Raw genomic sequence first — 40538 nt, 5'->3', positions numbered from 1 at the left:
CCGGGAAGATTCAGCGCCGCCCCGCATCATCCCGCGCCGTCCCCACCCCTCGGCGTCGCCCGCACCACCAGCCCCTGCCCCGCGCCCTCCAGCCCTTCCGGCGTTTGAGGAGCGGGGTCCGGGGCGGAGCCCCGGGGAGGGGACGGGTAGGGGCGGCGGGGGCGAGACCAGCTCGGGCCGACACCCGGGCCGCACCCGGGGATGGCGATCATGCCAAAGCGGCGCATCCCGTGGCCAGAGTTTTACGGCTCGGACAAACGACCTGGCGGGGAGCCGGCCCTACCGTGGTCGGGAACGCACGCCGAACGCGGAAGGGCCGGACCATGACTGCCACCCACGCCTTCTGGCTCGCCGGTCGCAAGACGACCGGCGAGACCGAATTCGATGTCACCTCGCCGTGGGACGGCCGACTCGTCGGCAGGGTCGGCGTGCCGACAGACGCCCAGGTGGAGGAGGCCGTGGCCGCGGCCCACGCGGTACGGGACGAGTTCGCCGCCACCCCGGCCCACGTACGCGCCGCCGCCCTCGACCACGTGAGCCGCAGGCTGGCCGAGCGGACCGAGGAGATCGCACAGCTCATCTCGGCCGAGAACGGCAAGCCGATCAAGTGGGCCCGCGGCGAGGTGGGACGGGCCGTCTCGGTGTTCCGGATCGCCGCCGAGGAAGCGCGGCGCTTCAACGGGGGCGAGGCCCAGCGCCTGGACACCGACGCCGGCGGCCAGGGACGGCTCGCCTTCACGCGGCGGTTCCCGAAGGGCGTCGTCCTCGGCATCGCGCCCTTCAACTTCCCGCTCAACCTGTGCGCCCACAAGGTCGCCCCGGCCATCGCGGTCGGTACGCCGATCATCTTGAAGCCGGCCCCGGCCACTCCGCTGTCCGCGCTCGTCATCGGTGAGCTGCTCGCCGAGACCGATCTGCCCGCCGGCGCCTGGAGCGTGCTGCCCGTGGCGAACGAGCGGATGCCCTCGCTCGTGCAGGATGAGCGGCTGCCCGTCATCTCGTTCACCGGTTCCGAGAAGGTCGGCTACGCGATCATGGACTCGGTCCCGCGCAAGCACTGCACCCTGGAACTGGGCGGCAACGGCGCCGCCGTAGTGCTCGCCGACTACGCGAGCGACGAGGACCTGGACTGGGCGGCCACGCGTATCGCCACCTTCTCCAACTACCAGGGCGGGCAGTCCTGCATCTCCGTGCAGCGGGTGATCGCGGACGCGGAGGTGTACGACCGGCTGGTGCCGCGGATCGTCGCCGCCGTCGAGGCCCAGGTGACCGGGGACCCGTCCGACGGCGCGACCGATGTCGGGCCGCTGGTGAGCGAGGCCGCCGCCGAGCGGGTGGAGGCCTGGGTCGAGGAGGCGGTCGGGGCCGGGGCCAAGCTGCTGACCGGGGGCAAGCGGGACGGGGCCTCGTACGCGCCCACCGTGCTCGCCGAGGTCCCGGCGGACGTCACGATCTCCTGCGAGGAGGTCTTCGGGCCCGTTCTCACCCTGCACCGGGTCGAGGGGGAGACGAGTGCCTTCGCCGCCGTCAACGAGTCCAAGTACGGGCTTCAGGCCGGTGTGTTCACGCACGACCTGCAGACCGCGTTCCGGGCGCACCGGGCCCTGGAAGTGGGCGGTGTCGTGATCGGGGACGTGCCGTCCTACCGTGCCGACCAGATGCCGTACGGCGGTGTGAAGCAGTCCGGTGTCGGGCGTGAGGGCGTGAAGTTCGCGATGGAGGACTACACGTACGAGCGGGTCATGGTGCTGACCGGGATCCAGCTCTGACGAGCACGAGCACGAGCACGAGCACGAGACCGGGACCCAGCTCTGACGACCCCACGTAAAGGGCCGGGCTCTAGCTTGTGACAATCATTTTCATGTAGAGTCCGGGCACGTCCCGGGATGAAGGGGTCCGGCACCGATGCCTTCCGGTGCCGGACCCCTTCGTGTGTCGGCCTGGTCCGGACCCTCAACCGGAGAGGCCGACACGCGCGAGCCGCAACGGGCCGCGCAGCCTGAGGTGGACGTCGTGCACGCCGGAGGCCACGATCGCGGCGCTCACGGTGGTGTAGTCGTACGGGCCGGCCGTGGCGGAGAGGTTCAGGACCGCCAGGACGGGGCCGCCGTTCAGGGAGAACTCGACGGAACCCTCGCCCGCCACCTCCACGGTCACCTCGGAGACTCCGTCCCGGAAGTCGCAGTCGTGGAAGAGGAGTTCACCCGTTCCGCCGCCGACGGGCGTGACGGCGTCCCCTGACGTCTTCGTGCGGTCGACGATCTCCGTGCCGCGCTGGTCGTCGAAGCCGGCCGCGTCGAGGCCGCGTTCGACGACCGGGCGGGGCGCTGCCGGGTCGCCGTCGAGGTCGATCGTCGCGGTCAGGCGGATGTCCTCGCTGGAGGCCCCCACGAGAAGCTCGTAGGCGCCCGGCTCCAGGCGGTGCCGGTCCTGCGCCACGTCCCAGAACTCGAAGCAGGACAGCGGCACCTGGAAGGTCACGTCCGTCGAGGCGCCCGGAGCGATCGTGACGCGGCGGTGGGCGGCCAGTTCGCGGCGGGGGCGCGGGACCGACGGGTTCACGGCCCTGACGTACAGCTGGGGTACCTCGTCCGCCGTCCGGGCGCTCGTGTTGGTGAGCGTGAACGTCACCTTCACCTCGTCGCCGGTCACCCGGGCGCTGAGATTCTCGTACGCGAACCCCGCGTACGACAGGCCGTGGCCGAACGGGAACAGGGGCGTTCCCTCGAAGTACAGGTACGTCTGGCGGCCGCCGATCACGTCGTAGTCGAGCAGGTCGGGCAGATCCGTGTCGGTGGCGTACCAGGTCTGGGGGAGGCGGCCCGCGGGAGAGACGTCCCCCGCGAGGACGCGCGCCAGGGCCGTGCCCGCCGCCTGTCCGCCGTGCGCGGTCCACAGGACGGCCGGGAGGTCCTCGTGCCCCACGGCGTAGGGATAGGCCGAGGTCAGGACCAGGGCCGTGCGCGGGTTCGCGGCGCGGGCGGCGCGCAGCAGGCGCTCCTGATGCGCCGGGAGGCGCAGGGTGGTGCGGTCCTCCGTCTCGCGGCCGTTGAGGTGCGGGTCGTTGCCCGCGACCACCAGGACGGCGTCCGCTTCCGAGGCGATTCTCGTGACCGATTCGTCACCCCGTTCGGTCACGACAAGGGTGAGGATTTCCGCGTTCTCGTTGGCAACCTTCACGCCGTCGGCGGCGACAGAGACGTACATGCCCGTGCCCATGTGCTTCAGGAGGTGACCGTCCTCATGGGATTCGTGGCGTTCCAGGCGGAACGTCTCCTGCACGACCCAGCCGCCCGGCTGGTCCGCGGAAGCGCGGAGGTAACCGTCGTCGGCGACCGAGAGGTAGCGGCCGTCCGGGGCGCGCAGGGTGAGGACGCCGTCGCCCCAGTCGACGAGGGCGAGGTCGGTGCCAGTGGTGTCGGTGGTCAGCGGGGGGAGGTCCGTGCGGCCGGCGAGGAGCGCGGGATCGAGGGCGCCCTCCGCGCCGCGCGCCTCGTCGGGGGCTTCGGCGGCCTCCGGCACCGAGAGGTACGACCCCGCCGAGGTCCTGAGGCGGACGCGGTCCACGCCCTCGGCGAAGGTGACGTACTCGGCGCCGAAGCGCTCGTACAGGCCCTCCAGCGGGGTGGAGCGGTGGATGAGCGTGCCGCTGTACCAGTCGAGCTTGCACTCGTCGGCGAGGAGGCCGACGACCGCGATACGGGTGTCCTCGGCCAGCGGCAGCAGGCCGCCCTCGTTCTTGAGCAGGACGATCGCCTGTTCCGCCGCCTCCTGGGCCAGGGCGCGGTGGGCCGGGGTGTCGAAGTCCTTGGCGTCGGCATGGGGGTCGCCCTCCGGGTCGAACTCGCCCAGCCGGAAGCGGACCGAGAGCTGGCGGCGGACCGCCTCGTCGATGTCCTCCGCGGTCAGCAGGCCCCCGGCCAGGGCGCCCCGGATCCGTTCGACGATCTTCGAGCTGTCCGTGCCGTGGTCGGTGAAGCTGTCGACGCCCGCGCGGATCGCGGCCGCCGTGGCCTCCTCGTGGGTGTCGAAGTAGTGCTCGGAGTCGACCAGGTTCGAGGGGGCGCCGGCGTCCGAGCAGACCAGGAGGTCCTCGTCGGTCCAGGCGCGCAGGTGCTCCTTCAGATACGGCGAGACGTGGTTCGGGCGGCCGTTGACCAGGTTGTACGCGGGCATGACGCCGGCCACCGCGCCCGCAGACACGGTCTCGCGGAAGGCGCGCAGGTCGTACTCGTGCAGGACGCGCGGGCGGACCGAGGACGAGGTGGTGTCCCGGTTCGTCTCGTTGTTGTGCGCCAGCCAGTGCTTGAGGACCGGAGCCGTACGCCAGTACGCCGGGTGGTCGCCGCGCAGGCCCCGCGTGTACGCCGTCGCGATGGCCGAGGTCAGCTTCGGGTCCTCGGAGTAGCCCTCCTCGTTGCGCCCCCAGAGCGGGTGGCGCAGCAGGTTCACCGTGGGGGACCAGACGTTGAGGCCGACGCGGTCGTCGCGGGCCCGCATGGCGCGGACCTCGGTGGACACCGCCTCGCCGACGCGGCGCACGAGGTCCTCGTTCCAGGTCGCGCCCAGCCCGACCGCCTGCGGGAACACCGTGGCCGGACCCATCCACGCCACGCCGTGCAACGCCTCCTGGCCGGTGCGGAACGCGGCGACGCCCAGACGCTCGACGGCCGGTGCGAACTGGTGCAGGAACGCGATCCGTTCGTCGAGGGTGAGCCGCCCGAGAAGGTCGTCGACGCGCTTCGCGAGAGGCAGCCGAGGATCGCGGAACGGCGGAGTGGAAGGCGTCTGTGCGGTCACGTTGGGGATCCCTTTGCGGTGGAGCGGCCAGCGAGTTTCGAAGCGCTTCGATACGCTTCGATGCTCATTCGACCCGGGGGTGGGTGTCAAGAGACCAAGGCGCAACAGATCCGTTTCCTCCCCGTCATATCCAGCGGTCGGAACTGGTCGCTCCGGTCCCCCATACCTCCGGGCAATTGTGGAAACGACTCTTGTGCACCCCCACGGGTTCACTTAACCTCGCAGCAACATCGAAGCGCTTCGACTGCAGAGGGAACGCCTCGCGTGCTCACACCCCTCCGATGTCCACCGCTTCAGCACAGCCAGTTCCACTCAAGACACCGCAGCCGCCGACGGCTCCCCCGCCGTGTGTCCTGGTGTGCGCCATGAAGGGTTGACGCAATGACGCCGAACTCCGCCCCCTCCGCTCCCAGCCGGAGAAACTTCCTCGCCTCCACGGCGGTCGCCGCCGCCGCGGTGGCCGGAGGCGTGCCGCTGCTGTCCGCCTGCGGCGGTTCGGACAACGGCTCGCGGGACGGCACCACGTCGGGCAAGGACGCGAAGAAGATCCTGCCCGCCTACGTGGCCAGCGACGTGGTGAAGCCGGACATCCCGTCCAGGAACGGTTCGTCGATGGGCTTCACCACCAAGCTCGACGTCGACACCCTCAAGAGCTCGGTCCCGAAGAAGCTCGGCAAGGGCGGCGAGGTCACCATCATGTCGCCGTTCTGGGGCTCGCCCCCGAAGCAGAACAACCCCTACTACACGTCGATGAACGACCTGATCGGCGTCGACGTCCGGTGGCGCAACCAGGACGGCAACACCTACGACCAGAAGCTCGGCGCGGTCCTCGCCTCCAGCGACGTCCCGGACGTGGTGGTCGTCCCCAGCTGGAACATGATGGGCAAGATACCCAGCGCCATCATCAGCAAGTTCGCCGACCTCGGCCCGTACCTGTCCGGGGACAAGGTCAAGGAGTACCCCAACCTCGCGGCGATCCCCAGCGACGCCTGGCAGCGCTCCATCTTCGGCGGCAAGCTGATGGGTCTGCCGCAGCCCGCCCCGTCCGTCCAGACCATCGTGCCCCTCTACCGCCAGGACATCTTCGACAAGGAGGGCTACGAAGTCCCCAGGTCCGCCGACGAGTTCATGGCCCTGTGCAAGGACATCACCAACGCCAGGGCCAAGCGGTGGGCCTGCGGTGACATGAAGTGGACCGCGATGAACACCTTCGGCGTGCTCGGGGGTGGGGAGAAGCCGCTCTGGTGGAACCTGGTCGACGGCAAGCTGATCAACCGCATCGAGACCCCGCAGTACCTGGAAGCCATCGAGTGGACGCGGAAGCTGTTCGCCGCCGGGGTCGTCCACCCCGACTTCAAGCTGGGCAAGAGCCAGGCGACCGACCCCGCCCCCAAGTTCGCCGCCGGTGAGTTCCTGATCTGGAACAACAACATCGTCCAGTGGTACGGCCAGCAGGCCATCCAGGCCACCCAGAACCCCGACTTCAAGGTCTGGGGCATGGACATCTGGAACCACGACGGCGGTGACCCGACGCTGTACGCCCAGAACCCGGCCGGCATCTTCGCCTTCGTCAACAAGAAGGCCTCCGAGTCCGTCATCCACGACGTCCTGGCGGTCGCCAACGTCACCGCGGCGCCGTACGGCACCAAGGAGTGGATGATGACCAACTACGGCGTCGAGGGCACGCACTACACGATGAAGGACGGCGTCCCCGTCAAGAACGACAAGGGCAACAACGAGGTCATCAACGCCTACGTCATGGTCGCGAGCCCCGCCGCGACCACCGCCCACCCGGACTTCCCGGACGACACCAAGGCCATGGTGGAGTGGGAGCAGCGGATGGGCGGCTTCACCAAGAAGTCGTCCTTCTGGGGCCTGCAGATCACCGAGCCCTCCCGCTACACCAACCTCGCCAACGACTTCGAGCAGCTCGAGGACGACATCATCCGCGGGCACAAGAAGATCGGCGACATGCAGCAGGCCGTCTCGGACTGGAAGAGCAAGGGCGGCGACAAGCTGCGCGACTGGTACAAGAAGCTTCTCGACGAGAACGGCTCGGCGGCGAGCTGACCAGGCTCTGAGGCAAGGAGAACAGCCGTGTCCCACAGCACGGTGCCTCGGAGCAGCACCGAGGCCGACACGCCGACGAAGACCCCGGTGGCGTCCGACGACGCCACCGGTGGCCGGGAGGAACGAGGCTCGGGCAAGCTGAGCCTCCGGCTCAGGTTCAGACGCGACCGCGCCCTGATCCTCATGACGCTGCCGGCCGTCGTGCTGGTCCTGGTCTTCAACTACCTGCCGATCCTCGGCAACGTCGTCGCCTTCCAGGACTACGACCCCTACATCAGCGACAACGGCATCATCTCCATCCTGAACAGCCCCTTCGTGGGCCTGGAGAACTTCCAGCGGATGTTCGAGGACTCCGCCTTCTGGAACGCCGTCGAGAACACGCTGGTGCTGTTCTTCGTCCAGCTCGTGCTGTTCTTCCCGATCCCGGTGCTGCTCGCGCTCCTCATCAACAGCGTGGTCCGGCCCAGGGTGCGGGCCGTGGCGCAGGCCGTTCTCTACCTGCCGCACTTCTTCTCGTGGGTGCTGGTCATCGCCGTCTTCCAGCAGATGTTCGGCGGCGCGGGCATGCTCTCCCAGTTGCTGCGGCAGAACGGGTACGACGGCCTCAACATCATGACCAACCCGGACACCTTCCCCTTCCTGCTCACGGCGCAGAGCGTGTGGAAGGACGCCGGGTGGGGCATCATCGTCTTCCTCGCCGCGCTGGCCTCCGTTCCTCAGGACCACTACGAGGCCGCCGCGATGGACGGTGCCGGACGCTGGCGCCGCATGTGGCACGTCACGCTTCCCGCCCTGCGCCCGGTGATCGCGCTCCTCCTCGTGCTGCGCGTCGGCGACGCCCTGACCGTCGGGTTCGAACAGATCCTGCTGCAACGCGACGGCGTCGGCACGGGTGCGGGGGAGGTCCTCGACACCTTCGTGTGGTGGAACGGCGTACGCAACCAGGACTTCGGCTACGCGGCCGCCGCCGGCCTGATCAAGGGCGTGGTCAGCATCGGCCTGGTCCTCGCCGCGAACAAGGTGGCCCATCTCATGGGCGAGCAGGGGGTGTACAAGAAATGACGTCCGTGATGTGGGAGCCGCGGCAGGACACCGAGGCGGCCCAGCAGCAGAAGGCGCCCCGCTGGTGGCAGTCCCCGCCCCGCCCGGCGTGGGAGGAGGAACCCTCGAAGGCCGGCCTCGCGGGCAAGGGCATCGCCCTGTCGTTCGCCTGCCTGGTGGTCCTCTTCCCTCTGTGGATCGTGGTCGTCACCAGCCTCTCCTCGAGGAAGACCATCGACCAGGCGGGCGGCCTGGTGATGGTGCCCAAGGGCATCACCTTCATCGCCTACAAGGAGTTGCTCAGCGGCGGCCAGGTCACCCGCGCCGCGATCATCAGCATCCTCGTCACCCTGGTCGGAACGTTGTTCTCGATGGCGGTGTCCGTCCTGTGCGCGTACGGCCTGTCCCGCAGCGGATCCCTCGCCCACCGCGGAATCCTGATGACGCTGCTGGCCACCATGTTCTTCAGCGCCGGCCTCATCCCCACCTACCTGCTGGTGCAGTCCCTCGGCCTGACCGACAGCTATCTCGCGCTGATCCTGCCGAGCGCGATCAGTGTCTTCAACATCCTGGTGCTCCGCGGCTTCTTCATGGGGATCTCGCAGGAACTCATCGACAGCGCACGCATCGACGGCGCCGGGGACTTCAGAATCCTCTGGCAGATCGTCATGCCGCTGTCGCGGGCGGTTATCGCGGTGATCACGCTCTTCTACGCCGTCGGGTACTGGAGCGCCTGGTTCAACGCGTCCATCTACTTGAACGACCAGGACATGATGCCGCTGCAGAACGTCATGATCCAGCTCGTGCAGAAGCAGGAAGCGCCGGTCGGTCTGAGCCAGGCCATCAGGACCGGTCAACTGTCGGGTCTGGCCATCCAGATGGCGGTCATGGTGATGGCGCTGCTGCCGGTCGCGATCCTCTCGCCCTTCGTCCAGAAGCACTTCAAGAAGGGCATGCTGACGGGCGCAGTCAAGGGCTGAGGCCCTTCACCGGGTGCCTCCGGGCCGTGGCTGCGCCCCGAAAGGGGCGCGGGGAACTGCGCGACCAGCCACAGACGGACCGCACCCGCCAACGCACCACACCAACCGAGCTCTTGGGCGACCAGGCCTGCCCCGCCCGTCCCCGCACCCCTGAACGAGGTAAGCCATGCGCACCCCCCGCCCCAGCAGACGCACCGTCCTCACCGGAACCGCAGCCGCCACCGTACTCACCACCCTCGGCACCCCGGCCCACGCAGCGGAAACCCAGCCCCCGGAGACCGCCGGAGGCACCACGTACCGATGGCGCAACGCGGCAATCGGCGGCACCGGCTTCGTCACCGGCGTCCTCTTCCACCCGTCCCTGCGCGGATGCGCCTACGCCCGCACCGACATCGGCGGCGCCTACCGCTGGGACGACACCGACGCCCGCTGGACCCCGCTCACCGACCACATCGGCTGGGACGACTGGAACCTCCTCGGCGTCGAGGCCATGGCCGTCGACCCCGCCCACCCCGACCGGCTGTACCTCGCCCTCGGCACCTACACCCAGTCCTGGGCCGGCAACGGCGCGGTCCTGCGCTCCGAGGACCGCGGCGCCACCTGGACCCGCGCCGACCTGTCGGTGAGGCTCGGTGCCAACGAGGACGGCCGGGGCGCGGGGGAGCGCCTGCTGGTCGACCCGCGCGACAGCGACACTCTGTGGCTGGGCACGCGCCACGACGGCCTCCTCAAGTCGACGGACCGGGGCGCCACCTGGGCAGCCGCATCCGGCTTCCCGCCCTCCCCGTCCGCCTCGGGCCAGGGCGTCGTCCTCCTCGTCGCCGCCGGCCGCACCGTCTACGCGGGCTGGGGCGACTCCGACGGCACGGCGGACAGGCCGAACCTGTACCGCACCGGCGACGGCACCACCTGGGAGGCCGTCCCCGGCCGGCCCACCGGCACCGCCGCCAAGGTCCCGATCCGCGCCGCGTACGACAAGAACACCCGCGAGCTGTACGTCACGTACGCCAACGCGCCCGGCCCCAACGGCCAGTCGGACGGCAGCGTGCACAAGCTGTGCACCGCCACCGGCAAGTGGAAGGAGGTCACGCCGGTCAAGCCGGGCGGGACCACCACCGACGGCGGCACCGACACCTTCGGCTACGGCGGGGTCGCCGTCGACGCACGACGTCCCGGCACCGTCGTCGTCTCCACGAACAACCGCTGGGCGGCCGTCGACACCCTGTACCGGACCACCGACGGCGGCCGGACCTGGAAGTCCCTGAAGGACACTGCCGTCCTCGACGTCAGCGAGACCCCCTACCTCAAGTGGGGCGAGGACAAGCCGAAGTTCGGCTGGTGGATCCAGGCGGTCGGCATCGACCCGTACGACTCCCATCACATCGTCTTCGGCACCGGCGCGACCCTCTACGCCACCCGCGACCTCAAGAACTGGGCCCCGCAGATCCGCGGCCTGGAGGAGACGTCCGTGCGCCAGCTGATCTCGCCCCCGGCCGGTGCGGCGCACCTGATCAGCGGGTCGGGGGACATCGGCGTGATGTACCACGAGCGGCTCACGGCGTCACCGTCGCGCGGCATGGCGACGAACCCCGTGTTCGGGACGGCGACCGGGCTCGCACAGGCCGCGAACAAACCGTCGTACGTCGTCCGCGCCGGCTGGGGCGACCACGGCAACGGCGCCTCCTCGAACGACGGCGGACAGAGCTGGAAGCCCTTCGCGGCCCAGCCCGCCATCGCCAAGGACGCACCAGGGCCGATCGCCACGAACGCCGACGGCAGCGTGCTGCTGTGGTCCTTCGTGCACTGGGACGGCACGAGGCACCCCGGGTACCGCTCGGCGGACAACGGCGTGACCTGGACGGAGGTCTCCTCCTTCCCGAAGGGCGCCGTACCGGTCGCCGACCCGGCCGACCCCGCCCGCTTCTACGCGTTCGACAGCGACACGGGCTCCGTCCTCTCCAGCACGGACAGCGGAAAGACCTTCACCAAGGGCGCCACCGGCCTGCCCTCGGGCGACACCCAGTTCAAGCTGACCGCCGCCCCAGGGCGCTTCGGCGACCTGTGGCTGAGCACCAAGTGGAACGGGCTGTACCGGTCCACCGACGGCGGCGCGACCTTCTCGAAGATCATCAGCTGCTGGGCCTCGTACACCCTCGGCTTCGGCAGGTCCGCCGACGGCTCCGACTACCCGGCGATCTACCAGGTCGGCGCGACCGGCGACGTCACCGCGGTCCTCCGCTCCGACGACGAGGCGAAGACCTGGGTGCGGATCAACGACGACGCGCACCAGTGGGGCTTCATCGGCGACGCCATCACCGGCGACCCGCGGATTCACGGCCGCGTCTACCTGGCCACGAACGGGCGCGGCGTCCAGTACGGGGAGCCCGCCTGATGCCGGACCTCAGCGCGGCCACCCGGGGCCGGGTCCTCTTCGGCGGCGACTACAACCCCGAGCAGTGGCCGGAGGAGACCTGGCACGAGGACGTCCGGCTGATGAGGGACGCCGGCGTCAACTCGGTGACCCTCGGCGTCTTCTCCTGGTCGAAGCTGGAACCGGAGCCCGGCGCCCGCGAGTTCGGGTGGCTGGACACGCTGATGGACCTGATGCACGCGGGCGGCATCGGCGTCGTCCTGGCCACCCCCACGTCCTCGCCCCCGCCCTGGATGGGCCGGCTGCACCCCGACACCCTGCCCGTCACCGAGGACGGCCGCACCGAGTGGTGGGGCGGCCGTCAGCACTTCTCGCACTCCAGCGCCACCTACCGGCGCTACGCCGCCGCCATCACGGAGGACCTGGCCGCCCGCTACGGCGACCACCCGGCCCTGACCATGTGGCACATCAACAACGAGTACTGCACCTTCGACCACGGAGACGAGGCGGCAGCCGCCTTCCGCCGCTGGCTCCGCGAGAGGTACGGCACGCTCGACGCCCTCAACACCGCCTGGGGCACGGCCTTCTGGAGCCAGGGCTACGACAGCTGGGACGGCATCCTGCCGCCCCGTCTCCCGCACTACATGAAGAACCCCACCCAGGTCCTGGACTTCCGGCGCTTCACCTCCGACATGCTCCTGGAGTGTTACGCCGCCGAGCGTGACATCGTCCGCCGGGCCACTCCGCACATCCCGGTCACCACCAACTTCATGCCGCTGTGGTTCGGCCAGGACGCGTGGCGCTGGGTTGAGGAGGAGGACGTCGTCTCCGTCGACATCTACCCCGACCCACGCGACCCGTTCGGCGCGCAGAACGGCGCCCTGGTCCAGGACATGACCCGCTCCCAGGCGGGCGGCGGCCCCTGGATGCTGATGGAACAGGCCGCGGGCCCGGTCAACTGGCGCGGCGTCAACCACCCCAAGCCGCCCGGCCTCAACCGCCTCTGGTCCCTCCAGGCCGTCGCCCGCGGCGCCGACGCCGTCTGCTACTTCCAGTGGCGCCAGTCCCGCCAGGGCGCCGAGAAGTTCCACTCCGGGATGGTCAGCCACGCGGGGGAGCACGGCCGTACGTTCCAGGAGGTCAAGCGGCTCGGCGCCGAACTCGCCACGATCGGCGGCGAGGTGGCGGGCGCCCACGTCCCCGCGGACATCGCCCTCCTGCACGACTGGAACTCCTGGTGGGCCGGCGCCCAGGACGGCCGACCCTCCTCCGAGGTCGACTACCCGCAGGTTCTGCGGACCTGGCACCGCGCCCTCTGGGAGGCCCACCTCACCACCGCGTTCGCCCACCCCGAGCACGACCTGTCCGGGTACAGGGTGGTCGTCGTACCGCAGCTGTACCTGCTCACGGACGCCGCGATCGAGAACCTCCTCGCCTACGTGCGCGACGGCGGCACCCTCGTGTGCGGCTTCCTGACCGGCGTGGCCGACGAGGACGACCGGGTACGGCCCGGAGGCATGGACGCGCGGCTGCGCGAGCTGTTCGGCATCCGCACGCTCCACGAGTGGTGGCCGCTCGAGGCGGGGGAGCACGCCGAGTGCGAGGGTTTCCGCGGCACGCTGTGGTCCGAGGAACTCGAAGCGGCGGACTCGGCGGACGCGGCGGACACGGACGTGGTCTCCCGCTACAAGGGCGGCGACCTGGACGGTCTGCCGGCCGTGCTGCGCAGGGGCCGCGCCTGGTACCTGTCCACGCTGCCCGAACCCGCCGCACTGCGCGACCTGCTGGCGGGCGTGGCGTACGGCGCGGGCGTACGGCCGGTGCTCGACGGGCTGCCCGACCAGGTGGAGGCGGTCCGCCGCGGCGAGGTGCTCTTCGTGCTCAACCACGGACGCGACCAGGTCACGGTCGACGTGCCGGGCACCCACCGCGACCTGCTGACGGGAGCGACGGTCACCGGCTCGCTGGTCCTCGGCCGGTACGGCGTGGCGGTGCTGAGGCCATGAAGCCGGCGTCACACGCGGTGCCGCGCCCCACCCGTACCCACCTCGCCGAACTCCGGACTTCCTCCGGCGACGGGCAACTCGACCTCGTCGCCGGAGAAGACCACGTCCTCACCGTGAGGGCGTGGTAACTCCCCCCGCAATTCCCCCCACCCATGGAAGGGACACCATGGCAAAGAGAACACTGCGCAGGGTCACCATGGCGGTGCTGGCCCCGGCGATGGCCCTCGGCGCGACCATCGGTCTCGCCTCCGCCCCCGCCTCGGCCGCCGTCTGGAACTCCTGCGACCAGTGGGGCAACACGAGCCTGAACGGCTACACGCTCTACAACAACATCTGGGGCTCCGGCGCCGGCAGCCAGTGCGTCTGGGCCAACTCGGGCACCAACTGGGGCGTCTGGGCCAACCACCCCAACACCGGTGGCATCAAGTCCTACCCGAACTCCAAGAAGGTGATCAACAAGTCGATCACCTCGCTCGGGTCGCTCTCCAGCAGCTACAACGTCACGGTCCCGTCGTCCGGCGCGTACAACACGTCGTACGACATCTGGGACACCGACTACGACTACGAGATCATGCTCTGGGTCAACAAGACCGGAGCGGTCGGCCCCCTCGGCACCTCGCAGGGCAACGTGACGCTCGGCGGTCACACCTGGACCGTCTACAAGGGCAACAACGGCGCGAACGAGGTCTTCTCCTTCGTCCGCACCTCCAACTCCAGCTCCGGCACCGTCAACGTCCTGCCGATCCTCAAGTGGATCAAGGACGCCAAGGGCTGGTTCGGCAACGAGACCATCGGTGACGTCCAGTTCGGCTTCGAGATCACGTCCTCGTCCGGCGGCCTGGACTTCAACACGAACAACCTGACCGTCAGCAGCAGCTGATCGTAAGGCCCGGGCCGGTGCCGTTCCCCCATGCGGCGCCGGCCCGGGGCCGGAAGCCGGTTATGCGAGCGTCAGCGAACTCTGCACGGGCAGGTGGTCGCTGGGGAACTGCCCGTTCAGCGAGAAGGTGTTGATCGACGCGCGGTGCACGGTGATGCCGGGGGTGGCCAGGATCCAGTCGATGCGGTCGCCGTCGGGTGTCAGCGGACGGTAGCCGTGGAAGGTCGCGTAGAGCTCACTCCGCTCGGCCGCCGTGTCCCAGGTGTCGACGAGCCCGGCGCCCAGCATGGTGTCGTAGACCGGATTCTTGTGGGCCGCGACGTTGAAGTCGCCGGTGACGACGAGCGGGAGGGACCGGTCGAGCCCGGTGATCCGCTGGGCGATCAGGGACGCGGCGCGCTGGCGTGCGTTCTGACTGGCGTTGTCGAGGTGGGTGTTGAGCACGTAGAACTGCCGGTCGCCGTCGGCCAGGTCACGGAAGCGGACCCACGTGACCATGCGGATGGAGCCGCCGCCCCAGGTGTTCGATCCGACCACGTTCGGAGTGTCGGAGAGCCAGAAGTGGTCGTATGCGAGCGGCTTGAGCCGACGGGTGTCGTAGAAGACCGCCATGAACTCGTCGAGGCTGCCGCCGGCGCGTCCGGTGCCGATCCAGCGGTAGTGCGGTCCGAGGTCGGCCTCGATGTCGAGGAGCTGCTCGTACAGGCCCTCCTGGGTGCCGATGACGTGGAGGCGCTCCTGCCGCAGCAGTTCGCGCATCACCGGTCTGCGGGCGGCCCAGCTGTTGGGCTCCGCTGTGCTCGCGTAGCGGAGGTTGAAGGACATGACTCTCAGGCGGCGATCGGCGGTTTCCGCCGCCGCGGCGGGTGAGGCGGTCATCGCCGCAGGGTACAGGGGCAGCAGGACCGCCGCGGCCAGGGCGGTCTTCAGGCTTCGGCGGCGCGTGACTCGGACGTGGTTCGGCACAGGAGCTCCTTCTGTGGCGGTTTCCGGGCGAGTCGTGCACAGATGAGTCTGGAGCGGTCGTATGTGATGGCCGTGAACATGTCCATGTAAAGAGGTGTCCATGGCTGGAAGAGGCTGGACGAGGATCGAAGAGGCCGGACGAGGGTGGTGAGCGGGCCGCGACCGTGACAGCCGCGCCCGCACCCGCCGACCCTCCCTCCGGCTACGCGCCCGGCGTCAGCCGGATCAGCAGCGCCGCGGGCGTGCGGGGCGCCCGCACCCGCAGCACCCCCTGGTCACCGTGTCCGTCCTCCCAGGTCACCGAGCCGGCCGCCGGAGCCGACGGATGCAGGATCTCCGCCCGCACCTCCCGGCCGGCCAGGTGGCCGAGCGGGAGCCGCACTTCGCTCTCCCCGCCACGGCGCCACACCGTCACGTACGACGGCCCGTCCGGCACCCGCATCCCCAGCGCCAGCCACTCGTCCGTCCACCCGGGCAGACCGAGCGGCCAGAACGGCACGGCCCGCGCGAGGTCGGCGCGGATCGCCTTGTACGTCCCCACCGCGTCCCGTACGAGGCCGAGTTGGTGCTCCGACATGCGGTTCAGATGGCCGGACAGGTGGATACGGCCGAGCAGGGCCCCGCCGAGCGTGAAGGTGATCAGGTCGTCGTTGTACTCGGCCTGCGGGTACGCCCAGACGGCGCCCTGCTCGGGCGGGACCGCGGTCGGCGCGGCGGCGGCGATCGGCGGGAAGCACAGCGGGTCCTGCTGGTCGCTGGTCGACTGGAGCTGGGCGACGGCCAGGGTGGCGCCGTCCATGCGCATACCCCCCGAGGCGCAGTTCTCGACGACCAGCCCGGGGTGGCGGTCCAGGACGCCGGACAGCCAGTCCAGGTAGGCGTGGGCGTGGCCGAGCAGGCCGGCGCCCGGTGAGAGGTCACCGGGGCCGCATGTCCCCGGGTCGACCACGATGTTGTAGTCCAGCTTGAGATAGCCCACACCCCAGTCGCCGACGATCCGGTCCACCGTGCTGTCGAGGTGCGCGCGGGCGGCCGGGTGCCGCAGGTCGAGCTGGTGGCGGCCCTGTTCGGCCAGGCGCACGCCGTCGCGCTGGAAGAAGGCCTCCGGGGGCAGCGCGGAAGCGATCGGGCTGCGGACGCCGACGACCTCCGGCTCCAGCCACAACCCGGGCACCATGCCGCGCTCGCGGATCCGGTCCAGGACCGCCCTGATGCCGCCGCCGGGGAAGCGGCGCGCCGAGGGCAGCCACTCGCCGACGCTGTCCCACCAGCCCTCCGTGTCGTCGTCGTACCAGCCGGAGTCGACGCAGAAGTACTCCGCACCGGCCTCGGCGGCGGCGTCGATCAGCGGCAGCAGCTTCTCCGTCGTCGGGTCGCCCATCAGGGTGTTCATGTAGTCGTTGAAGACGACGGGGAGTGCCGTGTGGTCCGGGTGCGGGCGGCGTACGGCACGGCGGTACGAGGTCAGGGCGCCCATCGCGTCGTCGAGACCGGCGCCCAGGGCCAGCGCCGCCGGGACCGTCGTGAACTCCTCGCCCGGCGCGAGCCGCACCCGCCACTGGTGTTCCGCGTCCGTGGGGCCGTTCAGCGCCAGATACGTACCGTGCGCGTGTTCGCCCAGGTCCCAGCGCCAGCCGGCCGGCGACTCGACCTGCCACAGCCAGGCCCGGCCGCCGTCCCGCCGCGTCAGCGCCCCCATCGCCAGGTGCCCGTCGGTCGGCCAGCTGCCGCGCCCGGTGAGGACGAGGGCGGCGCGGCTGTCGTGCTGGTGGGCGGCCACGTGGATGTCGGCGACGGTGTCGCGCAGCGGTTCGGTGTACCAACGGCACTCGGCGAGCCAGTCGTTGTGGGCCCGGTGCACGTCGAGCACGTCGGGGGAGGGCAGGCCGCCCAGCAGCAGACTGCTCACGGACTGGAGCACGAGGGGCTCCGTGCCGTCGTGGCGCAGCCGGACGCGGGAGCGGAGCACGGGCAGTCCTGCGGGGGAGGACAGCTCGACGAACGCGGTCAACCCCGTGAGCGGGTCGTGGAGTTCGACGGTCAGCCACTCCCAGCCGGCCTCGCTGCCGCTGTCGTGCCCCCGGTACCCGAGCCGCGTGCCGAAGGCCGTGCCCGTGAAACGCGGGCCGGACCAGCCACTGCCGTGGCCCAGGGCGGTCAACTCGACCAACGGCAGCGCGGCGGCGGGCTCCACCGTGTCACCGGGCGGGCCCAGCCGGACCAACCGCAGCGTTCCGTCGGCGGCCGTCGCGAACTCGGCGTCCAGCGCGGAATGGCGCCAGGTGAACGCCGCGCGCGGGGAGCCGGGACCGCTCGTGGTCCCCTCCAACGTCGTCCCCTCCAACGTCGTCTCCTCCGTCGTGCCGGTCGAGTCCGCTGTGCCGGTCGAGTTCGTCGTGCCGGTCAAGTCCGTCGTCCCGGTCAAGATGCTGCCCCCTCCTGAGCTGCCCGTCCTGAGCTGCCCGTGCTGAGCCGCCCGCCCTGAGCCGCCCGTCCGTACGCGCCCACACGCCGGAGGCGCTCGCGTGAATCCATCGTTACGGTCTCTTGACGGCGGTTTGTGTGACCGGTCACAATCCTGGCATGAATGTGACCGGTCACACAAGGCGCCCGGCGAGCATCAGGGATGTCGCGACCGCAGCAGGGGTCTCGTACCAGACCGTCTCCCGGGTGATCAACGGCCATCCCAGCGTCAAGCCGTCCACCCGCGAACGGGTGCTCGCCGCCATCGACGAACTGGGCTTCAGGCGCAACGCGACCGCACTCGCCCTGGCCAGCGGCCGCACCAGGGCCGTGACCGTGCTCACCGCCAACACCACCCACTACGGCTACGCCTCGATCCTCCAGGGCATCGAGGAGGCCGCGCGCGCCGCGTCGTACTCGGTGGGCATCGGCGTCCTCGAATCGGCGGACGAACCCGCCGTCGCCGCCGAGGTGCAGCGGGCCGCGGACGCCGGCGGCGGACTCATCGTGATCGCCTACGACCCGGCCGGTGTACGGGCCCTGTCCGCCGTACCCGCCGAACTGCCGGTCGTGGGCGTGGTCGAAACCCCCGCGAGCCCTCCCGGCGGCGACCGCCCCTGGGTGTGGACCGACGACCGCGAGGCCGCCTACGAAGCGACCCGCCACCTGCTCTCCCTCGGCCACGAGACCGTGCACTACGTCGCCATCCCGTCCAGCACCCGGCGCACCAGCGCCCGCACCACCGGCTGGCGCCAGGCCCTGAAGGAGGCCGGGGCGCCCGAACCCCGTCCGGTGCAGGGGAGCTGGGGCCCGGCGGGCGGTCACGCGGCGGGCCGGAAACTCGCGGCGGACCCGGCCGTCACCGCGATCCTGTGCGGCAACGACGACCTCGCGCTCGGCGTTCTCCGCGCCCTGCACGAGGCCGGCCGGTCCGTACCCGGCGAGGTCAGCGTCGCCGGGTTCGACGACGCCCCGCACTCCGCCTACCTCACCCCGTCCCTCACGACCGTACGCCTGGACTTCACCGGCCTCGGGCGGGCCGCGTTCGCCCTGCTGCACGGGGTCGTGGAGGAGTCCGCGCAGATCGCCCCGCACCCCGTCTCCGTACCGGAGCTGGTGGTGCGGGAGAGCTCGGGGCCGGCCCCGGCCAGGGCCTGACCACCCCGTACGAGCACCGCTGTTCACGCATCCTGCCCTGCCCTGAACCACCTGTTCTCGAAAGGCGAGCGATGAAGACAAGAGCTCTCCCCGCCCTGGCCCTGATATGCGCCGTCGGCCTGGCCGCCACCGCCTGCAGCGATCCCACCGCGGGCGACTCCGCCGGCTCCGGCGCGGACGCGAAGAAGACGGCGGTGAACCCCACCGCCCGCCTCGACGGCGTGAAACTGACCATGTGGACCGCGCAGAACACGGTCAACGCCCCCAAGCAGGTCATCGACGCCTTCGAGAAGGCCACCGGCGCGAAGGTCGAGACCCAGGCCATCCCGGACCTCTACGAGCAGAACGTGCCGACCAAGCTGGCCTCCGGCGACCGCCCCGACCTGATGTTCTGGCAGCCGTCCATCTCGACCCTGCCCTTCATCCAGCCGAAGCAGAACCTCCTCACCCTCGACGGCGAGCCGTGGGAGGCCAAGCTCGGCGACACCGAGAGGTCCCTCGGCGTCATCGACGGCAAGCGGTACGCGGCCATCGTCACCAGCCCCGCCATGCTCGGCGTCTACTACAACAAGGACGTCTTCAAGAAGGCCGGGCTCACCGAGAAGGACTTCCCGAAGTCCTACGACGAGCTGCTGGCCCTCGGCCACAAGGTCGTCGACAAGACCGACGCGGCCGCCTTCTACGAGGCCGGCGGCGACAAGTGGCCCCTGCAGTGGCAGATGCAGATCCAGCTCACCGACCTCGACAAGCAGTGGTGGGCCGGCCTGAACGAGAACAAGGAGAAGTGGACCGACCCGGTCGTCGTCGGCGCCATCAAGAAGTACAAGGACAAGCTCCTCGACGCCGGGCTCGCCCAGAAGAACTACAGGACGGGCACCTTCACCGGGCAGGCCGACGCCCTGTGGAAGGGCGACGTGGGCATGGTCCTCAACGTCACCTCCTTCCAGAGCCAGTTGCAGGCCAAGTACTCCACCGCCGAGATCGACAAGAAGATCGGCTGGTTCCCGGTCGCCAACTCCTCGGCCACCGGCCTGTACTCGCCCGACCAGACCAACGGTGTGGTCGCGTTCAAGACCGGTGACGACAAGCGGCAGAACGCGGCCCGGCAGTTCCTCGCCTTCTGGCTCGGCCCCGACTACGCCGACTACATCAAGGCGATGAAGATCCCGTCCGTGCAGCCGTCCGTGCCCACCCCCGACGGCCTCCCGCAGACGTCCAAGGCCCAGGTCGCGGCCCTGCCCAAGGCCGTCGGCGTCTTCCAGGCCAAGGCGATCGTCGCCCCCGACACCCACCTGTACCTGGCCGACATGATCTTCGGCAAGAAGAACCCGCAAGCGGTCGCGCAGGCGATCCAGGACCAGTTCGCGCAGGTGGCCAAGGCCCAGGGCGCGCCCGGATTCTGACGATGACGGACACGGTCGTACGTACAGAGCCCGCGCCGGTGAAGGGCACACCGAAGAAGGTGGGACGGCTGCCGCGCGCCGCCGTGCACCACCCCTGGTGGTTCGCGCTCCCCGCGATCGTCGTCTTCGCGGGCTTCTTCCTGGTGCCCAACCTGCTCAACTTCTACTACCCGTTCACCAACTGGTCCTCGTACCACCCGGACATCGCCTTCACCGGCCTCGACAACTTCAAGACCATCGCCGACGACGGCTCGCTGCTGCGCGCGATCCGCACGACGCTGCTGTACGCCCTGCTGGCGGCGCTGTTCCAGAACGGCTTCGGGCTGGTGCTGGCGCTGCTGCTGGAGGACGACAGCCGGTTCAACCGGTTCTTCCGGGCCGTCTTCTTCCTCCCCGTGCTCATCTCGGCGCTCGCGACCGGCTACGTCTTCCAGGCCCTGCTCGACCAGGACGGCGCCGTCAACTCCGTCCTCGGCACGGACGTCCCGTGGCTGGGCTCCACGACCTGGACGCTGGTGATCGTCACCCTCATCCACGGCTGGAAGTGGATGGGTCTGTCCATGCTGATCTATCTGGCAGGACTGAAGGGCATTCCCGGAGACATGCTCGAAGCCGCGCGGATGGACGGCGCCGGGCCCTGGCGGACCTTCTGGTCGGTGCGCTGGCCCATGCTCGCGCCCGCCGTCACCTTCAACGTCACCACCGCGCTGATCGGCTCGATGAACACCTTCGACATCGTGCAGGCCACCACGGGCGGCGGCCCCGCGGCCTCCACGGAGGTCTTCAACATCTACATGTTCCGGATCTTCGGACAGGGCCTGTACGCCCAGGCCTCCGCGATGAGCCTCGTCCTCTTCCTGGTCGTGGTCGCCGTGGCGATCCCGCTGGTCGTCGGGCTCCGGCGAAGGGAGCAGATGCTGTGACCGCTCTCTGGCGGTACGGCCGCCCTTCGCTTGTCGTCCTGCTCGCCGGCCTGGCCGTCGGCGTCCCGCTCTGGCTGGTCGCCGTCACCTCCGCCAAACCGCAGGCGGAGGCCATCAAGCCCAACCTGGAGCTGCCGCGGCACTGGCAGCCGGGCGGCAACTACGCGGACGCCGTCAGCCAGGGCGAGATGCTGCGCGGCTTCCTCAACTCGCTGCTCGTCGTGGTCCCTTCGGTCGTCCTCGTGCTGATCCTGGGCGCGGGCGCCGCCTGGGTCTTCGCCCGCAGGAAGTCCAAGCTGGTGTCGGCCGCGTACGCGCTGTGCATCAGCGGGCTGCTGCTGCCGCCCGCCGTCATCACCATCGTGATGGAGTTGCGGCAGCTCGGGCTGGCGAACACGCGCCCCGGCATGATCGCCGTCTACACCGGCATGTATCTGTCGACGTCGATCTTCTTCATGACCGGCTTCATCCGCGCCATCCCCATGGAACTGGAGGAGGCGGCGCGCATCGACGGGGCGAAACCGTCACGGATCTTCGTACGGATCGTCCTGCCACTGCTCCGGCCCGTCATCGCCACCGCGACGATCATGGTGATGCTCTACGCCTGGAGCGACATCTTCTACGCCTTCTTCGTGCTCGGCGGCGGCGAGCGGGCGACCCTCCCGCTGAACCTCTACCAGGTCGCCAGCGCCCAGCTCTACCTCAACAACTGGCACCTCGTCTTCGCGTACGTCGTGGTGATGAGCCTGCCCATGGTCGCCGTGTTCCTCGTCGGCCAGCGAAAGATCGTGTCCGGAATCACCAGTGGAGCCGTCAAATGACCGGAGTGACCGGAGTGACTGGAGGTCCAGCAGCGTGATCACCCCCACCCGCATGCGAGCCCGTACGACAACCCGCATCAGAACCACCCTGGTCACAGCACTACTTGGAGCAAGCGCAATGTCAGGCACCCTCCCCGCAGCCGGACCCGCGTCAGCGGCCGACGGCCCCCAGCGCCTCACCGTCGACCTCGCCGAGTCCGAGGGCCCGGTGATGCTCGGCGCCAACGGCGCGCTGTACGGGCTCAGCGACGACGGCGTGCCCAGCGACGCCGCGTTGGAGCCCCTGAAGATCACCAGCATCTCGCAGAAGCCGGAGGGCGGCGCCCAGCACCCCAACGGCGACGCGCTCGCCGTCTCCAAGTCGTTCTTCCGCAACGGCGGCGGCGAGATCAACGTGATGATGCAGGACATCTACGCCAAGTGGCCGTACGAGGACCTCGGCATCGACGACTACCTCCCCAAGATCGACAAGATCGTCAAGGAGGTCGCGGCCGACCCCAACAGCGACCGCTTCGTCTACATCCCGTTCAACGAGCCCGACCAGATCTGGTACAAGCTCGGCGTCGAGGACCAGGCCCAGTACGAGGCCAACCGCGACCGGTTCTTCAAGGACTGGAAGACGGTGTACCAGCGCATCCGCGCGATCGACCCCGACGCGAGGATCGCCGGCCCCAACGAGGCCGGCTACCACACCCGCCTGCTCAAGGACTTCCTCGCCTTCGCCAAGCGCGAGAACGTCCTGCCCCAGGTGATGACCTGGCACGAACTGGGCTCCGGCTCCCTGCGGGACTTCCAGGCGCACTACGACAACTACCGCTCCCTGGAGCGGGAGGCGGGCATCGCCCCACTGAAGATCAACATCGACGAGTACGCCAACCGCCGCGACCTGTCCGTGCCCGGGCAACTCGTGCAGTGGGTCTCGATGTTCGAGCGGAACAAGGTGTACGCCAACCAGGCCTACTGGGACGCCGCCGGCAACATGGACGGCAACGTCGTCCGCTCCAACATCCCCAACGGCGGCTGGTGGTTCTTCCGCTGGTACGCGGGCCTCACCGGCGACACCGTCAAGGTGACCCCGCCGCAGGCCAACGCCATCGACACCCTCCAGGGCCTGGCCTCGCTGGACGAGTCCCGCCGCCAGGCCCAGGTCCTGCTCGGCGGCTCCGCCGGTGACACGGACGTCGTCGTCGACAACGTCTCCCGGTCCGTCTTCGGCCGCACGGTCACCGCGACCGTCGCCGAGGCAGCCTGGTCCGGCTACGAGGGACAGCACGCGACGCCCCGCGTCCTCACCCGCACGAAGGTCAAGGTCGCGGACGACGGCACGGTGACCGTCCCGCTGCGCGGCCTGCACAAGATGTCCGCCTACCGGATCGTCCTCACCCCCGGCGGCTCCGGCACCCCGTCCGCGCCCTCCGTCCCCTGGTCGGCGTCGTACGAGGCCGAGGACGCGGCCATCACCGACGGCAAGGTCTACACCCAGGGCACGGTCAGCAACGCCAACGGCTACGCGGCCTCCGGCACGAAGGACGTCGGCTCGCTCAACACCGCCACCAGCAAGGTCGACTTCACGGTGAACGTCCCCAAGGACGGCACGTACGACCTCGCGATCCTCTACGGCAACCAGTCCGGCGCCCCCGCCACCCAGAAGCTGTCCGTCGACGGCGGTGACCCGGTCACGGTCGGCTACCCCTCCACCGAGAACTGGACCTACCGCGCCAAGAAGGACGTCACCGTCGCGCTCAAGGCAGGTCAGCACGTGCTGACCCTGGCCAAGGGCGACGCCGAGGTCACCCTCGACCGTATCGACCTGACCACCCGCACCGGCGCGCCGTCCGCGTCGTACGAGGCCACGCTCGCGGACATCAGCGGCACGCCGTCGTACGACTACTCCTCGTCGGCCGGGACCGGCACCGGCGCGCTCGTCCTGCGCTCCGGCGACAAGGCGGTCTTCGACGTCTACGCCCCGCGCGACGGCTACTACACGGTGGCGCCCCGGGCCACGGCTCCCGTGAAGGTGGCCCTGCACGGAGAGAGCGTGACGGCGGAACCCGGCCGGCCCCTGCGGCTCTACCTCGTCGCGGGCAACAACCGCGTGGCCGTGACCGCCAAGCACGCGGCCGTCCGCTCGCTGGACGTCTCGGGCGACGGATCGACCACCGGCACGCTCTCCTACGAGGGCGCCTCGGCCACGCTCGCGGGCGGTGCCAAGCTCGTGGACTCGGCCCACGCCTCCGCCGGTTCGTACATCGGCTGGCTCGGCAACAGCACCGACAGCAAGGCCGAGTTCACCGTGGACGCGCCCAGGTCGGGCCGCTACGTGCTGGTCGTCCACTACGGGCACAACGACCGGCGCGACAACGGCCACGCCTACAACACCGACATCATGTCCCGCACGGCGGACATCAGCGTCGGCACCGCCGCCCCGCGGACGGTCACCTTCAAGAACACCTGGAGCTGGGACGACTACTGGACCGTGGGCGTCCCCGTCGACCTGAAGAAGGGCTCCAACAAGGTCACGTTCGGCAACGCGACCGCCTGGGCCCCGAACATCGACCGGATCGAACTGGGCCGGGTCGTAGGCCAGTAACCCTCCTGGGCCCCCGGACCGGCTTCGCACTCCCCTGCGGAGCCGGTCCGGGCCGTCGGGACCGGCTACTCGGCGATCGGCAGCGTGGCCCCGTCCCGCAGGAACAGCGGGATACGGTCCAGCGGGGCGTCCACGGTCACGGACGCTCCGCCCTCGTATGTCCGGCCGGTCCACGCGTCCGTCCAGCGCGCCCCCGTCGGCAGGTACGCCGTACGGTGCGTCGCGCCCGCCTCCAGCACCGGCGCGACCAGCAGGTCCGGGCCGAAGAGGTACGCGTCGTCGACCGACCAGGTCTGCGGGTCCTCGGGGAACTCCAGGAACAGCGGGCGCATCACCGGCAGGCCCTCCTCGTGGGCCTCCCTCATGACCTCAAGGACGTACGGCTTCAGGCGCTCGCGCAGGCGCAGGTACTTCTCCAGGATCGGGTACGCCTCCTCGCCGTACGACCAGACCTCGTTCGGGCCGCCGGTCATCGACGCGCCGAGCGGCATGCCCGGATCGCGGAAGCCGTGCAGGCGCATCAGCGGCGACAGGGCGCCGAACTGGAACCAGCGGACCATCACCTCGCGGTAGGCCTCGTCGTCCGGGTCGCCGCCGTGGAAGCCGCCGATGTCGGTGTTCCACCACGGGATGCCGGACAGCGCGGTGTTGAGCCCGGCCGCGATCTGGTCGCGCAGGGTCGGGAAGTCCGTGCCGATGTCGCCGGACCACAGGGCGGCGCCGTAGCGCTGGCTGCCCGCCCACGCCGAGCGGTTGAGGGTGACGATCTCGCTCTCCCCGGTGGCGAGCATGCCCTCGTGGAAGGTGCGGGCGTTCTCGCGCGGGTACATGTTGCCCACCTCCAGGCCCGGCCCCGCCCAGTAGCGCAGGTTCTCCTGGAAGCCCGGCTTGATCTCCGGTTCGCCCGCGTCCAGCCAGAAGGCCGTGATCCCGTACGGCTCCAGGTAGTTCTCCTTCACCCGCGACCACACGAACTCCCGGGCCTCGGGGTTGGTGGCGTCGTAGAAGGCGACCTGGACCGTGGAGGCGACCTCCTTGTCTGGCCAGTCGGCGTGGGCCATCGGGCCGTACTGGGTGCCGACGAAGTAGCCGCGCTGTTCCATGACCGGGTGGTTCTCGCTCAGCGGCGAGACGGACGGCCACACCGACACGACCAGCTTGATGCCGAGCTCCTCCAGCTCCCGCACCATGGCCGCCGGGTCGGGCCACTCGTTCAGGTCGAACTTCCACTCGCCCAGATGCGTCCAGTGGAAGAAGTCGCACACGATCGCGTCGATGGGCAGCCCGCGCCGCTTGTACTCCCGTGCCACGGCGAGGAGTTCGTCCTGGGTGCGGTAGCGCAGCTTGCACTGCCAGAAGCCCGCCGCCCACTCCGGCAGCATCGGCGTACGGCCCGTCACCGCGCTGTAGCGCCGCTGCGCGCCGGCCGGGTCGCCCGCCGTGATCCAGTAGTCGATCTGCCGGGCCGAGTCCGCCACCCAGCGCGTGCCGTTGCCCGCGAGCTCCACGCGCCCGATCGCCGGGTTGTTCCACAGCAGGGTGTAGCCGCGGCTGGAGGTGAGCACGGGGATGCCGACCTCGGCGTTGCGCTGGACCAGGTCCAGGACCAGACCCTTCTGGTCGAGCCGCCCGTGCTGGTGCTGACCGAGGCCGTACAGCTTCTCGTCGTCGTACGCGGCGAAGCGCTGCTCCAGACGGTGGTGGCCGTTGCCGACGGCGGTGTAGAGGCGCGACCCGGGCCACCAGAAGTGGGCGCGCTGTTCGGCGAGGAGCTCGACACCGTTGTCGGTGCGCACGAAGCGCAACTGTCCCTCGGAGCTCACCTCGACGGTCAGCGTGCCGACGGTCAGCTGCCCGTGCCCGTCCTCGATCTTGACCGTGCTCTCCGTCGCGGGCGGGTCGTCCAGGAGCGCGCCCGGCAGTCCGTCGAGGACCGGGCCGCCGAGGCGGGCCCGCACCCGGACCGCGTCGGGGCCCCAGGGCTCGATGAGGACGGTCTCCTGGCGTCCGCTCCACTCCAGCGCGCCGTCCCGCTCGCGGAACGTGCCGACGGTGGGGGAGGACTGCGCGAGGCTGACGGCGCCGGACGGGGTCTGGTTTTCGGCAGGCTGGTTCACGGCGGGTGCTCCTGATGGAGTGCAGACAGGGGGTGCCGGGCGAGGGGCGTGGCCGGCGAACGGGAAGCGCTGATCGTGCTGGTCGAGCGGGATGTGCTGATGTGCTGGTCGAGTGGGGAGCGGCGGCGTCAGCCGGCGGACGGCACCGGCCCCGTGCTCGCCCGTACCGTCAACTCCGGTGCGAGCAGCACGACTTCGTCCGTCCCGCGCCCGTCCAGCTTGGCGACGAGATGCTCCACCGCGCGCCGGCCCATCTCCTGCGCCGGTATGGCGACCGAGGTGAGCCGCACGGACGCCTGGGTGGCGACCTGGTCCGGGCAGACGGCGATCACGGACACGTCCTCGGGCACGGCGCGCCCCTGCTGGCGAAGAAGCGCGAGCAGCGGCGCGACCGCGGACTCGTTCTGCACGACGAAGCCCGTGGTGCTCGGGCGCTCGTCGAAGATCCGGGAGAGGGTCACGGCCATCACGTCGTACCCGCCCTCGCACGGCCGGTGCAGCACGCGCAGGCCCAGCTCCTGCGAGCGGGTCCGCAGCCCGTCGAGCGTGCGCTCGGCGAAACCGGTGTGCCGCTCGTAGACGGCGGGCGCCTCGCCGATGACGGCGATGTCCCGGTGGCCGAGCATGGCCAGGTGCTCGACGCACAGGGCGCCCGTCGCGGCGAAATCGAGGTCGACGCAGGTCAGTCCGGTGGTTTCGGCGGGAAGGCCGATGAGCACCGACGGCTGCTCCGACTGCCGCAGCAGTGGCAGCCGCTCGTCGTCGAGCTCCACGTCCATGAGGATCATCGCGTCGGCGAGGCCGCTGCCCGTGACGCGCCGGACCGCGTCGGGGCCCTCCTCGCCGGTGAGCAGCAGGACGTCGTACCCGTGGATGCGGGCCGTGGTCGCCACCGCTATGGCGATCTCCATCATCACCGGCACGTACATGTCCGTACGGAGCGGGACCATCAGCGCGATGATGTTGGACCTGCTGCTCGCCAGGGCCCGGGCCCCCGCGTTCGGGTGGTAGCCGAGCTCCTGGATGCTCCGCTCGACCCGCTGCCGGGTGCCCGCGGAGATGGACCGCTTGCCGCTGAGGACATAGCTCACCGTGCTCGCCGAGACTCCGGCGTGCTGGGCGACCTCGGCGAGGGTGACCATCCAGCTCTCCAAGCGTTTTGTGAAGCGCTTCGACAGCGCGTTTCTGCGGACAAGGCGAGTGAGGGTGGCTCGACAGTAGCTCTCCGCTCGTTGGGTGTCCATAGGTTGTCGAAGCGCTTCGACTCCGTCGGTTTCGCGGAGTGCCTACGGGGTGGGGGCTTTTGGAGGTTCGGCGGCTGCGGGATTCGTCGTGGCTTGTCGCGCCCGCCCGGCGGAGCCGCAAATGTCACAGCCCCGCGCCCCTTTCGGGGCGCGCCCCAACGCTTGGAACGTACCCGGGCTTCAGCTTAGGGCCGTGCGGGCCGGGTGACGGATGTTGGGCCGATCGCCGCGCGAGGACTGGTAGGGGTGCCCGGAATCGGGTATTACGGTCGAGTAGAACCGGTCAGTAACGAACCGGCGTCATGATCCCTATTCGCGGCGAGGTGAGCCTCATGTCCGCAGCACCCACCCCCTCTTCCCGACCTGCTGTGACCGAGCGCGAGGCCCGCCAAGTGGCGGAGGCCGCCCGTGAGCAGGACTGGCGCAAGCCCAGCTTCGCCAAGGAACTCTTCCTCGGCCGCTTCCGGCTCGACCTGATCCACCCGCACCCGATGCCACCCGACGAGGACGCGCAGCGCGGCGAGGAGTTCCTCGCCAAGCTGCGCGACTTCTGCGAGACGAAGATCGACTCGTCCGTCATCGAGCGCGACGCGCAGATCCCGGACGCGGTGATCGACGGGCTCAAGGAGCTCGGCGCCCTCGGCATGAAGATCGACACCAAGTACGGCGGCCTCGGCCTGACCCAGGTGTACTACAACAAGGCGCTCGCCCTCGTCGGCTCCGCCAGCCCCGCGGTCGGCGCCCTGCTCTCCGCGCACCAGTCGATCGGCGTACCGCAGCCGCTGAAGATCTTCGGCACCCAGGAGCAGAAGGACACGTTCCTGCCGCGCTGCGCCCGCACCGACATCTCCGCCTTCCTGCTGACCGAGCCGGACGTCGGCTCGGACCCGGCCCGCCTCGCCACGACCGCCGTACCCGACGGGGACGACTACGTCCTCGACGGGGTGAAGCTGTGGACCACCAACGGCGTGGTCGCCGACCTCCTCGTCGTCATGGCCCGGGTGCCGAAGTCCGACGGCCACAAGGGCGGCATCACCGCCTTCGTCGTCGAGGCCGCCTCCGAGGGCGTCACCGTCGAGAACCGCAACGCCTTCATGGGCCTGCGCGGCCTGGAGAACGGCGTGACCCGCTTCCACCAGGTCCGTGTCCCGGCCGCCAACCGCATCGGGCCCGAGGGCGCCGGTCTCAAGATCGCCCTCACCACGCTGAACACCGGCCGGCTCTCCCTGCCCGCCATGTGCGTCGGCGCCGGCAAATGGTGTCTGAAGATCGCCCGCGAGTGGTCGAGCGTGCGCGAGCAGTGGGGCAAGCCGGTCGCGCTGCACGAGGCGGTCGGCTCGAAGATCTCCTTCATCGCGGCGACGACCTTCGCCCTGGAGGCCATGGTCGACCTGTCCTCGCAGATGGCCGACGAGGACCGCAACGACATCCGCATCGAGGCCGCCCTCGCCAAGCTGTACGGCTCCGAGATGGGCTGCCTGATGGCCGACGAACTGGTCCAGATCCGCGGCGGCCGCGGCTTCGAGACCGCCGAGTCGCTGATGGCCCGCGGCGAACGCGGCGTCCCCGCCGAGCAGATCCTGCGCGACCTGCGCATCAACCGCATCTTCGAGGGCTCCACCGAGATCATGCACCTGCTGATCGCGCGCGAGGCCGTCGACGCCCACCTGTCCGTGGCCGGCGACCTCATCGACCCGGAGAAGTCCCTCTCCGACAAGGCGAGGGCGGGCGCGAACGCCGGCGTGTTCTACGCCAAGTGGCTGCCCAAGCTGGTCGCCGGAGCCGGGCAGCTCCCCGGGTCGTACGGCGACTTCAACCCGGCCGGCCACGGCGACCTGTCCGGCCACCTCCGCTACGTCGAGCGAAGCGCCCGCAAGCTGGCCCGCTCCACCTTCTACGCCATGTCCCGCTGGCAGGGCCGTATGGAGACCAAGCAGGGCTTCCTGGGCCGCATCGTCGACATCGGCGCCGAACTGTTCGCGATGAGCGCGGCCTGCGTACGCGCCGAGCACCTGCGCACCACCGGCGACCACGGCCGCGAGGCCTACCAGCTCGCCGACGCCTTCTGCCGCCAGGCCCGCATCCGCGTCGAGGAACTCTTCACCCGCCTGTGGACCAACACCGACGACCTCGACCGCAAGGTCGTCAAGGGCGTCCTGTCCGGCACGTACGAGTGGCTGGAACAGGGAGTGATCGACCCGTCCGGCGAGGGGCCGTGGATCGCCGAGGCGACACCCGGGCCGAGCCGGCGGGAGAACGTCCGCCGCCCCATCCGCTGAAGGACCGGCCACCTCATCCTTTGCCATCCGCAACGGAAAGGAACTGTCGTCCCCGCCGTCCTTCTCCTGCTTGCCGCTCGAAAATTCCGCGTCAACAATGGGCAGAAGGTGAACGGGGACGACAGATGCGCCATGGAATAGGAGACAGCCACGGAATATCCGTGCAGCTGATGTACGCCCGGCACGAGGCCTGGTGTCATCTCGTGGAGACGGACCGTGCGAGGGCGCTACGGGCGGTGCGCGACGAAGTGCTCCCGCTCGCCGAGAAGCTGCGCCTGGCGGATCCCGAGGCGTTCGAGACGCACCGGGACGCCCTCGCCGTGCTGCTCAACGAGTGCGCGCTGGCCGTGGTCGACGCCGAGCCGAGGCCCCCCGTGACCGGCTTCGACGCCGTGCACATACGCAGGCTCGACCCCCGCGACGTGGACGCGCTGCTGGACGCCGGGCGCCCCGGCGAGCGGCCGGTGGTCCCGCAGCTCTTCCGCAGCGCGCTCGACGTGGTCAGGGACCCCGTACTGCGCGAGGTGATCACGGCGAACCAGCAGGGCGTCGACATTCTCCGGCGGGCGAACCGCTGGATCCGGATACTCCTGGATGTCATGGACACCGGGAAAGACGTCATGGACACCGAAGAATGGGAGACCGGAATATCGCCGGGACGGAACCGGTGAACCGGAACCGGTAAGCCGGACCGGAACACGCGACCGGACCGGAACATGTAATTCGTACTCGTGGTACTTGGGGGTTCGGACAATGCCCGCTCTCGGACTGGAAACCGTCACCGGCAAAATCATGCGGGCCGGCGAGGGCAGGATCCTGCGCCGCCTGCACCGCGTCGCCGAACAGGTCACCTCCATCGAGGAGGACTTCACCGACCTGACCGACGCCGAACTCCGCGCCCACACCGACGAGTACAAACAGCGCCACGCCGACGGCGAGACCCTCGACGACCTGCTGCCCGAGGCCTTCGCCACCATGCGCGAGGCGGCAAGGCGCACCCTCGGCATGCGCCACTTCGACGTCCAGGTCATGGGCGGCGCCGCCCTCCACCTCGGCAACATCGCCGAGATGCAGACCGGCGAGGGCAAGACCCTGGTCGCCACCCTGCCCGTCTACCTCAACGCCCTCACCGGCAAGGGCGTCCACCTCGTCACCGTCAACGACTACCTCGCCCAGCGCGACGCCGAGTGGATGGGACGCGCGTACACCTTCCTCGGCCTGAGCGTCGGCGTCATCCGCACGGGCTCCACCCCCGAGGAACGCCGGGCCGCCTACGCCTGCGACATCACCTACGGCACCAACACCGAGTTCGGCTTCGACTACCTGCGCGACAACATGGCCTGGTCGAACGACGAGCTCGTACAGCGCGGCCACCACTTCGCCATCGTCGACGAGGCCGACTCGATCCTCATCGACGAGGCCCGCACCCCGCTCATCATCTCCGGCCCCGCCGACCAGGCCCCCCACTGGTACGAGGCCTTCGCCACGCTCGTACGCCCGATGAGCGGCGTCGAGATCCAGGAGGAGCGCTTCGTCAAGCCGCTGGACAAGGAGCGACTGCGGGAACTGCGCGACCAGTACCACTACGAGTACGACCCCAGGAAACGCACCGTGGCCGTGCTGGACCGAGGGGTGGAGTACATACAGGACCAGCTCGGCATCGACAGCCTCTACGAGTCCGACCACACCCCGCTGATCGGCCACCTCAACAACGCCCTGAAGGCCAAGGACCTGTTCCACAAGGACAAGGAGTACGTGGTCGTCGACGGCGAGGTCCTCATCGTCGACGAGCACACGGGCCGCATCCTCGCCGGCCGCCGCTACAACGAGGGCCTCCACCAGGCGATAGAGGCGAAGGAGGGCGTCCGGGTCAAGGAGGAGAACCAGACCCTCGCCACGATCACCCTGCAGAACTTCTTCCGGCTCTACGACAAGCTCTCCGGCATGACCGGCACGGCGATGACCGAGGCCGCCGAGTTCCACCAGATCTACAAGCTCGGCGTCGTCCCCATCCCGACCAACCGGCCGATGGTCCGCATGGACCAGCCCGACCTGATCTACCGCACCGAGGAGGCCAAGTACGCGGCGGTGGTCGACGACATCCAGGAGCGGCACATCCAGGGCCAGCCCGTCCTGGTGGGCACCACCACCGTGGAGGTGTCCGAGGTGCTGTCCTCGCTGCTGCGCAAGCGGGGCATCCGGCACGAGGTGCTCAACGCCAAGAACCACCTGCGCGAGGCCCTGATCGTCGCCCAGGCCGGCCGCAGGGGAGCGGTCACGGTGGCCACCAACATGGCGGGCCGCGGCACCGACATCATGCTCGGCGGCAACCCCGAGGCCCTCGCCCTCGCCGACCTCCCCGAGGAGGCGGACGACGAACAGCGCCAGGCCGCCCTCGACCGCGTGGCGTCCCAGGTCACGGCCGAGCGCCAGGCGGTCACCGAACTGGGCGGCCTCTACGTCCTCGGCACCGAGCGCCACGACGCCCGCCGCATCGACAACCAGCTCCGCGGCCGCTCCGGCCGACAGGGCGACCCCGGCGAGTCCCGCTTCTACCTCTCGCTCCAGGACAACCTCATGCGGCTCTTCCAGGCCCAGATGGTGGACCGGGTGATGGCCGCGGCCAACCTCCCCGACGACGTCCCCATCGAGAACAAGGTGGTCACCCGCGCCGTCGCCTCCGCCCAGGCCCAGCTGGAGCGGCAGCACTTCGAGTCCCGCAAGGACGTCCTGAAGTTCGACGAGGTCCTCAACCGGCAGCGCCAGCTCATCTACGCCGAGCGCCGCCGCGTCCTCGAAGGCCAGGACCTGCGCGAACAGCTCCTGCACTTCATGGACGCCACCATCCGGGCGTACGTCGAGTCGGAGACCGAGGAGGGCTTCGCCGAGGAGTGGGACCTGGACCGGCTGTGGTCCGCGGTCGAACAGCTCTACCCCGTACGGGTCGCCCTGGAGGAGCTCGACGAGGAGGCCGGCGGCCGCGCGAACCTCACCGCCGAGTACATCGTGGACGCCTTCACCGAGGACATGCACACCCGCTACGAGGAGCGCGAGACGGAACTCGGCGAGGACGTGGTGCGGGTGCTGGAGCGCCGGGTGATGCTCTCCGTCCTCGACCGCAAGTGGCGCGAGCACCTCTACGAGATGGACTACCTCCGCGACGGCATCGGCCTGCGCTGGACCCTCGGCCGCGAACCGATCATCGAGTACGAGCGCGAGGGCTTCGACATGTTCGTCGCCATGACCGACGCCATCAAGGAGGAGTCCGTCGGCTACGTCTTCAACCTCGACCCCACCTCCGAGGGCCTCACCCCGGGCTCCCAGGACTCCCTCCACTTCACCGCACCGACCATGGACACGGCGGAGGGAGTCGTCGAGGGCGACTTCACCCCGGCGGACGCGACCCCCGACGGCTCCCCGGACGGGGGCCCGGCACCACAGGGCCCCGCCCGCCCGGCGAGGGCCAGGACACGTCAGTCCAGGGCGAAGCGCCGCCGGAAGAGGTGAGGAGCGAGAACAGGGCCGGTCAGCAGTACGTGTAGCCGCTGCCGAGCGAGGACCAGGAGCAGTCGTCCGCCTTGGTCCCGCTCGCCTTGTAGAGCGTGGCCGTGTCCCCGGTGTTGTTCCACACGTACGACCCCCGGCCCCAGTACTTGTGGTACGCGTCGTTGGTGCCCTTGCCGGTGTGCACCTTCTTGCTGTTGCCGGCGCCGACCTTCACATCGCCGAAGGTGTACGTGTAGCCGGTCCTGTCCTTGATCTTCCAGCCCTTCAGGGAGACCGTCGCCGACGTGGTGTTCTTGATCCGGATCCACTCGCCGTTGAGGCTGGAGTTCGAGCCCGTGTCCGAGCCCGGGCTGTCGTAGTACACGTGGTAGATGTACACCCGCCCGGCCGCCTCGGCCGGCGAGCTGAGCAGCGTACTTGTCAGAGCCACCGCTCCGGCGAGCGCGGGCAGGGCGGCGCGTATCCCTCTGCGCATGGCGAATCCCCCCAGGATGTCGTCCCACTGACCGGTGGTCCCCCGATCAGGGGAGAAGTCATATCACCCTCACCTTCACGTGCGCTTCACAAACGGAGATATGACCCCGTCGTGTGACACATGGCCGTAAGGCGGTCCGCGCCCCGACGCGCCGTCCTGCCGGTCACCGTGTGCGGCCACAATGGAGGAATGACCGACAGTCCTGCCCCTCTCGCCGATCCGCATCTCGTCTTCGATCCCGTCACCGGGATCCGGGACGTCGTCGTCCTCGGATCGACCGGTTCGATCGGCACCCAGGCCATCGACCTCGTCCTGCGCAACCCGGACAGGTTCCGCGTCACCGGGCTCTCCGCCGCCGGAGGGAGGGTGGGACTGCTCGCCGAGCAGGCCTACCGGCTGCGGGTACGGGCGGTCGCCGTCGCCCGCGAGGACGCCGTCCCCGCGCTGAAGGAGGCCCTGACAGGCCAGTACGGCACCGAGCCGCTCCCCGAGATCCTCGCCGGCCCCGACGCCGCCACCCAGCTGGCCGCCTCCCCGTGCCACACCGTGCTCAACGGCATCACCGGCTCCATCGGCCTCGCGCCCACCCTGGCCGCCCTCGAAGCGGGCCGCACCCTCGCGCTCGCCAACAAGGAGTCGCTCATCGTCGGCGGCCCGCTGGTCAAGGCGCTGGCCAAGCCGGGCCAGATCATCCCCGTCGACTCCGAGCACGCCGCCCTGTTCCAGGCCCTCGCCTCCGGCACCCGGGCCGACGTGCGCAAGCTGGTCGTCACCGCCTCCGGGGGCCCGTTCCGGGGTCGTACGAAGGCCGAGCTGGCCGACGTCACCCCCGCCGACGCCCTGGCGCACCCCACCTGGGCCATGGGACCGGTCATCACCGTCAACTCCGCGACCCTCGTCAACAAGGGCCTGGAAGTCATCGAGGCGCACCTCCTCTACGACATTCCCTTCGAACGGATTGAGGTGGTCGTGCACCCGCAGTCGTATGTCCACTCGATGGTTGAGTTCACGGACGGATCGACACTGGCCCAGGCGACGCCCCCCGACATGCGCGGGCCGATCGCCATCGGCCTCGGCTGGCCGGAGCGCGTCCCCGACGCCGCCCCCGCCTTCGACTGGAGCAAGGCGTCCACCTGGGAGTTCTTCCCCCTGGACAACGAGGCGTTCCCCTCGGTCGGTCTCGCCCGTCACGTCGGACAGCTCGCGGGCACGGCCCCGGCGGTATTCAATGCCGCCAACGAGGAGTGCGTCGACGCGTTCCTGAAGGGCACCCTGCCCTTCAACGCGATCATGGAGACGGTCACCCGGGTCGTCGAGGAACACGGCACACCGGGAACGGGAACTTCCCTGACCGTGCCGGACGTCCTCGAAGCCGAGACCTGGGCCCGCGCCCGCGCCCGGGAACTGACCAAGAACACTCCGACCACCTCGACCGAGCGGACGACCGCGGAGGCGCGTGCATGACCACCTTGATGACGATCCTCGGCATTGCCGTCTTCGTGATCGGCCTGGGGATCTCGATCGCGTGGCACGAGCTGGGCCACCTGTCGTTCGCCAAGCTCTTCAAGATCCGCGTGCCCCAGTACATGGTGGGCTTCGGCCCGACCATCTTCTCGCGCCACCGGGGCGAGACGGAGTACGGCATCAAGGCGATCCCGCTCGGCGGCTACATCCGGATGATCGGCATGTTCCCGCCGGGCAAGGACGGCCGTATCGAGGCACGCTCGACGTCGCCGTTCCGAGGGATGATCGAGGACGCCCGCGCGGCCGCCTTCGAGGAGCTCAAGCCGGGCGACGAGCACCGCCTCTTCTACACACGCAAGCCCTGGAAGCGCGTCATCGTGATGTTCGCGGGCCCGTTCGCGAACCTGATCCTCGCCGTCGTGATCTTCGTCGGCGTGATGATGACGTTCGGCACCAACATGCAGACCACCACGGTCGGCAAGGTCTCCGACTGCGTCATCCAGGCCAGCTCGAACCGCTCGACGTGCGAGAAGGGCGACAAGGCGGCCCCCGCCAAGGCGGCCGGTCTCAAGCCCAAGGACAAGATCGTCGGCTTCAACGGCGTACCCGTGAAGGACTGGTCCACCCTCCAGGAGGACATCCGCGCCAACCCCGGCAAGCAGATCACCCTCACCGTCGAGCGCGACGGCAAGCAGCAGGACCTCACCGCCACCCTCATAAGGAACCAGGTCAGCAAGACCGACGGTGACGGCGGCTACGTCCAGGGCCAGTACGTGTACGCCGGCTTCCTCGGCTTCACACCCGCCTCCGGCATCGTCCCGCAGTCCTTCTCGCAGTCCGTGAACCGCATGGGCGACATGATGGAGAACGGCGTCGAATCCCTGATCTCGCTCCCCGGCAAGGTCCCCGCCCTGTGGGACGCGGCCTTCGGCGACGGCCCCCGCGAGGCCGACTCACCCATGGGCGTGGTCGGCGCGGCCCGGGTCGGCGGCGAGATCGCCACGATGGACATCCCGGCCACACAACGCCTCGCGACGTTCCTGATGCTGGTGGCAGGCTTCAACCTCTCCCTCTTCCTCTTCAACATGCTCCCGCTGCTCCCGCTCGACGGCGGCCACATCGCGGGGGCCCTGTGGGAGGCGCTGCGCCGGAACCTGGCGAAGGTGCTGCGGCGGCCGGATCCGGGGCCGTTCGACGTGGCGAAGCTGATGCCGGTGGCTTATGTGGTGGCCGGCGTGTTTATCTGCTTCACGATCTTGGTCCTGATTGCGGATGTCGTTAATCCCGTCAAGATCAGCTAGCAAACGGTCACTTTCTGTCTTGAGGGTCATAGGTCGCGTCCTTCACTCGCGTAGCTCACACGAGTGAAGGACGCGACTTTTTCGTACGGCACAGACGCGGACTTCGTACGTTCTTGCTGTTCATGGGTGACCCCAGCGGTGCGCGAACACCCTGGGGTCTGGCCAGTCTGAAAGGGACTGACCTGCAGCAAGGTACTGCGTCATGCGCAGATGACAAGGCCGGGGATGGGAAGAGCATTGATGTCGCCGCATATATGAGGGTCTCCACCACGGAACAGAGGGGTAGGTACGGAATTCCGGCCCAGGCGCAAGCCATCCACACCTTCGTGGGAACGCGGTCGTCGTGGAATCTCGTGGAGTCTCGTGAGGACGTCGGTGAATCAGGCTCGACGCACTCACGCCCTGGACTGAACGCTCTCCTCGGCGACATTTCCACGGGGCGGGTGCATCTCGTCCTGGTGCAGCGCCTCGACCGTCTGGGGCGGACGGAGGCCGCCATCTGGCGTTGCATCTGGCAGATCGAGGACGCCGGGGCGCGGGTCGAATACTGCGCCGAGCCCTTGGGCGAGCCCGGCGTCGAAAGGTGGCTCACGGTCGACAGGCTCGCCCAGAGCGTGGAGGCCGACTATCGGAGAATCGTCGCCCGCACACAGGTGGGCCGGCAGCTCAAGGCGGTCGACGGCGGATGGCCGGGTGGACCGCCCCCCTACGGCTACAGGATCAGCGGGAAAGGTGCCTTCGGCTCGACTCTTGAAGTGGACCCGGCCGAAGCCGATGTGGTGAGGCTTCTGGCCGACCTCGTGATCGAGGGCGGGCGCACGCTCACGGATCTCGCGGAGGAACTGAACGGCCGCGGAATTCTCACTCGGAACGGCAAGCGCTGGACACGCGTGAACCTCCACCGACGCTTGCGGAGCGCGGCATTCTTCGGAGAAGCGGTCTTTCGCCGCCCTGATCAGCAATGGGGCGGCCATTGCACCAGGCTCGGCAGCGACGGACGCCCCGTGCATGGCGAGACAGTGGTGATCCCGCTGCCTCCGATTCTCCCGGCAGACCGGATCCGTGCCTGTCAGGCAGCGTTGGCTGTATTGACCCGGCAGCGCAGGAACCCCATCGGGGAGTACCCGCTCACGGGGCGCATCCGTGGGGAGTGCGGGCGTCCCTACGTCGGATGCTTCCGCAGCAAGGACGGGGTACGGACGTATCGCTGTTCGGGCTGGGACACAGCTGCCCCCTGCGGTTGTGTCTTCCTGCCCGCCGATCACGTGGAGGGGCGGGTGGCGAGGCACGTCAACGATCTGCTGGCCTCGATCCCGCCGCACAGCAGGCCGATGCTGCCGTCCTCCCCCGAAGGGCAGACGCACCTGCTCCGGCACCTTGAGCGGGTGAAGTCGCTGGAGCGACTCGCTGCACAATGCGCGGAGGAACTCGCCGCATTGCGATGCCAGGCCCAGCCCGACCGTGTCACCGCTGCTGCAATGCGGCAACTCGAAACAGAGCAGGGTGTTTTCAACCGGGTCCTGGCGCATGCGCGGGACTGGCTGAGCGAACTCGAGAATACGGGTGGCAGGGATGCCCGGCTGACCGCTGTTCTGGGGGCACCCGCTCCGGACATTCGAGCGCTGTCGGTCTCCGAGCTGCGTGGCCTGATCGAGTCGATCAAGGTGCGCGTGGACATCGTGGACCCGGCGTTTCGCTACCGGGAGGGGACGAAGTGCACGACGATCCAGTGGCATGAACGCACAGGGGTGCCGGTTCCTCCCGATCCCACGGACAGTCAGTGGGCTCGCATCGAAGAATTGCTCCGCTCCAGGTATTCGGCCCACCACTTTCGGTCGCCCCTGAACCTGCGGGCAGCTCTGGCAGGAATGTTGCACCGCCTGCGCACCGGAATCCGATGGCCTGATCTTCCGAGCCGGTACGGAGAGTTTTACAAAGTTCGTTTGCGGCAACGCATCTGGCTGGCGGACGACGTGTGGGCCGACATCGTGAAGCTCCTCAACGAGGAGGGGGTGGGCACGCCCGTCGTCGGCTACGAAGCCGCCCCACAGCTGGTGATCCACACGAGCCTCGACGGTGCGGCTGTCTGCTGAGCGTTCCTCCGAGCGGTGACCCGGTATGGCGCCCTTCCCCGGAATCCTGTGCTCCTGGGGAAGGGCGCCCGCTCGGCGTGCCCCGCTGGACGCCATCGGGAGGACCGCTGAGACGTCGTGTGCTTCCGTTCAGGCCCGTGCCGTAATCTCGGACCCTGGAGCCCGCTGTTCCGGGACCGGATCCTGATCCACAACTTGGGGTTGCACAGCAGATGACTGCGATTTCTCTCGGCATGCCGTCCGTTCCGACCAAGCTCGCCGAGCGCCGGAAGAGCCGGCAGATCATGGTCGGGTCCGTGGCGGTCGGCGGGGACGCGCCGGTGTCGGTGCAGTCGATGACCACGACGCGTACGTCGGACATCGGCGCCACGCTGCAGCAGATCGCGGAGCTGACGGCGTCCGGCTGCCAGATCGTGCGCGTGGCCTGCCCCACGCAGGACGACGCGGACGCGCTGCCGGTCATCGCCCGCAAGTCGGGGATCCCGGTCATCGCCGACATCCACTTCCAGCCGAAGTACGTCTTCGCCGCGATCGAGGCGGGCTGCGCGGCGGTCCGGGTCAACCCCGGCAACATCAAGCAGTTCGACGACAAGGTGAGGGAGATCGCGCGGGCCGCCAAGGACCACGGCACCCCGATCCGTATCGGTGTCAACGCCGGCTCGCTGGACAGGCGCCTGCTGCAGAAGTACGGCAAGGCGACCCCCGAGGCCCTGGTCGAGTCGGCCCTGTGGGAGGCGTCCCTCTTCGAGGAGCACGACTTCCGGGACATCAAGATCTCGGTCAAGCACAACGACCCGGTGGTCATGGTCAACGCCTACCGCCAGCTCGCCGCCCAGTGCGACTACCCGCTCCACCTCGGTGTGACGGAGGCGGGCCCGGCCTTCCAGGGCACGATCAAGTCCGCGGTCGCCTTCGGCGCGCTGCTGAGCGAGGGCATCGGCGACACGATCCGCGTCTCCCTGTCGGCCCCGCCGGTGGAGGAGGTCAAGGTCGGCAATCAGATCCTCGAATCCCTGAACCTCAAGCAGAGGGGCCTGGAGATCGTCTCCTGCCCGTCCTGCGGTCGCGCCCAGGTCGACGTCTACAAGCTGGCCGAGGAGGTCACGGCGGGTCTGACCGGCATGGAGGTCCCCCTCCGGGTCGCCGTCATGGGCTGCGTCGTCAACGGCCCCGGCGAGGCCCGCGAGGCCGACCTCGGCGTCGCCTCCGGCAACGGCAAGGGCCAGATCTTCGTCAAGGGCGAGGTCATCAAGACGGTCCCCGAGTCGAAGATCGTCGAGACCCTCATCGAGGAGGCGATGAAGATCGCCGAGCAGATGGAGGCGGACGGCGTGATGTCGGGCGAGCCGTCGGTGGCGGTGGCGGGCTGACACCGGGGGTGACGCGGGGAGCTGCACGGTTTCAGGGGCGCGGAGAACTGCACGGTTGTCAGGGGCGCGGGGAACTGCACGGCTTTTAGGGGCGCGGGGAACTGCGCGACCAGCCACACCCAACCCGCACCAGCCCACCCACCCCAGCCCCCCCCTCACCCAGGGGGGTCTGGGGGCGGAGCCCCCAGGGACAGGATGGGACGGGTAGGGGCGGCG

General features: G+C 69.6%; 26 protein-coding genes. 20 read left to right on the top strand and 6 right to left on the bottom strand.

Features of this window, described 5'->3' with window-relative positions; genetic code table 11:
* Window positions 1-323: 323 nt before the first annotated feature.
* On the top strand, window positions 324-1769 hold the full coding sequence (locus tag AB0959_RS48960; protein WP_366833464.1) for an aldehyde dehydrogenase family protein: 1446 nt from the start codon (window positions 324-326) through the stop codon (window positions 1767-1769).
* A 184-nt stretch (window positions 1770-1953) separates the two neighbouring features.
* On the opposite strand, the gene AB0959_RS48955 is transcribed toward AB0959_RS48960, so the two are convergent.
* On the bottom strand, window positions 1954-4800 hold the full coding sequence (locus tag AB0959_RS48955) for a glycoside hydrolase family 3 C-terminal domain-containing protein (protein WP_366833463.1): 2847 nt from the start codon (window positions 4798-4800) through the stop codon (window positions 1954-1956).
* Between the two features lie 381 nt (window positions 4801-5181).
* On the opposite strand from AB0959_RS48955, the gene AB0959_RS48950 reads away from it, so the two are divergent.
* From AB0959_RS48950 to AB0959_RS48920, 7 genes are all read left to right on the top strand, one after another.
* Window positions 5182-6870, top strand: a complete 1689-nt coding sequence (locus AB0959_RS48950) for an extracellular solute-binding protein (protein WP_366833462.1) — start codon at window positions 5182-5184, stop codon at window positions 6868-6870.
* Between the two features lie 27 nt (window positions 6871-6897).
* Window positions 6898-7932: an ABC transporter permease subunit gene (locus tag AB0959_RS48945; protein ID WP_366833461.1), complete on the top strand. Its 1035-nt coding sequence runs from the start codon at window positions 6898-6900 to the stop codon at window positions 7930-7932.
* On the top strand, window positions 7929-8891 hold the full coding sequence (locus AB0959_RS48940) for a carbohydrate ABC transporter permease (protein ID WP_366833460.1): 963 nt from the start codon (window positions 7929-7931) through the stop codon (window positions 8889-8891). The genes AB0959_RS48945 and AB0959_RS48940 overlap by 4 nt, the downstream gene beginning before the upstream one ends.
* 166 nt (window positions 8892-9057) lie before the next feature.
* A complete protein-coding gene (locus tag AB0959_RS48935; RefSeq protein WP_366833459.1) occupies window positions 9058-11283 on the top strand; it encodes a 1,4-beta-glucanase in 2226 nt (741 codons plus the stop codon).
* Complete coding sequence (locus tag AB0959_RS48930; protein ID WP_366833458.1) at window positions 11283-13268, top strand: beta-galactosidase; 1986 nt, start codon at window positions 11283-11285, stop codon at window positions 13266-13268. Before AB0959_RS48935 ends, AB0959_RS48930 begins: the two co-directional genes overlap by 1 nt.
* The gene (locus AB0959_RS48925) at window positions 13265-13396 is read left to right on the top strand and encodes a hypothetical protein (RefSeq protein WP_366833457.1); all 132 of its coding nucleotides are present in this window, start codon (window positions 13265-13267) and stop codon (window positions 13394-13396) included. The genes AB0959_RS48930 and AB0959_RS48925 overlap by 4 nt, the downstream gene beginning before the upstream one ends.
* Window positions 13397-13434: 38 nt before the next feature.
* Window positions 13435-14148: a hypothetical protein gene (locus tag AB0959_RS48920; protein ID WP_366833456.1), complete on the top strand. Its 714-nt coding sequence runs from the start codon at window positions 13435-13437 to the stop codon at window positions 14146-14148.
* A 60-nt stretch (window positions 14149-14208) separates the two neighbouring features.
* Here AB0959_RS48920 and AB0959_RS48915 read toward each other — a convergent pair whose 3' ends face one another.
* Both AB0959_RS48915 and AB0959_RS48910 read right to left on the bottom strand, forming a co-directional pair.
* Complete coding sequence (locus tag AB0959_RS48915) at window positions 14209-15114, bottom strand: endonuclease/exonuclease/phosphatase family protein (protein ID WP_366833455.1); 906 nt, start codon at window positions 15112-15114, stop codon at window positions 14209-14211.
* A 202-nt stretch (window positions 15115-15316) separates the two neighbouring features.
* On the bottom strand, window positions 15317-17380 hold the full coding sequence (locus AB0959_RS48910) for a glycoside hydrolase family 36 protein (protein WP_366833465.1): 2064 nt from the start codon (window positions 17378-17380) through the stop codon (window positions 15317-15319).
* A 317-nt stretch (window positions 17381-17697) separates the two neighbouring features.
* On the opposite strand from AB0959_RS48910, the gene AB0959_RS48905 reads away from it, so the two are divergent.
* From AB0959_RS48905 to AB0959_RS48885, 5 genes are all read left to right on the top strand, one after another.
* Window positions 17698-18735, top strand: a complete 1038-nt coding sequence (locus tag AB0959_RS48905) for a LacI family DNA-binding transcriptional regulator (protein WP_366833454.1) — start codon at window positions 17698-17700, stop codon at window positions 18733-18735.
* A gap of 71 nt (window positions 18736-18806) precedes the next feature.
* Entirely contained in the window at window positions 18807-20138 is a 1332-nt protein-coding gene (locus tag AB0959_RS48900) for an ABC transporter substrate-binding protein (RefSeq protein ID WP_366833453.1), read from the top strand.
* Between the two features lie 2 nt (window positions 20139-20140).
* Complete coding sequence (locus AB0959_RS48895; protein WP_366833452.1) at window positions 20141-21061, top strand: sugar ABC transporter permease; 921 nt, start codon at window positions 20141-20143, stop codon at window positions 21059-21061.
* Window positions 21058-21882 (top strand): carbohydrate ABC transporter permease, encoded by an 825-nt coding sequence (locus AB0959_RS48890; protein WP_366833451.1) that lies wholly within the window; start codon window positions 21058-21060, stop codon window positions 21880-21882. The genes AB0959_RS48895 and AB0959_RS48890 overlap by 4 nt, the downstream gene beginning before the upstream one ends.
* A 118-nt stretch (window positions 21883-22000) precedes the next feature.
* Window positions 22001-24472 (top strand): CBM35 domain-containing protein, encoded by a 2472-nt coding sequence (locus AB0959_RS48885; RefSeq protein ID WP_366833450.1) that lies wholly within the window; start codon window positions 22001-22003, stop codon window positions 24470-24472.
* Between the two features lie 65 nt (window positions 24473-24537).
* On the opposite strand, the gene AB0959_RS48880 is transcribed toward AB0959_RS48885, so the two are convergent.
* Window positions 24538-26589 (bottom strand): glycoside hydrolase family 31 protein, encoded by a 2052-nt coding sequence (locus tag AB0959_RS48880; RefSeq protein ID WP_366833449.1) that lies wholly within the window; start codon window positions 26587-26589, stop codon window positions 24538-24540.
* Window positions 26590-26717: 128 nt separating this feature from the next.
* Window positions 26718-27731 (bottom strand): LacI family DNA-binding transcriptional regulator, encoded by a 1014-nt coding sequence (locus AB0959_RS48875; protein ID WP_366833448.1) that lies wholly within the window; start codon window positions 27729-27731, stop codon window positions 26718-26720.
* Window positions 27732-28165: 434 nt separating this feature from the next.
* Here AB0959_RS48875 and AB0959_RS48870 point away from each other — a divergent pair, with 434 nt between their 5' ends.
* The 3 genes from AB0959_RS48870 to secA all read left to right on the top strand — a co-directional run bounded on the left by AB0959_RS48870 (window position 28166) and on the right by secA (window position 33619).
* On the top strand, window positions 28166-30112 hold the full coding sequence (locus tag AB0959_RS48870; protein ID WP_366833447.1) for an acyl-CoA dehydrogenase family protein: 1947 nt from the start codon (window positions 28166-28168) through the stop codon (window positions 30110-30112).
* Between the two features lie 161 nt (window positions 30113-30273).
* Window positions 30274-30783, top strand: a complete 510-nt coding sequence (locus AB0959_RS48865) for a hypothetical protein (RefSeq protein ID WP_366833446.1) — start codon at window positions 30274-30276, stop codon at window positions 30781-30783.
* Between the two features lie 82 nt (window positions 30784-30865).
* Window positions 30866-33619 carry a preprotein translocase subunit SecA gene (gene secA / locus AB0959_RS48860; RefSeq protein WP_366833445.1) on the top strand — a complete coding sequence of 918 codons (2754 nt, stop codon included), beginning with the start codon at window positions 30866-30868 and terminating at the stop codon, window positions 33617-33619.
* Window positions 33620-33638: 19 nt separating this feature from the next.
* On the opposite strand, the gene AB0959_RS48855 is transcribed toward secA, so the two are convergent.
* Entirely contained in the window at window positions 33639-34094 is a 456-nt protein-coding gene (locus AB0959_RS48855; protein WP_366833444.1) for a lamin tail domain-containing protein, read from the bottom strand.
* Window positions 34095-34283: 189 nt separating this feature from the next.
* Here AB0959_RS48855 and dxr point away from each other — a divergent pair, with 189 nt between their 5' ends.
* From dxr to ispG, 4 genes are all read left to right on the top strand, one after another.
* Window positions 34284-35558 carry a 1-deoxy-D-xylulose-5-phosphate reductoisomerase gene (dxr, locus tag AB0959_RS48850; RefSeq protein WP_366833443.1) on the top strand — a complete coding sequence of 425 codons (1275 nt, stop codon included), beginning with the start codon at window positions 34284-34286 and terminating at the stop codon, window positions 35556-35558.
* A complete protein-coding gene (locus tag AB0959_RS48845) occupies window positions 35555-36859 on the top strand; it encodes a site-2 protease family protein (protein WP_366833442.1) in 1305 nt (434 codons plus the stop codon). Before dxr ends, AB0959_RS48845 begins: the two co-directional genes overlap by 4 nt.
* A gap of 122 nt (window positions 36860-36981) precedes the next feature.
* On the top strand, window positions 36982-38952 hold the full coding sequence (locus tag AB0959_RS48840; RefSeq protein WP_366833441.1) for a recombinase family protein: 1971 nt from the start codon (window positions 36982-36984) through the stop codon (window positions 38950-38952).
* 212 nt (window positions 38953-39164) lie between these two features.
* A complete protein-coding gene (gene ispG / locus AB0959_RS48835; RefSeq protein ID WP_366833440.1) occupies window positions 39165-40322 on the top strand; it encodes a flavodoxin-dependent (E)-4-hydroxy-3-methylbut-2-enyl-diphosphate synthase in 1158 nt (385 codons plus the stop codon).
* Window positions 40323-40538: the final 216 nt, after the last annotated feature.

Source organism: Streptomyces sp. NPDC046862 (assembly GCF_040704615.1).
In the GTDB taxonomy this organism is placed as follows: domain Bacteria; phylum Actinomycetota; class Actinomycetes; order Streptomycetales; family Streptomycetaceae; genus Streptomyces.
This window is presented reverse-complemented; position numbering and strand designations above follow the sequence as displayed.

Coding starts and splice junctions, on each gene's coding strand:
- AB0959_RS48960 (WP_366833464.1), top strand. CDS start 324: ATGACTGCCACCCACGCCTTCTGGCTCGCCGGTCGCAAGACGACCGGC.
- AB0959_RS48950 (WP_366833462.1), top strand. CDS start 5,182: ATGACGCCGAACTCCGCCCCCTCCGCTCCCAGCCGGAGAAACTTCCTC.
- AB0959_RS48940 (WP_366833460.1), top strand. CDS start 7,929: ATGACGTCCGTGATGTGGGAGCCGCGGCAGGACACCGAGGCGGCCCAG.
- AB0959_RS48935 (WP_366833459.1), top strand. CDS start 9,058: ATGCGCACCCCCCGCCCCAGCAGACGCACCGTCCTCACCGGAACCGCA.
- AB0959_RS48930 (WP_366833458.1), top strand. CDS start 11,283: ATGCCGGACCTCAGCGCGGCCACCCGGGGCCGGGTCCTCTTCGGCGGC.
- AB0959_RS48925 (WP_366833457.1), top strand. CDS start 13,265: ATGAAGCCGGCGTCACACGCGGTGCCGCGCCCCACCCGTACCCACCTC.
- AB0959_RS48920 (WP_366833456.1), top strand. CDS start 13,435: ATGGCAAAGAGAACACTGCGCAGGGTCACCATGGCGGTGCTGGCCCCG.
- AB0959_RS48905 (WP_366833454.1), top strand. CDS start 17,698: ATGAATGTGACCGGTCACACAAGGCGCCCGGCGAGCATCAGGGATGTC.
- AB0959_RS48900 (WP_366833453.1), top strand. CDS start 18,807: ATGAAGACAAGAGCTCTCCCCGCCCTGGCCCTGATATGCGCCGTCGGC.
- AB0959_RS48895 (WP_366833452.1), top strand. CDS start 20,141: ATGACGGACACGGTCGTACGTACAGAGCCCGCGCCGGTGAAGGGCACA.
- AB0959_RS48885 (WP_366833450.1), top strand. CDS start 22,001: ATGTCAGGCACCCTCCCCGCAGCCGGACCCGCGTCAGCGGCCGACGGC.
- AB0959_RS48875 (WP_366833448.1), bottom strand. CDS start 27,731: ATGGTCACCCTCGCCGAGGTCGCCCAGCACGCCGGAGTCTCGGCGAGC.
- AB0959_RS48870 (WP_366833447.1), top strand. CDS start 28,166: ATGTCCGCAGCACCCACCCCCTCTTCCCGACCTGCTGTGACCGAGCGC.
- secA (WP_366833445.1), top strand. CDS start 30,866: ATGCCCGCTCTCGGACTGGAAACCGTCACCGGCAAAATCATGCGGGCC.
- AB0959_RS48855 (WP_366833444.1), bottom strand. CDS start 34,094: ATGCGCAGAGGGATACGCGCCGCCCTGCCCGCGCTCGCCGGAGCGGTG.
- dxr (WP_366833443.1), top strand. CDS start 34,284: ATGACCGACAGTCCTGCCCCTCTCGCCGATCCGCATCTCGTCTTCGAT.
- AB0959_RS48845 (WP_366833442.1), top strand. CDS start 35,555: ATGACCACCTTGATGACGATCCTCGGCATTGCCGTCTTCGTGATCGGC.
- AB0959_RS48840 (WP_366833441.1), top strand. CDS start 36,982: ATGGGTGACCCCAGCGGTGCGCGAACACCCTGGGGTCTGGCCAGTCTG.
- ispG (WP_366833440.1), top strand. CDS start 39,165: ATGACTGCGATTTCTCTCGGCATGCCGTCCGTTCCGACCAAGCTCGCC.